This is a genomic window from Mesorhizobium sp. M1050 (genome assembly GCF_040318715.1).
GTDB lineage: Bacteria > Pseudomonadota > Alphaproteobacteria > Rhizobiales > Rhizobiaceae > Mesorhizobium.
In genome coordinates, this window is record NZ_JAMYMV010000008.1 from 113,554 (window position 1) to 168,388 (window position 54,835).

General features: G+C 62.1%; 59 protein-coding genes and 2 pseudogenes (2 of these 61 running past the window's edge). 29 read left to right on the top strand and 32 right to left on the bottom strand.

Annotated features, from left to right (window positions below; all coding sequences use genetic code 11):
* The 6 genes from NKH57_RS07395 to NKH57_RS07420 all read left to right on the top strand — a co-directional run.
* Positions 1-726 carry the 3' end of a GcvT family protein gene (locus NKH57_RS07395; RefSeq protein ID WP_352943042.1) on the top strand. Its footprint begins 1,836 nt before the window's first position, so only the last 726 of its 2,562 coding nucleotides appear in the window; its start codon lies beyond the left edge, outside the window; its stop codon occupies positions 724-726.
* An 82-nt stretch (positions 727-808) separates the two neighbouring features.
* Complete coding sequence (locus NKH57_RS07400; protein ID WP_352943045.1) at positions 809-1,657, top strand: DUF1194 domain-containing protein; 849 nt, start codon at positions 809-811, stop codon at positions 1,655-1,657.
* A gap of 88 nt (positions 1,658-1,745) precedes the next feature.
* Positions 1,746-2,090 (top strand): peptidase inhibitor family I36 protein, encoded by a 345-nt coding sequence (locus tag NKH57_RS07405; RefSeq protein WP_352943048.1) that lies wholly within the window; start codon positions 1,746-1,748, stop codon positions 2,088-2,090.
* A gap of 162 nt (positions 2,091-2,252) precedes the next feature.
* A complete protein-coding gene (locus NKH57_RS07410) occupies positions 2,253-3,203 on the top strand; it encodes an ABC transporter substrate-binding protein (protein WP_352943051.1) in 951 nt (316 codons plus the stop codon).
* Between the two features lie 90 nt (positions 3,204-3,293).
* On the top strand, positions 3,294-4,067 hold the full coding sequence (locus NKH57_RS07415) for an ABC transporter permease (RefSeq protein ID WP_352728480.1): 774 nt from the start codon (positions 3,294-3,296) through the stop codon (positions 4,065-4,067).
* Positions 4,064-4,846 carry an ABC transporter ATP-binding protein gene (locus NKH57_RS07420; protein ID WP_352943054.1) on the top strand — a complete coding sequence of 261 codons (783 nt, stop codon included), beginning with the start codon at positions 4,064-4,066 and terminating at the stop codon, positions 4,844-4,846. Before NKH57_RS07415 ends, NKH57_RS07420 begins: the two co-directional genes overlap by 4 nt.
* A 10-nt stretch (positions 4,847-4,856) precedes the next feature.
* Here the strand turns inward: NKH57_RS07420 and NKH57_RS07425 are convergent, their stop codons facing one another.
* The 4 genes from NKH57_RS07425 to NKH57_RS07440 form a co-directional block, all read right to left on the bottom strand.
* Positions 4,857-5,030: a type II toxin -antitoxin system TacA 1-like antitoxin gene (locus NKH57_RS07425; RefSeq protein ID WP_352943057.1), complete on the bottom strand. Its 174-nt coding sequence runs from the start codon at positions 5,028-5,030 to the stop codon at positions 4,857-4,859.
* 11 nt (positions 5,031-5,041) lie between these two features.
* Positions 5,042-5,980: a GlxA family transcriptional regulator gene (locus NKH57_RS07430; RefSeq protein WP_502907268.1), complete on the bottom strand. Its 939-nt coding sequence runs from the start codon at positions 5,978-5,980 to the stop codon at positions 5,042-5,044.
* 344 nt (positions 5,981-6,324) lie between these two features.
* On the bottom strand, positions 6,325-6,459 hold the full coding sequence (locus NKH57_RS07435) for a hypothetical protein (RefSeq protein WP_013531161.1): 135 nt from the start codon (positions 6,457-6,459) through the stop codon (positions 6,325-6,327).
* 331 nt (positions 6,460-6,790) lie between these two features.
* Entirely contained in the window at positions 6,791-6,976 is a 186-nt protein-coding gene (locus NKH57_RS07440) for a hypothetical protein (RefSeq protein ID WP_352943063.1), read from the bottom strand.
* Positions 6,977-7,195: 219 nt separating this feature from the next.
* On the opposite strand from NKH57_RS07440, the gene NKH57_RS07445 reads away from it, so the two are divergent.
* Positions 7,196-8,095: a LysR substrate-binding domain-containing protein gene (locus NKH57_RS07445; protein ID WP_023757757.1), complete on the top strand. Its 900-nt coding sequence runs from the start codon at positions 7,196-7,198 to the stop codon at positions 8,093-8,095.
* Between the two features lie 34 nt (positions 8,096-8,129).
* Here NKH57_RS07445 and NKH57_RS07450 read toward each other — a convergent pair whose 3' ends face one another.
* The 9 genes from NKH57_RS07450 to NKH57_RS07490 all read right to left on the bottom strand — a co-directional run bounded on the left by NKH57_RS07450 (position 8,130) and on the right by NKH57_RS07490 (position 16,639).
* Complete coding sequence (locus NKH57_RS07450) at positions 8,130-9,083, bottom strand: alpha/beta hydrolase (protein ID WP_352943066.1); 954 nt, start codon at positions 9,081-9,083, stop codon at positions 8,130-8,132.
* A gap of 228 nt (positions 9,084-9,311) precedes the next feature.
* Positions 9,312-9,497 (bottom strand): hypothetical protein, encoded by a 186-nt coding sequence (locus tag NKH57_RS07455; RefSeq protein WP_352943069.1) that lies wholly within the window; start codon positions 9,495-9,497, stop codon positions 9,312-9,314.
* A gap of 236 nt (positions 9,498-9,733) precedes the next feature.
* A complete protein-coding gene (locus NKH57_RS07460) occupies positions 9,734-11,887 on the bottom strand; it encodes an ASKHA domain-containing protein (RefSeq protein WP_352943072.1) in 2,154 nt (717 codons plus the stop codon).
* Positions 11,838-12,812 (bottom strand): methyltetrahydrofolate cobalamin methyltransferase, encoded by a 975-nt coding sequence (locus NKH57_RS07465; RefSeq protein ID WP_023757752.1) that lies wholly within the window; start codon positions 12,810-12,812, stop codon positions 11,838-11,840. The genes NKH57_RS07460 and NKH57_RS07465 overlap by 50 nt, the downstream gene beginning before the upstream one ends.
* Positions 12,813-12,891: 79 nt before the next feature.
* Positions 12,892-13,983, bottom strand: a complete 1,092-nt coding sequence (locus tag NKH57_RS07470; protein WP_352943075.1) for a methylenetetrahydrofolate reductase — start codon at positions 13,981-13,983, stop codon at positions 12,892-12,894.
* Positions 13,980-14,591 carry a methylenetetrahydrofolate reductase C-terminal domain-containing protein gene (locus NKH57_RS07475; protein WP_352485596.1) on the bottom strand — a complete coding sequence of 204 codons (612 nt, stop codon included), beginning with the start codon at positions 14,589-14,591 and terminating at the stop codon, positions 13,980-13,982. The genes NKH57_RS07470 and NKH57_RS07475 overlap by 4 nt, the downstream gene beginning before the upstream one ends.
* Complete coding sequence (locus NKH57_RS07480) at positions 14,584-14,886, bottom strand: virulence factor (protein WP_023757749.1); 303 nt, start codon at positions 14,884-14,886, stop codon at positions 14,584-14,586. The genes NKH57_RS07475 and NKH57_RS07480 overlap by 8 nt, the downstream gene beginning before the upstream one ends.
* Positions 14,887-15,190: 304 nt before the next feature.
* Positions 15,191-15,970 carry a formyl transferase gene (locus NKH57_RS07485; RefSeq protein WP_023757748.1) on the bottom strand — a complete coding sequence of 260 codons (780 nt, stop codon included), beginning with the start codon at positions 15,968-15,970 and terminating at the stop codon, positions 15,191-15,193.
* Positions 15,971-16,063: 93 nt separating this feature from the next.
* A complete protein-coding gene (locus tag NKH57_RS07490; protein WP_352943080.1) occupies positions 16,064-16,639 on the bottom strand; it encodes a DUF4893 domain-containing protein in 576 nt (191 codons plus the stop codon).
* Between the two features lie 115 nt (positions 16,640-16,754).
* Here NKH57_RS07490 and NKH57_RS07495 point away from each other — a divergent pair, with 115 nt between their 5' ends.
* A complete protein-coding gene (locus tag NKH57_RS07495; protein WP_352943083.1) occupies positions 16,755-17,303 on the top strand; it encodes an NAD-dependent epimerase/dehydratase family protein in 549 nt (182 codons plus the stop codon).
* Here NKH57_RS07495 and NKH57_RS07500 read toward each other — a convergent pair.
* On the bottom strand, positions 17,188-17,820 hold the full coding sequence (locus tag NKH57_RS07500) for a DUF1638 domain-containing protein (protein WP_352943086.1): 633 nt from the start codon (positions 17,818-17,820) through the stop codon (positions 17,188-17,190). The genes NKH57_RS07495 and NKH57_RS07500 overlap by 116 nt on opposite strands.
* A 64-nt stretch (positions 17,821-17,884) precedes the next feature.
* On the opposite strand from NKH57_RS07500, the gene NKH57_RS07505 reads away from it, so the two are divergent.
* A complete protein-coding gene (locus NKH57_RS07505; RefSeq protein ID WP_352943089.1) occupies positions 17,885-18,025 on the top strand; it encodes an EncA/B family entericidin in 141 nt (46 codons plus the stop codon).
* Positions 18,026-18,111: 86 nt separating this feature from the next.
* Here NKH57_RS07505 and NKH57_RS07510 read toward each other — a convergent pair whose 3' ends face one another.
* Positions 18,112-18,816: a cobalamin B12-binding domain-containing protein gene (locus NKH57_RS07510; protein WP_352943092.1), complete on the bottom strand. Its 705-nt coding sequence runs from the start codon at positions 18,814-18,816 to the stop codon at positions 18,112-18,114.
* A gap of 275 nt (positions 18,817-19,091) precedes the next feature.
* Between NKH57_RS07510 and NKH57_RS07515 the strand changes: the two genes are divergently transcribed.
* The 4 genes and pseudogenes from NKH57_RS07515 to NKH57_RS07530 all read left to right on the top strand — a co-directional run bounded on the left by NKH57_RS07515 (position 19,092) and on the right by NKH57_RS07530 (position 23,772).
* Positions 19,092-20,666 (top strand): trimethylamine methyltransferase family protein, encoded by a 1,575-nt coding sequence (locus NKH57_RS07515; protein ID WP_352943094.1) that lies wholly within the window; start codon positions 19,092-19,094, stop codon positions 20,664-20,666.
* Between the two features lie 89 nt (positions 20,667-20,755).
* Positions 20,756-21,445: a hypothetical protein gene (locus NKH57_RS07520; protein WP_352943097.1), complete on the top strand. Its 690-nt coding sequence runs from the start codon at positions 20,756-20,758 to the stop codon at positions 21,443-21,445.
* A gap of 107 nt (positions 21,446-21,552) precedes the next feature.
* Positions 21,553-22,285 (top strand): annotated as a pseudogene (locus NKH57_RS07525) (dienelactone hydrolase family protein).
* 308 nt (positions 22,286-22,593) lie between these two features.
* Positions 22,594-23,772: a BaiN/RdsA family NAD(P)/FAD-dependent oxidoreductase gene (locus tag NKH57_RS07530; RefSeq protein WP_023757740.1), complete on the top strand. Its 1,179-nt coding sequence runs from the start codon at positions 22,594-22,596 to the stop codon at positions 23,770-23,772.
* Positions 23,773-23,799: 27 nt separating this feature from the next.
* On the opposite strand, the gene NKH57_RS07535 is transcribed toward NKH57_RS07530, so the two are convergent.
* The 6 genes from NKH57_RS07535 to NKH57_RS07560 are packed head-to-tail and all read right to left on the bottom strand — an operon-like array spanning position 23,800 to position 26,124.
* Complete coding sequence (locus NKH57_RS07535) at positions 23,800-24,207, bottom strand: DUF1801 domain-containing protein (protein ID WP_352943099.1); 408 nt, start codon at positions 24,205-24,207, stop codon at positions 23,800-23,802.
* A gap of 42 nt (positions 24,208-24,249) precedes the next feature.
* Positions 24,250-24,642, bottom strand: coding sequence for a VOC family protein (locus NKH57_RS07540; protein WP_352943102.1), 393 nt, complete (start codon positions 24,640-24,642; stop codon positions 24,250-24,252).
* Between the two features lie 2 nt (positions 24,643-24,644).
* Entirely contained in the window at positions 24,645-25,112 is a 468-nt protein-coding gene (locus tag NKH57_RS07545; RefSeq protein ID WP_352943105.1) for a DUF1801 domain-containing protein, read from the bottom strand.
* Positions 25,113-25,122: 10 nt separating this feature from the next.
* Positions 25,123-25,338, bottom strand: a complete 216-nt coding sequence (locus NKH57_RS07550; protein WP_023757736.1) for a hypothetical protein — start codon at positions 25,336-25,338, stop codon at positions 25,123-25,125.
* Between the two features lie 55 nt (positions 25,339-25,393).
* On the bottom strand, positions 25,394-25,804 hold the full coding sequence (locus tag NKH57_RS07555; RefSeq protein ID WP_352943108.1) for an SRPBCC family protein: 411 nt from the start codon (positions 25,802-25,804) through the stop codon (positions 25,394-25,396).
* Complete coding sequence (locus NKH57_RS07560; RefSeq protein ID WP_023757734.1) at positions 25,801-26,124, bottom strand: ArsR/SmtB family transcription factor; 324 nt, start codon at positions 26,122-26,124, stop codon at positions 25,801-25,803. The genes NKH57_RS07555 and NKH57_RS07560 overlap by 4 nt, the downstream gene beginning before the upstream one ends.
* A gap of 153 nt (positions 26,125-26,277) precedes the next feature.
* Here NKH57_RS07560 and NKH57_RS07565 point away from each other — a divergent pair, with 153 nt between their 5' ends.
* The 3 genes from NKH57_RS07565 to NKH57_RS07575 all read left to right on the top strand — a co-directional run bounded on the left by NKH57_RS07565 (position 26,278) and on the right by NKH57_RS07575 (position 29,662).
* The gene (locus NKH57_RS07565) at positions 26,278-26,838 is read left to right on the top strand and encodes an RNA polymerase sigma factor (protein WP_352943111.1); all 561 of its coding nucleotides are present in this window, start codon (positions 26,278-26,280) and stop codon (positions 26,836-26,838) included.
* 2 nt (positions 26,839-26,840) lie between these two features.
* Complete coding sequence (locus NKH57_RS07570; protein ID WP_352943114.1) at positions 26,841-29,030, top strand: YfbK domain-containing protein; 2,190 nt, start codon at positions 26,841-26,843, stop codon at positions 29,028-29,030.
* Between the two features lie 362 nt (positions 29,031-29,392).
* Complete coding sequence (locus NKH57_RS07575) at positions 29,393-29,662, top strand: hypothetical protein (RefSeq protein ID WP_352943117.1); 270 nt, start codon at positions 29,393-29,395, stop codon at positions 29,660-29,662.
* A gap of 13 nt (positions 29,663-29,675) precedes the next feature.
* On the opposite strand, the gene bmt is transcribed toward NKH57_RS07575, so the two are convergent.
* Together bmt and NKH57_RS07585 are read right to left on the bottom strand one after the other, a co-directional pair.
* On the bottom strand, positions 29,676-30,698 hold the full coding sequence (gene bmt / locus NKH57_RS07580; RefSeq protein ID WP_352943120.1) for a betaine--homocysteine S-methyltransferase: 1,023 nt from the start codon (positions 30,696-30,698) through the stop codon (positions 29,676-29,678).
* Between the two features lie 117 nt (positions 30,699-30,815).
* Positions 30,816-31,673, bottom strand: coding sequence for a helix-turn-helix domain-containing protein (locus NKH57_RS07585; protein ID WP_023757729.1), 858 nt, complete (start codon positions 31,671-31,673; stop codon positions 30,816-30,818).
* Between the two features lie 228 nt (positions 31,674-31,901).
* Here NKH57_RS07585 and NKH57_RS07590 point away from each other — a divergent pair, with 228 nt between their 5' ends.
* Together NKH57_RS07590 and NKH57_RS07595 are read left to right on the top strand one after the other, a co-directional pair.
* Positions 31,902-32,912, top strand: coding sequence for a fatty acid desaturase (locus NKH57_RS07590; protein ID WP_352728521.1), 1,011 nt, complete (start codon positions 31,902-31,904; stop codon positions 32,910-32,912).
* Positions 32,913-32,993: 81 nt separating this feature from the next.
* Positions 32,994-33,821: a phosphate/phosphite/phosphonate ABC transporter substrate-binding protein gene (locus NKH57_RS07595; protein ID WP_352728523.1), complete on the top strand. Its 828-nt coding sequence runs from the start codon at positions 32,994-32,996 to the stop codon at positions 33,819-33,821.
* Here the strand turns inward: NKH57_RS07595 and NKH57_RS07600 are convergent.
* The 3 genes from NKH57_RS07600 to NKH57_RS07610 form a co-directional block, all read right to left on the bottom strand.
* The gene (locus tag NKH57_RS07600; RefSeq protein ID WP_352943126.1) at positions 33,786-35,141 is read right to left on the bottom strand and encodes a M24 family metallopeptidase; all 1,356 of its coding nucleotides are present in this window, start codon (positions 35,139-35,141) and stop codon (positions 33,786-33,788) included. The two genes, NKH57_RS07595 and NKH57_RS07600, sit on opposite strands and share 36 nt — an antisense overlap.
* Positions 35,142-35,149: 8 nt before the next feature.
* Positions 35,150-37,720 (bottom strand): GcvT family protein, encoded by a 2,571-nt coding sequence (locus NKH57_RS07605; protein ID WP_352728527.1) that lies wholly within the window; start codon positions 37,718-37,720, stop codon positions 35,150-35,152.
* 137 nt (positions 37,721-37,857) lie between these two features.
* Entirely contained in the window at positions 37,858-39,435 is a 1,578-nt protein-coding gene (locus NKH57_RS07610) for a trimethylamine methyltransferase family protein (protein WP_352728529.1), read from the bottom strand.
* A 243-nt stretch (positions 39,436-39,678) separates the two neighbouring features.
* Between NKH57_RS07610 and NKH57_RS07615 the strand changes: the two genes are divergently transcribed.
* The 7 genes and pseudogenes from NKH57_RS07615 (at position 39,679) to NKH57_RS07645 (ending at position 46,131) form a co-directional block, all read left to right on the top strand.
* Positions 39,679-39,822, top strand: a complete 144-nt coding sequence (locus tag NKH57_RS07615) for a hypothetical protein (protein WP_352604984.1) — start codon at positions 39,679-39,681, stop codon at positions 39,820-39,822.
* A gap of 95 nt (positions 39,823-39,917) precedes the next feature.
* A pseudogene (locus tag NKH57_RS07620) lies at positions 39,918-41,095 on the top strand (MFS transporter).
* Between the two features lie 61 nt (positions 41,096-41,156).
* Complete coding sequence (locus NKH57_RS07625; protein WP_352943130.1) at positions 41,157-43,226, top strand: prolyl oligopeptidase family serine peptidase; 2,070 nt, start codon at positions 41,157-41,159, stop codon at positions 43,224-43,226.
* A 99-nt stretch (positions 43,227-43,325) separates the two neighbouring features.
* A complete protein-coding gene (locus NKH57_RS07630) occupies positions 43,326-43,466 on the top strand; it encodes a capsid protein (RefSeq protein ID WP_084025154.1) in 141 nt (46 codons plus the stop codon).
* A gap of 51 nt (positions 43,467-43,517) precedes the next feature.
* Positions 43,518-44,897 (top strand): aspartate aminotransferase family protein, encoded by a 1,380-nt coding sequence (locus tag NKH57_RS07635; RefSeq protein WP_352943133.1) that lies wholly within the window; start codon positions 43,518-43,520, stop codon positions 44,895-44,897.
* 141 nt (positions 44,898-45,038) lie between these two features.
* On the top strand, positions 45,039-45,404 hold the full coding sequence (locus NKH57_RS07640; protein ID WP_352728537.1) for a hypothetical protein: 366 nt from the start codon (positions 45,039-45,041) through the stop codon (positions 45,402-45,404).
* Between the two features lie 82 nt (positions 45,405-45,486).
* Positions 45,487-46,131 (top strand): cytochrome c oxidase assembly factor Coa1 family protein, encoded by a 645-nt coding sequence (locus NKH57_RS07645; protein WP_352943138.1) that lies wholly within the window; start codon positions 45,487-45,489, stop codon positions 46,129-46,131.
* A 302-nt stretch (positions 46,132-46,433) separates the two neighbouring features.
* Here the strand turns inward: NKH57_RS07645 and mmsB are convergent, their stop codons facing one another.
* The 3 genes from mmsB to NKH57_RS07660 form a co-directional block, all read right to left on the bottom strand.
* A complete protein-coding gene (mmsB, locus tag NKH57_RS07650) occupies positions 46,434-47,318 on the bottom strand; it encodes a 3-hydroxyisobutyrate dehydrogenase (protein WP_352943141.1) in 885 nt (294 codons plus the stop codon).
* An 80-nt stretch (positions 47,319-47,398) separates the two neighbouring features.
* The gene (locus NKH57_RS07655) at positions 47,399-47,767 is read right to left on the bottom strand and encodes a four helix bundle protein (RefSeq protein ID WP_352834683.1); all 369 of its coding nucleotides are present in this window, start codon (positions 47,765-47,767) and stop codon (positions 47,399-47,401) included.
* A gap of 43 nt (positions 47,768-47,810) precedes the next feature.
* A complete protein-coding gene (locus tag NKH57_RS07660) occupies positions 47,811-48,980 on the bottom strand; it encodes an isobutyryl-CoA dehydrogenase (RefSeq protein ID WP_352943145.1) in 1,170 nt (389 codons plus the stop codon).
* A 158-nt stretch (positions 48,981-49,138) separates the two neighbouring features.
* Between NKH57_RS07660 and NKH57_RS07665 the strand changes: the two genes are divergently transcribed.
* Both NKH57_RS07665 and NKH57_RS07670 read left to right on the top strand, forming a co-directional pair.
* Positions 49,139-49,753, top strand: a complete 615-nt coding sequence (locus tag NKH57_RS07665; protein WP_352943148.1) for a dimethylsulfonioproprionate lyase family protein — start codon at positions 49,139-49,141, stop codon at positions 49,751-49,753.
* Positions 49,753-51,228 (top strand): cobyric acid synthase, encoded by a 1,476-nt coding sequence (locus NKH57_RS07670; protein WP_352943151.1) that lies wholly within the window; start codon positions 49,753-49,755, stop codon positions 51,226-51,228. The genes NKH57_RS07665 and NKH57_RS07670 overlap by 1 nt, the downstream gene beginning before the upstream one ends.
* 81 nt (positions 51,229-51,309) lie before the next feature.
* Here NKH57_RS07670 and NKH57_RS07675 read toward each other — a convergent pair whose 3' ends face one another.
* Both NKH57_RS07675 and NKH57_RS07680 read right to left on the bottom strand, forming a co-directional pair.
* Positions 51,310-51,684: a hypothetical protein gene (locus NKH57_RS07675; protein ID WP_352943198.1), complete on the bottom strand. Its 375-nt coding sequence runs from the start codon at positions 51,682-51,684 to the stop codon at positions 51,310-51,312.
* Positions 51,685-51,736: 52 nt separating this feature from the next.
* Positions 51,737-52,522: a TSUP family transporter gene (locus NKH57_RS07680; RefSeq protein ID WP_352943154.1), complete on the bottom strand. Its 786-nt coding sequence runs from the start codon at positions 52,520-52,522 to the stop codon at positions 51,737-51,739.
* A 116-nt stretch (positions 52,523-52,638) separates the two neighbouring features.
* Here NKH57_RS07680 and NKH57_RS07685 point away from each other — a divergent pair, with 116 nt between their 5' ends.
* Together NKH57_RS07685 and NKH57_RS07690 are read left to right on the top strand one after the other, a co-directional pair.
* Positions 52,639-53,070: a TerB family tellurite resistance protein gene (locus NKH57_RS07685; protein ID WP_352943191.1), complete on the top strand. Its 432-nt coding sequence runs from the start codon at positions 52,639-52,641 to the stop codon at positions 53,068-53,070.
* A gap of 45 nt (positions 53,071-53,115) precedes the next feature.
* The gene (locus tag NKH57_RS07690; protein ID WP_352943157.1) at positions 53,116-53,601 is read left to right on the top strand and encodes an NUDIX domain-containing protein; all 486 of its coding nucleotides are present in this window, start codon (positions 53,116-53,118) and stop codon (positions 53,599-53,601) included.
* A gap of 59 nt (positions 53,602-53,660) precedes the next feature.
* Here NKH57_RS07690 and NKH57_RS07695 read toward each other — a convergent pair whose 3' ends face one another.
* Positions 53,661-54,835, bottom strand: partial view of an ABC transporter ATP-binding protein gene (locus tag NKH57_RS07695; protein WP_352943160.1) — the 3' portion only. The gene runs 448 nt beyond the window's last position; only the last 1,175 of its 1,623 coding nucleotides appear in the window; its start codon lies off the right edge, out of view — the gene reads right to left on this strand; it ends in the stop codon at positions 53,661-53,663.

Consider the following 54,835-nt stretch of genomic DNA (forward strand, 5'->3'; position numbering starts at 1 on the left):
TGGGGGCCGAATGCCCGGGCGACCTTGCAGAAAGTTGTCGAGAATCCGGATGGGCTGTCGCCCGAGAACTTCCCCTTCGCGGCGATCAAGCCGGTCAGCATCGGTGGCAAGGATGTCACCGCTTTCCGCATCTCCTATGTCGGCGAGCAAGGCTGGGAACTGCACATGCGCTACGAGGACGGCCTGGCTGTCTGGGATGCCCTGCGCTCGACCGGCGTGATGCCGTTCGGCGTCGAAACCTATGCCAACACGCGCCGCATGGAAAAAAGCCTGCGCCTGCAGAACGCCGACCTTTTGACCGAATACAATCTGCTCGAAGCCGATCTGGCTCGGCCGAAGGTCAAGGAGAACGACTTTTGCGGCAAGGCCAGGCATGTCGAATACCGCGCCCGCGAGCACCAGCCGGCCATGCTGTGCACGCTGGTGATGACCAGCAATGTCGATTCGAAAGGAGTCGCCCGATATCCCGTCGGCACCATGCCGGTGATGGACCCGAAGACCGGCGAAACGCTGGTCGACGAACTCGGCCGGCGGTCCTTCACCACCTCGATGGCCTATGGCCCGACCATCGGCAAGAACATCGGTCTTGCCTATCTGCCGTGGGCGTACGCCCAGGAAGGCCGCAAGCTCACCATCGAGTATTTCGGCGAAACCTATCCGGTTGAAGTGGCGGCTGTCGGCTACAAGCCGCTCTATGACCCGGAGAATTTGAAGCCGCGCAGCTAATGTCGCAGGACTGTGAATGCAAAGCCCGGCTCGGCCGGGTTTTGCTCTTTTTAAACGGACGATTCTCGCTTACCCTCACGGAATGTCTGCTTCTGCCTGCGCCAGACATTTCCTTTCAGGCTGCGCCGCGTTCGCGCTGACGCTCTGGCTGATGCCAGTATCCGCTGCGGATGAGCCGGTCGATGTCGAACTGGTGCTGGCCGTCGATGTTTCGCTGTCGATGTCGCCGGACGAACTCGAGATCCAGCGTCACGGCTATGCCGCAGCGCTGACGCACGACAATGTGCTGCAGGCCATTGCCGACGGCGCCCATGGCAAGATCGCGGTCACCTATGTCGAGTGGGCCGGCACCAACTGGCAGCGCGTCATCGTGCCGTGGACAGTGATCGCCAGCCGCGCTGACGCGGAGCAGGTGGTTGCGCAACTATCCGCGCAGCCGCCCAACAGTGCACGGCGCACCTCGATCTCCGGCGCACTGGAATTCGGCAATGATCTGTTCGCCGAGAGTGGCTACCAGGGAACGAAGCGGGTGATCGACATTTCAGGCGACGGTCCCAACAATCAGGGCGCGCCGGTCAACCTCACCCGCGACGGGCTGGTCAGGCAAGGCATCGTCATCAATGGCCTGCCGCTGATGACCCGAGGCGGCTTCACCGGCGCCTACGATGTAAACAATCTCGATCGCTATTACAGCGACTGCGTCATTGGCGGCCCCGGAGCCTTCATGATCCCGGTCAACGACTGGACGCAGTTTCCCGAAGCCATCCGCCGCAAGCTGGTGCTGGAACTTGCCGGTCCGGCCCCGCCGCAATGGGCGGCGGAAGAAGCCGCGCATCCGCCTGTGGTATCGGCGCAGGCTGAACCCGCCACCGACTGCCTAGTCGGCGAGAAAATGTGGCGCAACCGCAGCTGGATGTTCGACAGCCGCTAGCTTGCCACTCCGGCAGACGCATTGGCAAAATACCCGGGCCGCGCTATCAGCCGGAGGGGACCCGCGGTCGAAACGGAGGAAACATCAGATGAAACGTCTAGCCATCCTGACTGCTGTCGCGTCCCTGCTTTTTGCCGACGGCGCCAGCGCCCAATACAACGACGAGCCCGCCTGCATAATGTTCGAGCACGCGAATTTTCGCGGGCGGTCCATCGGTATAGAGCCTGACGATTCCGTAAACTTTCGCGGCGGCCAGTTCTGGAACGACCGTGTTTCGTCGGTGATCGTTCGCCGCGGCTGCACGCTCGTTGCCTATGAGGATTCCCGGATGGAGGGCCGTTCGATCGAAATCAGACGCAGGATCCGCGATTTCGGCGGTAGCGAGTGGAACGACCGCATCTCGTCGGCGGAGTGCTATTGCGACGGCTACTGAAGGCTGTTTGGATTTAGGGCAGCCCGCTCCGTTTCGGGATGGGCCGCCCGATAGAGTTGACTACAGCCGCCGGCCCGCCGGTTGCCTCACCAAGCTGTTCATTGACAAGCCGATTGGCGTCTGTGAGACAATTTCCTCAGCGAAAACAAAAGGGGAACTGACATGACCAGGATCGCCGTTATTGCCGCAACATTGACGCTTGCCACCGGTCTGTCCGCACCGGCGATGGCAGCTACCTCGGTTACCATCGGCATCAGCGGCTGGACCGGCTTCGCGCCGCTGACGCTTGCCAAGCAGGCAGGCATTTTTGAGAAGCACGGTCTGGATGTGACCTTGAAGAAAGTGCCGCAGGCGAGCAGGCCGCTTGCCATCGCCAGCGGCGACCTGCAATGCGCCGCTACCACGGTCGAGACCTGGCTGGTGTGGAACGCCAGCGGGGTTACTACCAAGCAGATATTCCAGCTCGACAAATCCTATGGCGCCGATGGCATCGTTGCCCGCAACGACATCAAGACCGTCGCCGACCTCAAGGGCAAGACTGTCGCGTCCTCGGCGCCGGGCACCTCCCCTTATTTCATGCTTGCCTGGGTTTTGAACAAGAACGGCATGTCGACCAAGGATGTGACCGTCGTCAATCTGGAGCCGGACGCGGCGGCACAAGCCTTCCTCGCCGGGCAGAACGATGCGGCGGTGACTTATGAGCCGTTCATTTCGGCGGTGCGCGACAAGTCAGACCAGGGCCACATCCTGGCAACCACGCTCGACTACCCGATGGTGCTCGACACGGTCGGCTGCACGCCCGAATTCCTCAAGGCCAATCCGGATGCTGCCAAGGCGCTGGCCGATAGCTATTTCGACGCGCTCGACCTGATCAAGAAAGATCCGCAGAAATCCTACGAGACCATGGGCGCCGATGTGAAGCAGTCGGCCAAGGAGTTCGAGGATTCGGCGAAATACCTGAAATGGGCCGACAGGACGGAGAACAAGCAGTTCTTCACCAAGGAATTCCAGGACTTTTCCAAGACCGCCGGCGAACTGCTGCTGCAGATGGGGTTGATCAAGGAAGCGCCCGACGTTACCACGCTCGCCGACACCAGCGCGTTGTCGAAGTGACAGAGCTGCCTTTGAGCGCAATGCGGCGGTGCTTGGCGCTGCCGCCTTCTCCTGGACAAGTGACGATTTGAAGATGGGGACGATTTGACGATGCGCCCCTTGCATCCAGTCTCGCCGGGCATCCGAACCGTGCTCGGCATTTCGTTCTTCGTGCTGTTCGTGGTCTTCTGGGCGTGGATCACGCTTGGCGGCCACGTCAACCGCATCTTCCTTGCCGATCCGCTATCGATGCTGCGGGATGGCTGGCGGCTGCTGGTCGAGGATCGTTTCTGGCTCGACATACTGATCACGATCTGGCGGGTTTTCGGCGGCTTCCTGCTAGCGTCGGTCGTCGCGGTGCCGCTCGGCATCGCGATGGGCGCCTGGAAGCCGGTGGAAGCGTTTTTGGAGCCGTTCGTCTCCTTCGCACGCTACTTGCCGGCCTCGGCCTTCATTCCGCTGCTTATCCTGTGGGCTGGCATTGGCGAGCTGGAAAAACTGCTCGTCATCTTCGTCGGCTCGGTGTTCCAGATCGTCCTGATCATCGCGGTCAAGGTAGGCAGCACAAGACGCGATCTGGTCGAGGCGGCCTATACGCTTGGATCCACCAACGACGGCATCGTCAGACGGGTGATCATGCCGGCCAATGCGCCCGAGATCGCCGAGACCTTGCGCCTGGTGCTCGGTTGGGCCTGGACCTATGTCATCGTCGCCGAGCTCATCGGCTCGTCCTCCGGCATCGGCTACATGATCATCAACAGCCAGTCGCGGCTGGCAACGGGGCAGATCATCTTCGGCATCATCGTTATCGGGCTGATCGGGCTGTTGTCCGACTTCGCCTTCAAGGCATTCAACCGCTGGCTCTTTCCATGGAGCCTGGCGTGAGCAAGCTTCTCATCGAAGGCGTCTCGCGCACTTTTGCCGGCGTGAGCGGCGGAGAGCCGGTCAAGGCGTTGATGCCGATCGACGTGGCGGTCGCCGCCAACGACTTCATCACCATCCTCGGGCCATCCGGATGCGGGAAGTCGACATTGCTGCGGATCGTCGCCGGCCTCGAAGCACCGAGCGAGGGCCGCGTGCTGCTCGACGGCAAGGCGGTGACCCGGCCCGGGCCGGATCGCGGCATGGTCTTCCAATCCTACACGCTGTTTCCCTGGCTGACGGTTGCCGAAAACATCGCCTTCGGCCTGCGCGAACGCGGCATGCCTGAAAAGGAGCGGGACGGGATCGTCGCCTCCTATGTCGATCTTGTCGGCCTGAAGGGGTTCGAGAACCATTGGCCGAAGCAGCTCTCCGGCGGCATGCAGCAGCGCACGGCGATCGCACGGGCGCTGGCCAACGATCCCGAGATACTCTTGCTGGATGAGCCGTTCGGCGCGCTCGACAACCAGACCCGCGGGCTGATGCAGGAACTGCTGCTCGGCATCTGGGAACGGCGCAAGAAGACGGTGCTGTTCGTCACCCACGACATCGAGGAGGCGATCTTCATGGCCTCGCGCGTGATCGTGATGACGGCGCGCCCCGGCCGCATCAAGTCGGATGTCGCCATCGACCTGCCGCATCCGCGCCATTACACGCTGAAGACCAGCCTGGAATTCTCGGCGCTGAAGGCACGGCTGACGGAGGATATTCGCGTCGAAGCGATGCGCACGGCGCAGGTGTAGACAGCTTGGCTCACACTGGATCGCGATCGGAAAAGATGCTCGGCTCGCTCAACAGGCGTTTCAGGCGTGAAAGGTCACGCGTCGAGGCATCCAGAGCCGCCATGAACGCAGCCCATTTCTTCGCGTCGAGGCGAAAGCTGCGCCGGTCGGCCAGTTTTTCGGATCGGGTCGTTCTCTTACTCACGTGACACCTGATCAGGCAGCCAGCAACTGCTTGCGGTCGACGCGCTCCTGCTGCGGCGAGCGGGCGTAGAGTTCGCGGTAGCATTTGGAGAAATGCGAGGCCGAGACGAAGCCGCAGGCGACCGCCACCTCGACCACCGGCATCGATGACTGGATCAGCAGGTGTCGGGCGCGATCGAGCCGGATTTCGAGATAATAGCGGGCAGGGGAGCGGCCCATCTCGGTGCGGAACAGCCGTTCGATCTGGCGGCGCGACAGGTCGACATGGTCGGCGATCTCTATCAGCGACAGCGGCTCGGAAAGATTAGCTTCCATCAGTTCGATGATGGTCAGAACTTTCGAGTTCTGGACGCCGAGGCGGGCGCGCAACGGCAGACGCTGGCGGTCGGTCGGACTGCGCACGCGGTCGGTCAGCACCTGCTCGCAGACGCGATTGACGAGGTTCTCGTCAAAGTCGTCGCCGATAAGTTTCAGCATCATGTCGAGTGCCGCGGTGCCGCCGGCGCAGGTGTAGACGTTCTGGTCGATTTCGAACAGGTCGGCAAAGACATTGGCCTTCGGGAACGCCTCGGAAAAGCCCGGCAGGTTCTCCCAATGGATGGCGCAGCGCTTGTTGGACAACAGGCCGGCTGCGGCGAGGATATGCGCGCCGGTGCACAGACCGCCGACGGCGACGCCGCGATTGTACTCTTCGCGTAGCCAGGCAAAGGCCGACTTATTCTGATAGCGCTCGACATCGATGCCGCTGCAGACGATGGCCATGTTCGGCCGGTCGGGGCCTGCCATCTTCTTGCGCTCTTCCTCCAGCGAGGTGTTGACAGCGCATTCGACCCCGTTCGAGGCACGCACCGGCTTGCCATCAATGCTGGCCAGGCGCCAGCGGTAGGCCTCGTAGCCGAGCATGCGATTGGCCGAGCGCAGGGGATCGAGCGCGGTCGCAAAAGCGATCATGGTGAAATCGGGAACAAGGAAGAATACAAACGATCGCTTGATCGGATGCTTTACGGCGTTCACGTGAACCTCACTCATCCATGGCGCGAACAGGATGTCGCGAATAGCATAGCGACATCAGGAAAAACCATGTCTGTCAATCGGCTACGCCGTCCGGACAAGATTAAATTTGCGACATGGGTCGCAAATGGGCAATCGGCGTGCAGCGAGCCCCGGAAGCGGCACCCGCTGTTCAAAGGACAGGCAACGTGCGGTCGGCGGCAGAACAAAAACGCCGCTCTGGCTGGAGCCAGGCGGCGTTGCAGTTCTAAGGCAGCGGCAGGGATGCGCTGCCTCTTACATCTTCAGGCGACGAAGCCCAGGCGCGCCGCATTCATGGCGCCGGTCTGGCCGGGCATGGTGTTGGCGAGGCGCTGGCGCTCGAGAGCAGTGGTCAGGTTCATTTCGCGGCGGGCGAAGAGGCGTGCAAAAAGCTTCATAATCATCTCCATTTGTTGCTCAGACGGGTCGCCTTCGCTTGATGGAGTGGGGCAGCTCGTTTGCTGGCGGTGATATAGGCTCGTGTAAGCAGAAACTAAATCGCAAAAGCGAAGCGCTTGATATGAAAAGCGACATCCAATGCGACAAATTTGGGCAAAGTGCCCGAAATTTATGAAACGAATTAATTGGAAACAGGAGCTGCTATGCGGCTTTCTCATATGCGTCATGCGCGAGCCACATGGCTCCGAAACTCATTTGAACACAAATAAAATAGGGAAGGCCTGCCGGGCTGGTTCGCGCGGCAGGCCTTCAGCAAATGCTACACACGATCTACTTTGCTCCAGCCCAGGATCCGGCGCCATGGCGTGCACTGGTCTTGGCGTCGGAGGCTTCAGGCCAGCCGATATCCTTCTGCAGTTCGATCGGCAGGGAGCGGATAGCGCGTTCGGTCTGGTAGCGGGCGCGGGCCGCGCTGAATTCGGCCGCGATACGACCGATGGACGACAGAATAGACATTATGTTCTCCTTTGGCATCTGGCGCAGCCAGACTGCGCGTTGGCAAATCGGGTTCGTTTCAACTTCATTCGCGTCGAAGGCAGGTCCTGGTTCGCAGGTCATTTCATGGTGCCGATGGCAGCGACCTGCTTCGATGGAGTTGACTATCCTCCCGTTCTGATGTTCAATCAAACGAAATGGAATGATGTTTTGTATCAGAAAAATTGAAGGTCGGTCCCCATGAACGCCCCGCTCAATCATCCACTGCCGTTGCTCGATCTTGACGTTTTGCGCACTTTCGTGGCGATTGCCGAGACCGGCAGTTTCACCACCGCCGCCAATGCCGTCTTCCGCACGCCGTCGGCCGTCTCCATGCAGATCAAGAAGCTGGAGGACATCCTTGGCCGCTCGATGTTCGCGCGCGACGCCCGCTCGGTGTCGTTGACCACGGATGGCGAAATGCTGCTCGGCTATGCCCGCCGGCTGCTGTCGATCAACCGCGAGGTGGTGTCGAAGTTCATCATTCCCGAGATTGTCGGCGTGGTGCGGCTTGGTTCGCCGGATGATTACGGCGAGCGCGTGCTGCCGCATGTGCTGAAGCGTTTTGCGCAGTCGCATCCGTCGATCGCCGTCGACGTCACCATCGACCAGAGCAGCAATCTGCGCCGGCGCATGGACGACCGGGCGCTCGACATCACACTGCTGACCAATTCCTACAAGACCAGCGCGCTCGGCGCCGAGGTGCTGCTGACCGAGCCTATCGTCTGGGCCGGCGCCAAGGGCGGCTGCGCGCATCTGCGCGAGCCGTTGCCGGTATCGCTGTGGGAAGAGGGATGCGCCTGGCGGGCGGGAGCGCTCGATGCGCTTGGCCGCGAGGGCCGCAATTACCGCATTGCCTATATGAGCGCGCACACGGCCGGCCAGCGTGCCGCCATCATGTCCGATCTCGCCGTGGCGCCGCTGCCAAAGTCGTTTCTCGGCAACGACATGGTCGAGCTTTGCCCGAAGGACGGCATGCCCGACATCGGCACCTACAATCTGGCGATGGTGGTGGCGCCGGACGCCAGCGCGCCGGTCAAGGCCGTCGCCGACCACATCCGCGCGACCTTCGAAGTGTTCCGGGAAACCGGCAAGTTCTGATCCGCCAACAGGGTTCGAACTGAAAGCAGAAGCGCTACTCCGCCGCCGCGGCGGAGGGCGCCTCGAGGCTGGTTCTCATGTCTTGCCTGATCGGCAAGCGGTCCTCACTGAGAAATGCGACGATGTGCTGGCGGGCGCGGCGTGATTCCGGCATATCGATCAACGGCCAGACGTGGAACATGCCTTTCTCGTAGACGACATCGACTTCGACGCCGGCGGCACGCGCCTTTTGCGCGAAGATCAGATTGTCGGGCGTCAACAAATCGCGTGAGCCGGTCAACAGCAGCGTTTTCGGCAGCACCGACAGATCGCCATAGAGCGGGCTGATGTGCCAGTCTGACGGATCTATTCCTGCACTATAAAGGCGGATTGCCTCCCGCCCGCCCGCAATGCCCAGCCATGGGTCGTCGCGTTCGGCCGCAAACACCTCGGGGTTAGCAAGCGACACGTCGAGGCCGGGTGAAATCAGCACATGGCGCGACGGCACCGGCAGGCGCTGTTCTGCGGCCATCATGGTCAGCACCACGGCCATGTTGCCGCCGGCGGAATCGCCCATGAAGACGATGTCTTCGGCCTCCGTCTCGTCGAGCACCTGGCGGTAGACGTCGCCGACCATGCCGAACATGGCGTGGAAATCGTGTTCGGGGGCGATGGGGTAGATCGGTACGGTGATGCCGTAGCCCAGCCGGTCGGCCATGTCGGCGATCAGGTGCCAATGATAGGGCGTGATTTCGAAGACATAGGCACCACCGTGCAGATACAGTATCCGCTTCCGCTCGCCGGCCCTGGGGGCGATTTCATAGACGGGGAAGCCATCGATCGTCTGCATCTCGACGTTAAGCCGCTGACGCAGCGAGACAGGAGGCTGGTGATCCTCGGTCTTGCGTGCGGCGGCGATCCAGCGCTGCAGGTTCTCCGGGCTGGAAAACGCCTTCTTGCGGCTGTGCCTGAGCACGAAAGACACGACGTGGCTTTTCAGACTTGGCATGCTGATACACGAACTTCGGCCAAAGCCGACTAAGAGAACCCCTCTATTTCTGAAGATTGTGCCGTCGCTGAAAATGTCAAGATTTGTGTATCTACACGGTGGTGTGATCCGCGCGCGGAGGTCGGCGATGCGGCAAAAGCGCGGCACGCAGCCGGTTGCTGGTGATTGTCGGGGCCATGCGAGGTCCGCGGCGCATGCCGAGCAATTTGCATTTGTCGGCGAAGGTCATCAGCGCGACGTACCCAGAAGCAGCGAGGCAAGCGCGGCTTGCGGATCGTTCGGCGGCGATGCCGGCCAACCAATGTCCTTCTGGACATGAGCCGGCAGGCTGTTCAGCGCGCGGATCGTCTTGTTTCTGGCGTGGGTCTGCCTGATGGTCACACCGAAGCGACCGAGATTTCCAAACATCGACATTTTCATCTCCCTTGACGAGCGGGGCCGAGGACTATCTTCGGCCGCCTTTCGATGTCCGGGTAAATGCACCTGCCATGTATCAGACGGATTTCGCTAAAACGGCGGTTTGGTTTCCAAGTCGTCGCGATTTGGAAACATTTGCATACAAATGAAATTATGCCGAAGTCAGTGCTGCGCCGCCAATGTTCATGAGAAAGTGAGGCGTCCGATGACTCGAATAATTTCCTCTTGCGCCCTTACTGCTCCCGACCACGCCGCCGCCCCTCGTGGCCTTCGCGCGAACGCCGGCGCGGGGCGGCATCGCCGGCAACGCCATCCTCGCTGACCGTCTTGCGCGGCGGCAGTTTCACCGCAGCCGATAGTTTCGGGAATGGATCGACCTTGTTGGGCAGCGCCATGGCGTAGACGAAATGCTCCTGGAATTTCGGTTCGAGCGCCGTCTCGATCTTCTCGATCTTGCTGACCGTGTCTTCGATCTCGCGGCGATAGCCGCGATTGAGCAGCGCCATGCGGGCGCCGGCACCGGCGGCGTTGCCGACCGCTGAAACCTTGTCGAGGTCGCAATCCGGGATCAGACCCAACACCATGGCGTATTTCGGATCGATGAAGGAACCGAAGGCACCGGCGAAGTGGATGCGGTCGACATGCTCGGTGTTCTGTTTTTCCATCAACAGCTTGGTGCCGGCATAAAGCGCTGCCTTGGCGAGCTGAATGGCGCGCACGTCGGTCTGGGTGATGGTGATCTTCGGCCCATCTTCCTTCGATGCGGAGCCTTCCTTCAGCACGTAGGAGAAGGTGCGGCCGTTGGCGACGACGCGCGGCGAGCGGGCCGCAAGCCCCCCATCGATGACGCCGTCTTCCGAGATGATGCCGGCGAGATACATCTCGGCTACCACCTCGATGATGCCGGAGCCGCAGATGCCGGTGACGCCGGTTGCCTGGACGCTGTCGACGAAGCCCGGCTCGTCGGACCACAGGTCCGAGCCGATGACGCGGTATTTTGGTTCCAGCGTGTCGGGATCGATGCGTACGCGCTCGATCGCGCCGGGCGCGGCTCGCTGGCCGCCGGAGATCTCAGCACCTTCGAAGGCTGGGCCCGTGGGTGAGGAGGCCGCGACGACGCGCGTGCGGTTGCCAAGCACGATCTCGGCATTGGTGCCGACGTCGACGATCAGCATCATCTCGTCCTGGCGATGCGGACCTTCCGACAGCGTCACCGCCGCCGCGTCGGCGCCGACATGGCCGGCGATGCAAGGCAGCATATAGAGCCGGGCGCTCGGATTGAGCTTCAGGCCGATGTCCGATGACTTGATGTGCACCGCGCCCGAAACGGCGAGCGCGAAGGGCGCGCCGCCAAGCTCGGTCGGATCAATGCCAAGGAACAGATGGTGCATGATCGGATTGCCGACGAAGACGGAATCCAGGATGTCGTTGCGCTGGACGTTGCCTTCGGCGCAGACCTTGTCGACAAGACTGGAGATCGCCTCGCGCACGGCGACCGTCATGCCTTCACGGCCGTCCGGGTTCATCATCACATAGGAGACGCGGCTCATCAGATCCTCGCCGAAGCGGATCTGCGGGTTTGAGGTGCCGGACGAAGCGGCGACGCGGCCCGACAGCAGCGACACCAGATGCATGGCGATGGTCGTCGAGCCGATGTCGCAGGCGAGCCCATAGGCCTCGTTCTTAAGACCGGGCCAAAGTGCCACGACACGCGCGGTCTCGCTGTCGGCATCCTTGTAGATCGCGGCGGTGGCGGTCCAATTGCCCTTGCGCAGGATGCCTTGCACCTGCGGTAGCAGATAAAAATCGAAATCGAGGCTTTTCAGGCCCCAGTCGTGCATCAGCGCGATCTTCAGGCGGTCGAGGTCGCCAAGCGGCTTATGCATGTCGGGTTCTTCGATCTCGACATAGCACATGCGGATCGCTGAATCGCGGGCGATCACCCTGGTGTCGGCATCCTTGCGGATCGTCTGCGCGTTGATGACTGTGTCCTGCGGCACGTCGATGACGAGGTCGCCCAGGATCTGCGCCGAGCAGGAGAGGCGGCGCCGTTCGGGCAGGCCACGGACGCGCTCATAGCGCTCTTCCTTGGCGCCCTTGGGCGTGATGTGATCGTTGGAGGAGGTGATCTTGTGCTTGGCGAAATTGCCTTCCTGCACCTCGATCTGGCAGCGCCCGCAGGTGGCACGTCCGCCGCACACACTTTCGACGTAGACGCCGAGCTGGCGCGCGGCATCAAGCACCGGCGTCCCGACAGGAAACCGCCCGCGCTTGCCCGACGGCATGAACAGCACGAGCGGATCGGTGATATTTGCAGGTGAGTTCACGATTGCGCGCTTATCCTCGACCCATCCGAGCTTCACGGCCGCCACGGCGGCGGCCGCCATTGTTGGCGCCTTCGCCCGGCGCGTTGACTTGCGTCGGCGCGGCGACCGCCTGGCCGCCCTCGGCCGGCTTGTAGTCCTTGTAGGTGCGGATCCAATTGGTGCAGTTCTCATCGGTGCCGTTGAGCACATTGGCGCCGCGCACGGCTTCCATCTCCTGCGGCCGCACCGGGTTCATGATCGCCGACGTCATGCCGGCGCCGATCACCATTGGGATGAAGGCGGCGTTGATGCCGTGGCGATGCGGCAGGCCGAACGAGATGTTGGACAGGCCGCACGTGGTGTTGACCTTGAGCTCCTCGCGAAGACGGCGCAGCAGCGCGAACACCTGACGGCCGGCATCGCCCAGCGCGCCGATCGGCATGACCAGAGGATCGACGACGACGTCATGGGCGGGAATGCCGAAATCGGCGCAGCGCTGCACGATCTTCTTGGCAACGGCGAACCGCACATCCGGATCCATCGAAATGCCGGTCTCGTCGTTGGAGATGGCGACGACGGGCACATTGTATTTCTTGACCAGCGGCAGGATGGCTTCGAGCTTTTCTTCCTCGCCGGTGACGGAGTTGACCAGCGGCCGGCCCTTGGCGACCTTGAGCGCAGCTTCGATCGCGGCGGACACCGAGCTGTCGATCGACAGCGGCAAGTCGACCAGTCCCTGGACGATTTCCAGCGTCTGCACCAAGAGGCCGGGTTCGGTCTCGTTCGGGTTGACCGAGGTTACGCCGGCATTGACGTCGAGCATGGTGGCGCCACAGGCTGCCTGCTCGAGCGCATCCCTGATGACGGTCTCGAAATTGCCCGCGATCATCTCGGCCGCCAGCTTTTTGCGGCCGGTCGGATTGATGCGTTCACCAATCACGCAAAACGGCTGGTCGAAGCCGATGATGATTTCTCGTGTCGCCGAGGCGACGATGGTACGGGTCATGAATTCTCTCCGCCATGATATAAAGATTTCTTTATATCGTTGTCTGTTTTCGTTCAAGCGAGCCGGTGGTCGTGCGCTATCAGTGCGCGGTCTTCACCATGTCCACCTGGGTTTCGGTAATGTCGTCGTGCAAGATGCTGTCGAGCCGGTCGGCGACAAGCTGGTCGTCGCGACGGATTTCGCGTTTCCACGGCTGGCGACCCTTCAGCACGCCCGATTCATCAACGATCTCGGCGACATATTCCTCCTGCCGGTAGGCCATCACATGGACGCCGGAGACGCCTGATATTTCCTTCACCTCGTTAATGATGTCGATGCAGAGCTGCTTGCCTTCCTTCTTCTGGTCCTGGGCGCCTTCCAGCCGTTTGATGATCGAATCGGGAATATGGATGCCTGGCACATTCGATCGGATCCACTTGGCAGTCTTGGCCGAGGCGAGCGGCCCGACACCAACCAGGATGAAACATTTTTCGGTGTAGCCGAGGTCGCGCACCTTCTGCATGTAGGCGCGGAACATCGGCACGTCGAAGCAGTATTGGCTCTGCACGAATTGCGCGCCGGCGGCGATTTTCTTGCCCAGCCGATGCGGACGGAAGTCGATCGGCGGCGCGAAAGGATTGATCGCAGCACCGAGGAAAAGCTGAGGCGGCGTCGTAAGCTTGCGGCCTGACAGGAACTTGCCGTTGTCGCGCATGATGCGGCAGGTTTCCAAGAGCGACATGCAGTCGAGGTCGAACACCGGTTTGGCGCCGGGCTGGTCGCCGGCCTGAACGCCGTCGCCGGTCAGGCACAGCATGTTGGCGACGCCCATCGCAGCCCCGCCCAGCACATCGCCTTGGATGGCGATGCGGTTCTTGTCGCGGCAGGCGATCTGCATGATCGGCGCATAGCCCATGCGGGTCAGCAACGCACAGATGCCGACCGACGACATGTGGCAGTTGGCGCCGGATGCATCGACCGCGTTGATGGCGTCGACCCAGCCATCGAAGATCTTGGCGCGGTTATAGACGTCTTGCGGATCGGCGCTGTCGGGCGGATTGAGCTCTGTCGTCACCGCGAACTCGCCGCGCCGAAGCACGCGCTCCAGCCGGCCGCGCGAGGTGTGGCCGGGCAGGGGGTCGAGCGGCAGGTGGATACCGGCCGGGTTCTCGTCGCGCTGGCGTCCGATCATGCCGATGCCCCGGTGTTTGCCGCCTCATTCTTGGCGGCAGCGGCGGCTTCGCGCGCGGCGGCGGCCTGCGCGGTCACCCGCAGCCACGCCGAGGTCTCACGCAGAGACTGGTCGACCGGCTTCTGCACCGTCAGAATCCTGTCTCCGTGAACCATGTTCTGCGAGCCTTCCCAGGCCTTGACCCAGACGCAGGGCATATCGGGTTCGACCTCGCAATTGCCGTTGGCGCGCACGCCGCCGCAAGGGCCGTTGCGCAGCTGCTTGGGGCAGTTCATTGGGCACGACATGCCGGTCGACGACAAGATGCACTGGCCACACATGCGGCAGTCGAACATGAAGCCCTTGACGCGCTTCTCGACGAATTTGATCGGTCCTTCGACGCGGCCGTAGCCGATGCCTTTCCACAGGGGATGGAGCGTCAGGAACATGTCGGCGAATCTGGCGTAGAACCATTCGAGCAATCGCGAGTGCCGCACAGACCATAATCTGACCGCGAAGGAACGCTGCACGCGCCGCTGCGGCGACACGTCAGCCGGCTTGTAGTCGGATTTTGGCGCTGCCTTCTTGACCAAAGTGGCCTGGGTAATCGCCGGGGTGGTTTCAGACATTTTCCTTGCCGCCCGCCTTGACCAGACCGACAAGCCGCTCGCGGTCATATTTCGTGTCGATATCGTTGAAGGCCTTCTCGACCTCGGCTTCAAGGTCATCGCTGACCGGAACGGGATCGGCCTTGCGCCATTCGGCCAGATAGTCGTCAGTGCCACCGGCGCCGGTGCGCATAGCGCACATGTCGATCGCCTCGGTGAAGCGCAGCGGCAGTTCGCGCTTGGCGTTCTGCCGACCCTTCTTGACGATCACCTGGGCAGGAATGTCGCGCCAGTAGACGACGATCAGATCGGCCATGAATTCTCGCTCCCGTAGAACGCCTCCCGTCCGCTTGGACGCACAAAGGACGCTCTACCACTTCAATCTGCTGCATCGGGCTTTCCGAAGATCGATTCCGATATTCGGGCCGATGCAATATCCGAGCATTGCCGCAACCGCAGTTGGGCCGCTTGTTATGGGACGACGCGCGCGCATTCAAAAGCGACGCATTTGGATGTCGTAAAATGAAAGGTGCGTTTATTCGTTTGCGGCGCGTGCCGGCGGCCGGTTCGACGCGTTGGAGAAGCCGGCGCGCGGCATGCGGATCCGGGAGAAGAACGCGCTACCAGATGCCCGTTCTCAGGCCGGTCCAGAGGTAGAACCAGATCGTCGGGTGATACCATTGTTGCGACGGCAGGCCCGGGTCGATGGTGGTGAGTTTTCCGGCCAGCGCGTCGCTGATCGCCTCGACGCAGATGTCGCGCGAGAACGCGGCCTGACGAAGCGCGTAACTGGAGATGGTGTCGCCGCGTTTCGGCTGACCGTGCACCTGTTTCAGCACGCCGCCAGTGTCGACGCCGGCATCGACCAGATGCACGGTAGTGCCGAAATTCTGCGGATCGCCTGAAGTCAGTGCCCAATAGCCGCCGTTCATGCCGCGGTATTTCGGCGTAATGCCGGCGTGATAGTTGAGCACCGGGCAAGGCATCCTGGCCAACATGCCCTTCGATAACAGCCTGCAGCCGTTAAGCAGGACAACGCCAGGCTGGAGCTTGTTGATCGCCTCGAGGCACTCCGGCCCGTTGGCCGAAGCAACATGGATGATTTCCTGGCCTCGCCGCGGCTCGACCTCCAGCTTTTCTTCGGCAATCAGCCGGGCGGCATGGCTGGCGAGAAGCCGTTTGCCGAGTCTGCTGAGCACCATCGTGCCAAGTTGGCCCACGGCGGAGATCCAACCCTGACGGCGAGCCCGACCACGAAGCAATTGCTTTTTGGATTCAGGCGTTTCGAGGACGACGCTGACAGGGCCGACGCGGTCGGTGATCGCGTTGACGATAGCCCAGACATGCTGGCCTCCTCCGGTGACGACCACGATCCGCGTACTGGATTCTGATGCTGCCATGGATCTTGCCCCCTCCAAGCAACCCGTTCTCGACAATGGGCGGATGCTAGGGCGTTCGGGTTAATCCTTGGTGATCAGCTCTTCGATACACGGTCAGCGCTTGAACTCGATGATGTCGAGCTTCGATTCATAGTACGGCGCCGGGAATTCGATGCGCCATTCCTTGGCGCCGTTGCGGAAGGCATAGCCGACCTGGTCGGTTTGCGGGCCGCTGCCATAGGGCTTTGCCGGATCGCTGTTGACATAGAAGGAGCCGAGATAGATCGCACGTTTCTCGCCATCGTCGAAGAAACGGCCCTTGGTGCGCTGTGAGCCGCTGATCTTTTCCAGCCGCCAGCCGGAACCGTCGTCGGTCACCTTACATTTGAACCAGCCATAGATGACGAGCGGCAAAGGGCCGCCGGCCTTGATCGTGCGGCACTGCCAGTTCCCGGTCAGGCCCTTGTCGGAGAAGGAAACCAGCGGCTTCGCCAGCAAGGTGTCGAGCTGCCTGACTTCGGCCGGATCACCCGCTTTCGCCTCGGCGAGCGCTGCCTTGCGCGTCTCGCCATATTTGTCGAGCCGCGCCTTGTCGGCGGCAGTGATGAGTTTCTGCACCTCGCCGTCGGCAAAGGCAGGAAGAGTGCAGCAGAGCAGGCCGACAAGGGCGAACAGCGGGCGAAGTGTCATAGGAAGCCTCCCGGTTGAAGTCTGGCGCAGTGCCGGCTGGTGCATAATCTATCGGGTCGCTGGCGCCTGTCATCCGTGCTTAACAGCGTCACGGTCAAAAATCATGGTGTGACGAATGCGAATCTTGCTCACGGGGTCGTCGGGGTTAGTTGGCAGCGCACTGGCACCGCGCCTGCGCGCGATTGGGCATGACGTCACCGGGCTCGATCCTGCGCCATCGGCGGAGACGCGCCTTGTCGGCTCGATCGCTGATCGCGACCTTGTCATGCGGACGGTCAGGGAAAACCAGATCGACGCGATCATTCACAGCGGCGCGCTGCACAAGCCCAACATAGAGAGCCGCGCAAACAGCGATTTCGTCGCCACGAATGTGCAAGGCACGCTCAACCTGCTCGATGCGGCGGTGGCGGCCGGCGAGCAGCGCTCTGATCGCCGATGCTCCGTCGGTCGTAGTGCGCAATTTCCCGGATTTTCCGGGCCCCTACGCGCGAAAGGGCTGGACGATATTTTCCTCGATCGACCGGGTCTACGGCGCCGCGCGGGGCGGCCTAGCCGGTGCCGGCAGCGGCCTGCGCCACTCCGGCCGTCAGATCGCCATAGCCGGTGGCGCGGCGCTCATAGACCAGACCGAGCATTTTCGCAGCCTTTTCGGCTACCTTGTTGAGCTCCGGATCATCGGTCTGGGCCAGATAGATCAGCTTCTCGTAATTGCCGAAATAATCCTTGATCAGCTCCGGGTGCTTGTCGAGGCCGAGCGGCTTCATGAAGAAGGCGTCGAACTGACGGCACAGGAAGTCAGTCATGTAGAACGACATCATGTCGTCGTCGGCGACCTTCGCATAGGCGTCCATGCCTTGGTAGAAGGCGAAGCAGTGCGGCCCTGCCATGCGTTCGACGCCATGCTTCTCGCAGACGCGGTCGAGCATGCCGCCGGTGCCGCAATCGGCATAGCCGACGAAGATGTGCTGATAGCCGTCCGCCCTGGCCTTTTCGATCGCGTTGTCCATGGCCGGCGCTATGCGGTCCGGATAGAAATGGAACTCCGCCGGCAGGCAAGTCAGGTCGAGATGATCGAGCTTGAGCTGCTCCTTGACGGCCAGAACCTCGCGCGCAATCATCCCACAGGCGATAACGAGCAGCCTGTCGTCTTGATTCGGTTTCGTTGTTTGCGTCTTGGCCATGGGACCAGTCGAGTCGGCTTTCGTTGCTGTGGTGCTGATTTATCTGTTGAGGGAGACACCGTTCATGAAACTGCCACGCATCGCGCCGATTGCCATCTTGGCCTGCGCGCTAGCCCTTACGGCTTGCGCGAACACTGTCCGCGGCGTCGGCAAGGACGTCAAGTCGACGGCCAAGGCAGTCGAGGACACCGTCACCAAGCCTTGATCCACGCGCAGCCTTCCTCATCATCTGGGGACAAAAAAGCCGCGCTGCAAGGCGCGGCTTCTTTCATGGAGCATTTCGGGGCCGGCTCAGGCCGAAGCGCGAACATTGTGCTTGCGCTTCATGTAATCCTTGGCGGTCTCGACCGCCACCGCCACCGCCGCGTCGCGGCAGTAGGCATCGGCGCCGACGGCCTTGCCGAATTCCTCGTTCAGCGGGGCGCCACCGACCAGCACGACATAGTCGTCGCGGATGCCCTTTTCCTTCATCGTGTCGATGACGACTTTCATGTAGGGCATGGTCGTGGTCAGCAGTGCCGACATGCCGATGATGTCTGGCTGATGCTTCTCGATCGCATCGAGATATTTCTCGACCGCATTGTTGATGCCGAGGTCGATGACGTCGAAGCCGGCGCCCTCCATCATCATGCCGACAAGGTTCTTGCCAATGTCATGGATGTCGCCCTTGACGGTCCCGATCACCATCTTGCCCTGCTTCGGCGCACCAGTGGCGGCGAGCAGCGGACGCAGGATGAACATACCGGCCTTCATCGCATTGGCCGACAGCAGCACTTCGGGAACGAACAGGATGCCGTCGCGAAAATCCTCGCCGACGATGCGCATGCCTTCGACCAGCGCTTCGGTGAGCACCTTGTAGGGCGCCCAGCCGCGCTCGAGCAGGATGTTGGTGCCTTCCTCAATCTCTTCCTTCAGCCCGTCATAGAGATCGTCGTGCATCTGCTGCACCAACTCGTCGTCGGAAAGTTCGGAAAGGATGATCTCGTCGTCGGACATTTGTATCGAACTCCTGCCGGCATCGCGACTGCGTCGCAAGGCACCAAATATTCACGGTCATTCCTAACCCGCTAGGGGCATGTATCCATAGCTGATTTGCGACTTCCCGCAAAAGGAAAGCGACCGCAAATCTCTTGCAATTCTTGTCGATTTTGCGACAGGCGTTGGCGCTGGCGGGCCGTTTCGAATAGGGTGCATAGCTACGATCTGGCAGGAAGCGGCGAGAGGCAGTCGCTACGGATTCCAGACAAGAACAAATTCAGGGAAGAACAACCATGAGCGAACACGCGGCAGTCGATCAGGAGGCGTCAAACGCGCGACGCGGGCGCGGCGCTAGCGGCGGTGCTGCTGCCCGGCGCGCAGCACGTTCGGGCGGTGGCCCCGGCACCCAGCTCACCTACATCAAGCGCAAGATCAACCTCTATGAGGTGCTGGACGAGGAAGGCCTGGCGCTGATCGAGAAGAACACCGACACGGTGCTCGAGGAGATCGGCATCATCTTCCGTGATGATGCCGAAGCGCTGCAGCTCTGGAAAGAGGCGGGCGCCGACGTCAAGGGCGAGCGCGTGCACTTTCCGAAAGGGCTTTGCCGTTCGCTGCTCAAGACCGCACCGTCCGTCTACACCCAGCACGCCCGCAATTCCGAGCGCTCGGTGCAGATTGGCGGCAATGCCACGGTCTTCGCGCCGGTCTACGGTCCGCCCTTCGTGCGTGACCTCGATGGTGTCAGGCGTTACGCGACTATCGAGGATTTCCGGAATTTCGTGAAGCTCGCCTATATGGCGCCGTCGATCCACCATTCGGGCGGCACTGTGTGCGAGCCGGTCGACGTGCCGGTCAACAAACGCCATCTCGACATGATCTACAGCCACATCAAATATTCCGACAAGCCGTTCATGGGTTCAGTGACCGCGCCGGAGCGCGCCGAAGACACCGTCGCCATGGCCAAGATCGTGTTCGGCGACGATTTCGTCGAGAACAACACGGTGCTGACCAGCCTGATCAACGCCAACTCGCCGATGGTGTTCGATGAGACCATGCTCGGCGCGCTGAAAGTCTATGCGCGCCACAACCAGGCCTGCATCGTCACGCCATTCATCCTTGCTGGAGCGATGAGCCCGGTGACGGTGGCCGGCACGCTGACGCAGGTTCTGGCCGAGGTGCTGGCCGGAGCATCGTTCACGCAGCTGATCCGGCCGGGCGCGCCGGTGCTGTTCGGCACCTTCGCGTCATCCATCTCGATGCAGTCGGGCGCGCCGACCTTCGGCACGCCGGAGCCGTCGCTGGTCTCCTATGGCGCCGCACAGCTGGCGCGCCGTCTCGGCCTGCCGTTCCGTACCGGCGGCTCGCTCTGCGCGTCGAAGGTTCCGGATGCACAGGCGGCCTATGAAAGCGCCAACACGCTGAACTCGACCATCCTGGCCGGCACCAACTTCGTGCTACACTCGGCCGGCTGGCTCGAGGGCGGGCTCGCCTCCTGCTACGAAAAATTCATGATGGACATCGACCAGCTCGGGATGACGCAGAAATTCTCCGAGGGCATCGATCTTTCGGAAAACGGCCAGGCGATGGATGCGATCCGCCAGGTCGGGCCAGGCAGCCACTATCTCGGCTGCGACCACACCCAGGCCAATTTCCAGACCGCCTTCTACCGCTCCAATATCGCCGACAACAATTCCTATGAGCAGTGGCTGGCCGAAGGCGAGAAGACCGCACCGCAGCGCGCCAACGAGCTTGCCCGCCGCTGGCTGGAGAGCTACGAGGCGCCGCATCTCGATCCGAGCATCGACGAAGCCTTGAAAGACTTCATAGCCAAGAAGAAGGGATCGATGCCCGACGCCTTCACTTGAAAGGAGCCCGAGTCAGGCGGGGCTAAAGTCGCCAACATCATCCACAAGGAAGTCTGGCGGAGCGCTTTCTCCGATCCGGTCAAAAAGGAATGACTACGCCTGCCTGCAGCGTTGACAGCATCGCTGGGGCGTTTCTCGCCAACGGCCTCGTTCTTCGCGGCGGTTTCAATTTTGCGCCTGGCGAAGCCTCGCCAACGGGATCATCGGGCGCGCCGGCCAGAGCCATTCTGCTGGTGGGGCAGGCGGGTGCCGCTCCCTGGCCGCATTTCATGCGTTGGCGCGAAAAGCATCCGCAGAAAATCGCCAATCCGCTCGACAGCTGGTCGCGCGGAGTGATCGGTGCCGTGGCGAAGACATTCGGGGTGCGCGCCGTTTCGCCTTCCGACACGCCTTACCTGCCGTTCCAGCAATGGGCGATGCGAGCGGAGGGGCTGAAGCCTTCACCGCTCGGTATCCTCATGCATCCGCAATACGGGCTCTGGCACGCCTATCGCGGCGCGCTGCTGTTCGAGGACGAGCTTCCGGTTCGGGCCGCCGAGGCAGCGCCCCACCTTTGCGATACCTGTGTCGAAAAGCCCTGCCTGAAGTCCTGTCCGGTCGCTGCTTATTCCCCGCAAGGATTCGCCTATCAGTCCTGCTTGGCGCATGCACGAGGGGCGGACGGCGAACCGTGCCGTGCCGGCGGCTGCCTCGATCGCAATGCCTGTCCCTATGCCACGGCCTATCGCTATCCCGCGGAAGTTCAAGTCTTCCACATGGCGGCATTCGCGGGGCTGTAGGCCGACACCCAATCCCGCACGATATGTTGACTACCAGGTTTAGAGAGCGCCTTGCCGTATCGGCTTGGCCGGATATGTATCGCACGACAACCGAACGGAGCCGGGCGATGACGAAACAACACCTTCACATCGAGACCAGGGATGGCGTTGCCAAGGCAGGGCTTTTCCGTTCGGCAAAGGCATCTTCGACCAAGGCCGGCGTCATTCTTTATCAGGACGCTTTCGGTCCGCGGCCGGCGCTCGTCAGCATGGCCGAGCGGCTGGCAATGAAGGTTATGCAGTGCTGGTGCCGGACCTGTTCTACCGAAATGCGCCTTACGGGCCGTTCGACGCCAAGACCGCCTTCGTCGAGGAAAACACCAAGGCAGCGCTGACGGCGCTGGTCAGTGGTACGACGCAGGAGATGACCATCCGCGACAGCGGTGCATTCCTCGACGCTCTGGCTGCTGAAGGCATCACTGGACGCATCGGCACCGTTGGCTATTGCATGGGTGGCGGCCGGGCACTGAATGCCGCCGCGACCTATCCGGACAGGATAAGGGCCGCGGCGAGCTTCCACGGCGGCAATCTGGCCAGCGATGCCGCCGACAGCCCGCATCGCAAGGCAGCCTCCATCAAGGCGCGGGTCTATGTCGGCATGTCGGGTACCGACAGAAGTTTCCCGCCGGAACAGTCGGCACGACTGGCCGAGGCGCTCAGGGTGGCGGACGTCGACTACCTCATCGAGAACTACGTCGGCGTGGCGCATGGCTGGTGTGTGCCCATAGCGCTTTCAATGCCGTAGGTGCGGAGCGCCACTGGAAGCGATTGACGGAGTTCTTCGCCGAGACGCTCGTCTAATGTCGGGATTCACTGCCAGGTCAGAAGATGACTATCTGCGCGCACCGTCATAGCGACGTGGCCTATTCCATTGATCGCACAGATCGCCCTGCGCGGAGCGCCATGCGATTACGACCGCACGACCGATGGAACGAAGAATGAGCGGCGGCGGCAGATGATTTTCACCTTGCCGCCGCTCCCAGGCAGCGCCTACTAGCTCTGCTCTTCCGCGGCTGTTCTTGCCTGTTGGCTGCCCGTCTCGTTCGCTGTATCAGGCAGCACAAATGGCGCGGCCCCGGATGAGCGGGTCGAGCGGGAACGAATAGCTGATGCAATCCTATGATGTCGTGATCATCGGCGCGGGTGCCGCCGGAATGATGTGCGCCGTGGAGACGGCCAAACGCGGCCGTTCGGTGCTGATCCTCGATCACGCGGCAATGCCTGGCGAAAAGATCCGCATCTCCGGCGGCGGCCGGTGCAATTTCACCAACATCCATGCCAGCCCGAAAAATTTTCTCTCGGGCAATCCACATTTCTGCATTTCGGCGCTCAGCCGCTACACACAGCGCGATTTCATCGCGCTCGTCCAACGCCACCGCATTGCCTACCACGAGAAGACGCTTGGGCAGTTGTTCTGCGACGGCTCCGCACGCCAGATCATCGATATGCTGGTCTCGGAAATGCAGGGCAGGGGCGTGGAGCTGGCACTGTCGACCAAGGTTGAGGATGTCCGCAAAACCGCCGAGGGGTTTATGCTCACCCTCTCCACGGGCACGGTCACTTGCCAGTCCGTTGTTGTGGCCTGTGGCGGCAAGTCGATCCCCAAGATGGGGGCGACCGGTTTCGGCTATGAGCTTGCGGAACGGTTTGGCCTTGCTGTTGTCGAAACGCGGCCGGCGCTGGTACCGCTGACCTTCGACGCCAACACGCTCGAGCGGTTGGCGCCCCTGGCTGGCAACGCCGTCGACGCGGAAGTCGCCTGCGGCAGCACGCGGTTCGCTGAAGCGATGCTGTTCACGCATCGCGGCGTCAGCGGACCGTCCATCCTGCAGATATCGTCCTATTGGCGCGAGGGCGATGAAATCCGCGTCGCCATGCTGCCGGGGATGGATGTGGCGGACCTCATTCGCGCCGCCAAGCACGGCAATGGACGGCAAGCGGTGCAGACAGTGCTGGCAAATCATCTGCCGAAGCGGCTTGCACAATCGATCGCTGAGCGAACCGGGCTCGACGGTAACCTCGCCGATCTTTCTGACGCCCAGATCAAAACCGTCGCCGCCGCGGTCAATGAATGGCGCATCAAGCCGGCCGGTTCAGAAGGCTACCGCACCGCCGAAGTGACGCTGGGCGGGGTCGACACCAACGGACTCGACCAGAAGACGATGCAGGCGAAATCCGTGCCGGGCCTGTTCTTCATCGGCGAAGTCGTCGATGTCACGGGTTGGCTGGGCGGCTATAATTTCCAATGGGCATGGTCGTCGGGCTGGGTGGCGGGGCAGGCAGCTTAGCGCCGATCCACGACGGGCTTGTTAGTTTTACTTCTGTGGCTTTGCTCCAGTAACCACCGGCGCCTTCTTCTTCTTTTTGGCCTGATTGTAGTCGATAGCGGCACGGACGAGCTCTTTCAGGGCATCCTCATCGAGCTTATCGCCCTCAAAGATGTCGATTGCCCGCCACACCTTGCCGCCAAAACCGTTGTTGAACAGCTTGTCTGGATCGGGCAGGCTGGCGCCATGGGAAAAGGTGAGCTTCACCTTGTCCTTGTGCGCGTTGCCGACCAAGATGTTCCCGTCCAGGCACCATACGGGGCTCCCCATCCACTTCCACTCCTCGACGATGTCCGGGTTGGCTGCAAGGATGGTCTTGCGGATGCCGGCGAGCGTCTCGCCGCGCCAGTCCGTGAGGCCGGCGATCAGCTGGTCGATCTGTTCGGATGGGCTCATTGTGTGCCTTCCTGTGTCTCGATGGGCTTCAACTGCCGCCTACTACCAGCGCGCCAACTGAGTGATCTGAACGAGGTTGCCGCAGCCGTCGTTCAGCTGGGCGATCGTTGAACCCGTGACCTCGGTCGGCGCCATGGCGAATGCTGCGCCCTTCGCCTTGATGCGCTCGTGGTCGCCCTTGACGTCGTCGGTGAAGAACATAACCGCGGGCTGGCTCTGTTTGAAGATAGCTTCCTGATAGGCCTTGGCGGCCGGGTTGTCATTGAGCGCGAGCTGCAGCTCGGTCCCGTCGGGTTCTTCGGCAGATGCAACGGTCAGCCAGCGATAGGGCCCATTGCTGAAATCGGCTTTCTTGATAAAGCCGAGCACGTCGGTATAGAAGCGCAGAGCGTTTTCCTGGTTGTCCACGTACACGCTGGTCAGCTTGATCTTCATAGCTATTTCTCCTCTGTCGTATTCGGTCGCTGCGGGATCCAGCCGGGCAGGGCCGCGGCCTGTTTCACCCAGTCCGCCATCCGCGCCTCGTCGAACTGGTCTTCGCGGATGTCGATCCAGCGCACATCCTTGCTCTTTGCCGTGCCGCCGGGTGGGATCGGCTGCAACGACATGCCGCTGAAGAAGGTCACCTTCACGTAGTGAGTGAAGACATGGAACGACACGAACCAGCCCTGGCCCTCGATGCCGTAGAATGGCGAGTTCCATCGCACGGCCTTGCGCACGTCAGGCACGTTGCGCTGGATGAGTGCGTCGAGGCGCTCGCCTAGGCCGCGCTTCCAGCCCGGCATTGCGGCGATGTATGCTTGCACCGGGGCGTCGCCGTCGCCTTTGGCTATCTGCGGGTTGCCGCCCGACAGCAGGACCGGTGCGGCACTGGCCTTGGTCGATTGTCCCGGCGTCTTGGCCATTCTGCCACTCCTATCCGCCCGCATGCTGCGCGCGGTTGGCGGCATAGGGCAGCACGAACATGTAGAGGCCGCTGAACAGCAGCAGGAAGAGCGGCAAGAGTGGTGAGTAGACCACCCAAGCGGGAGGCTGCCCGAATGCCATGGTGACGAAGTTGGCGATGACAGTCAGCGTAAAGATGATCGACAGCCAGCGATGAATTTGCCGGATCCATTTGTTCCAGTCCAATGAGACCTCCCGTCAGACGAGCCGCAGCGGACCAGCGATCCGCTTGCCGGCGGTTTCAATCCAGCCGCGCCAGCACATCCTCCAGGGCAGTGAGGAACCTTTGCCAGCCTACCGTGGCGCCGCGGAAGTAAGGCTGCTGATCCGACCGGAAGCCCGTCTGTTCCATGCGCAGATGGGTCCCCTTGCTCGTAGCGGTAAGCGTCCAGGTGACCACGCTCTCGAGATCCTTGGTATCCCAAGTGTAGGACAGCGTTTTGTTGGGCTCGACCGTTTGGACCTGACAGGTGACGCCGCCCCAGTCGGCGCTGAGATTGAAACGGTGGTCCACGACTGGCTTGAAGTTGTTCTTCATCAGCCACTCCTCGATCAGATGCGGTTGGGTGAGCGCGCGCCAGATCCTTTCGGCCGGATAAGGTATCTCGCGTTCGACGACGACCGAGCGCGTTTCGGTTGCAGTGTTGGTCATTGGTCCATTCTTTTGAGCAAATTTTCGAGGTCGTCGAACCGGCTCTGCCAGAACGCGTTCATCTGGTTCGTCCAGTCGGTCAGTGGGGAAAGCGCTGCGAGCTGGGCGCTATAGTGGGTCTGCCGTCCCTCATGGCGATCGCGCACCAGCCCGGCCTGCCTGAGCAGACCGAGATGTTTCGACACCGCCGGCTGTGACACGCCGGATTGAGCCGTCAACGCCCCCACCGTCTGTTCACCCTCGCGGCACAGGCGCTCGAAGATCGCCCGACGCGTCGGATCGGAGAGCGTTCTGAAGAGGACATCATGAGCGTTGGTCATTGGATTGATAACTCGCCAGCTATTGATTTAACGTATAACCGCCGAGATATAGATGTGTCAAGCGGGCGTTGATGGTCACGATCCGGCTGTTTCCAAAAAAATCTTTCCATTGCCCAAAGGAATCGCCATTAGCCTTCGTCCAACAGGCAAATGATGGCGATGATGCTGGATGAAAGCGAAGCCTCCGACGCCGAACTGATAGGGCGGGCGAAGGGCGGACACAGGGGGGCCTTCGGCACATTGCTGGAAAGGCACTATGACTTCGTCTATCGCGCCGCCTATCGCTGGTGCGGCAAGAAGGCGGACGCCGAAGACATCGCCCAGGAAGTCTGCGTGCGGTTGGGCAAGGCGATCCGCGACTATCGCGGCGGCGGCGCCTTTACGACATGGCTCTATTCCGTGACGCTGAACGCCGCGCGCGACATGATGCGAAAGACCGCGCGCGACATGGCCAAGACAGAGGCCTACGGCGTTCACGCGCTGATCTCGGGCGCGGCTTCGGTCGAACCGGAAGACCCGGCCGAGGCGTTGTGGGCGGCGGTCAGGCGGCTGCCGGACAAGCAACGCGACGCGGTGCTGCTGGTCTATGGTGAAGGGTTGAGCCACGCGGCCGCCGCCGAGGCGATGGCGATCTCGGAGACGACGGTTTCCTGGCACATCCATGAAGCGAAGAAACGGCTGAAGACGCTGATGCGCACGGCCGGGGAAGTGTGACCATGGTCGACGACAACGAACTCAAGAGACTGCGCGATATCGCGGCGCCGGCGCCGGGCGAGCGCGCGAAGGCCCATGCCTTTGAAGCCGCTCTGCGCGCATATGATCAGGAAAATATTTCAGCTGTCACCCAAGGATCGGTTGGCGGGCTTCGTCTCACAGAGCGAGCACAAAAGCTCTGGAGCGAGATCATGCAAAAGAAACTCATTGCCACGCCGGCCCTTGCCGGGCTCGTCGCCCTGCCGATCGCCGGATACGCCACCTTCCATATGCTGAGGGAGCAGCCGCCCAAATTCGGCGGCGACGAGAAGATTAGCGAGACGCTGGCCGACAAGCCGGAGACAGTAAAGCCGACGACCGCCGAGCCGAAGCCGGCTCCCACCGAATTGGCGAAGGACAAGAAGGCCGACGCCGATGTGGAAAGCCGCGATGCCACCGATGCGCTTGTGGCGCCGACCTCGCCGCCGAAATCCGAATCGACCGTTACCGGCGGTGCGACACAGCAGGAATCGGCGACGGGCGCTCCCCGCCAGGACGCCGCTAACGCTGGAAAGATGAACATTGCACCTCCGGCGCCAGCCCCGACGGGCGAGTTCGCACTGGATAGCCGAGCCGCGCCGTCTGGCAGAGTGGTGACGGGCCTTATGCCATCTCCAAAGGCCGATGGCACGTCGCGTGCCGCCCGTATCCAGGCCGAATCCAAGCTGGTGGCGCCGCAGCAACCTGCCACCATGCCGGCCGACCAGCTGGCGCCACAGGAAGAGAACCGCGACCGCGTCGAGGATTTCAAGACCAATCCGGTGCATGCAGCACTCGAGGATCCGGTCTCGACCTTCTCGATCGACGTCGACACAGCCTCCTATTCCTTCGTGCGCAGCTCGCTGAAGCAGGGCACCCTGCCGCAGGCCGATACGGTGCGCGTCGAGGAGATGATCAACTACTTCCCGTATGACTGGAAGGGACCGGAGTCAGCGTCGACGCCGTTCAACGCGACCGTCAGCGTGATGCCGACGCCGTGGAACACACACACCAGGCTGATGCATGTCGCCATCAAGGGGTTTGACGTCAAGCCGACCGAGCAGCCGAAGGCCAATCTGGTCTTCCTGATCGATGTCTCGGGCTCGATGGACGAGCCGGACAAGCTGCCGCTGCTCAAGTCGGCTTTCCGGCTGCTGGTCAGCAAGCTGAAGGCCGACGACACCATCTCGATCGTCACCTATGCCGGTGATGCGGGCACAGTCCTGGAGCCGACCAAGGCGTCCGAAAAGGACAAGATACTCAGTGCCATCGACAATTTGACGCCCGGTGGTAGCACCGCCGGCGAGGCGGGCATCAAGGAAGCTTACAGGCTGGCGCAAAAATCCTTCGTCAAGGATGGCGTCAACCGGGTGATGTTGGCCACCGACGGCGACTTCAATGTCGGCCAGAGCGACGACGATGATCTGAAGCGGCTGATCGAGCAAGAGCGCAAGACCGGTGTCTTTCTGTCGGTGTTCGGTTTCGGCCGCGGCAATCTGAACGACCAGATGATGCAGACCATCGCCCAGAACGGCAACGGCACCGCCGCCTATATCGACACGCTGGCCGAAGCGGAAAAGGTGCTGGTCGAGGATGCCTCCTCGACGCTGTTCACCATCGCCAAGGATGTGAAGATCCAGGTCGAGTTCAACCCGAACAAGGTCTCGGAATATCGCCTGATCGGCTATGAGACCCGGGCGTTGAACCGCGAGGATTTCAACAATGACCGCGTCGATGCCGGCGATATCGGTTCGGGCCATTCCGTCACCGCGATCTACGAGATCACGCCGAAAGGCAGCGGTGGCGAGCAGATCGATCCGCTGCGCTATGGCCAGGCGTCAGTGGACAATGGCGGCGTTGCCAATGCGGACGAATATGCCTTCGTCAAGATACGCTACAAGCTGCCCAATGAAGACGTCTCGAAGCTGATCACCACGCCGGTGACCTCGGCCAACGAGATTTCGTCCTTCGACCAGGCCAGCACCGACCAGCGCTTCTCCGTCGCCGTTGCCGCCTTCGGCCAGAAGCTGCGCGACGAGGATGCGACCGCGAAGTTCGGTTACGACAAGATCATGGAGATCGCCACTGCCGCTCGAGGAGCCGACCCGTTTGGGTACAGGTCCGAGTTCCTCTCGCTTGTGCGCCTTGCCTCGGCGCTGGGCGGTAACCGGTAGTGGTGATAACGGCCGGTTTCTTTCAGACGGGATCGTTCTGACAGGGGAACCGACCAACGGGCGGGTGAGGCAGGCCGGTGAGGGGTTATTCCCTTGCCGGCCTTTTTTCGGATCTATTGATATTCAGGTGAGACCGGCCTGCAAATGGAGGTTCTCTGCGCTTCCGGTGCTCGCGTACTTTAAGTACGCTCCGCTCCGGTTCTCGAAAACCACCATTTTCGGCTCGGTCTGACCTGAATCTCAACAGATCCGAAGCGCGGCGTTAACCTGCATGATCGTTAAATTGCTCGGCATTTCCGGTACCGGATCGCAACCTCCTCCTTGCTACACGGGATAGGTCTACGGGGCTTGAGGAGGCGAAATTGCAGATCAGGACTATCGCCAACTCGATACCGCCGGCACGAGACGCCTCGGCGGTTCCATCTGCCCCGTCATCCGAATCCAGGCGCATCGGCGACGATGTCGCGCAGGCGCGCCACACCGCCATGTCGGCGCTGAACAACGACCGCTTCCGCATCATGCTGGAGCAGATCACCGATCCGACTTCATCCGGCGCGCTGATGACGATGCGCAGCGACAGTTTGGTCGATTTCAAGTCGGCGCAGTCGAGCTACGCCGACAACAGCGAGTAAAAGACCCACAGGATCAGGCGCGGCTGCGGCGGCGCTCGCGGCGGGCTTCACTGGTCTCGGCGGTGTTTTCCGTCGCCACCTTGTTGCGCATCGGACCGATGCGCTCGACAATCGCGGCAACCGTCGGACGATCCGCCTTGGTGTGGGCGTCGAGCGCCTTGCGCATCGCGGCAAGGTGCTGGAACGAGGTGCCGCAGCAGCCGCCTATGATTTTGGCGCCGCCATCGACGGCGAGCCTGACATAATCGGCCATCAGTTCGGGCGTGCCGGAATAATGGATTTCGGTGCCGCGGAATTCAGGAATACCACAATTGCCCTTGACGATGACCGTCGCCTCCGGCTTCGCCTCGGTCATGTCTAGCAGCGAGGCCAGGATGTCGGATGCGCCGACGCCGCAATTGGCACCAACGCCGAGCGGTGCTTCCGACAAGCCGTCGGTGACGCCGTGGATATCCTTTGGCAGCAGGCCCATCATGGTGCGGCCGGCGGTGTCGAAGGACCCGGTGTAGGTGTAGGGCAGGCCGACGCGTATGGCAGCTTCGGCGGCGGCGCGGATCTCGTCGGGAGCCGACATCGTCTCGATCCAGGCAACTTCGGCGCCACCGGCCTTGAGGCCCTCGATCTGCTCGGCGAAGGCGTCGACCGCCTCGTCATAGGTCATGGCACCAAGCGGCACCAGCAATTCGCCGGTCGGGCCGACCGAGCCGGCGACGATCACCTTGCGACCGGCCTTGTCGGCGACAGCGCGCGCGAGCTCGGCCGCGCGCTTGTTCAGCGCATGCGCGCGGTCCTGCGCATGGTGCAGCTTCAAGCGATGACGAGTGCCGCCGAAGGAGTTGGTCAGGATGATGTCGGCGCCGGCATCGACGAAATTCTGGTGCAGGCTGGTGATAGTGTCGGGCGCCGTCTCGTTCAGCAGTTCGGGCGCCTCGCCGGCCTCGAGCCCCATGGCGAACAGATTGGTGCCGGTGGCGCCATCGGCGAGCAGCACACCCTTTTCAGCCAACAGCGCATCGATCGGGTTGGTGGTCGTCATCGGATTGGCTCTCATGTTTCGAATTCGAATAAGGATATAAAGAAGTCTTTATGTGCAGTCAATGAAATAGCAGTGACGGCAGGATCCAGTCCGCCCATGGAATCATAATCCCGAGGCTCAGACAGTGCCTGATGGGAACGACATGCCGGCCAGTCTGTGCGCGAAGCCTGCCGCCTCGTGCGCGTTGATGTCGGCGGCGCGGATCAGATTGTCGAAATGCTGGATCAGCGTCTGGATCGGCTGCGTGGCGTTGAGCACCAGATACATGTCGCCGACATAAATGGCGGCACGATAGGGCCCGAAGATGGTGTAGGGGATCGAATAGCGCATCCGCCCGTCATAGAGAAACAGCCGGAATGCCGGATAGAGATCGTCGAGCAGGGTCGCCATGTGCAGCAGCTGGGCGCGCCGATCGGCTTCCGGGAAACGATCCCAGACGCCCAGCCCGCGCGCGAATATCTCCAGCGTATGGCGCGGCATGCAGACTTCCATGTCGGTTTCCGGCCGCCTGTTATAGTCGATGCGGTATTGCGTTTCGCCGGCCTGCGCCAGGCGGCTCTTGTTGGTGATGCCCGCTTCGTACTCGACCAGCGCTTCGGTGCGCAGGAGATCGGGAATGCCGGCCGGCACGTAGCGGATCTTGGTGCCGGCGGCCTCGGCATGCCATTTGGCCAGCAGCGTGCGATCGAAGCCATCGGGTGCCTCCTCGATCTCGAGGCTCTCGCGGATTTCGCCGGTGAGGCCCTCGTCCTGGCTGAGGCCGAGAAGCCAGTCGAGCGACACTTTGAACTCGGCAGCGATGTTGAGCAGCGTCTCGGCGCGAGGCAGGCGGGTCGAGGCGCCTGACAGCAACTGCGACAGCGCCGAGCGATCGATGCCGACCGCAGTCGCGAAAGCCGACTGATTGAGGTCGGAGCGTGTCAAGAGCATTTTCAGGCGTTCGCGAAAGATGGTCGACAGATCACGCTTGTCCATATCGGTGCTCCGGTCCGATTGAGGAAAAATTTGCGCCGAAGCGTCTTCGAGCGCTCCCTAGGCGTAAATGAATCCATAAGTCTGTTTACAATGTATAACATGTGCGGTCAAAAATGCGCAATCGCAACAGCTTGTGCACTTTGTCGCGTTGAGTCGAATCATTTCTCCTGACACAATGCTGTCAGGAACCAGTTGGGGTTCCGGCGACTGAGGGCAGTGGTCGATAGCATGACGGGCAAGAGCATCAGGCGACACAGCATACCGGCTATCGAATGGCCGACAGTGGCTCTCGCTTTCTTCTGTTACGCAACATGGCTAGCCGCTGGTTTCCTGCTCTGGCCATCGTACCCCATCCTCGCGCTCGCCGTCCTGGCCTTCACCGCCGCACTGCAATCCTCGATCATGCACGAAGTGCTGCACGGTCATCCGACGCGCAGCGCGCGGGTCAACGAAGCCTTCGTCTTCCTGCCGATCGGCCTGGTCTGGCCATTCCGACGCTTCAAGACCATACATCTGCGCCACCACGCCGACGAGCGGCTGACTGACCCGTTGGACGATCCGGAAAGCTATTATCAGGCGCTGTGGCAGCATGAAGAGCTGCCGCCGACGATGAGATCTCTGCTCAGGATCAACAACACCATGACCGGCCGTCTGGTGCTCGGCCCCTGGCTGTCCTGCATCGGTTTCTTCATCGACGATGCCAGGCAGATGATCGCTGGCGACAAGGTGGTCCGCAGAGCTTGGCTGCTGCACGCGATCGGGCTTGCCATCGTGGTGCCGATCGTCCAGTTCGGCTTCGGCATTCCGCTGTGGCTTTACATTCTCGTGCCGGTATGGCTCGGCCAGTCGCTGATTTCGATCCGCACGTTTGCCGAGCATCAATGGTCGGAACACCCGGAGGGCCGCACGGTGATCGTCGAGCGCTCGCCGCTGTCGTTCCTGTTCCTCAATAACAATCTGCATTTCATCCACCACAAGAGCCCGACAGTAGCCTGGTACCAGCTTCCAAAGCTGTTTCGCGACCGTCGCGACGAGTGGCTGCGGATGAACAATGGCTATGCCTATCCAAACTATTTCGCGCTGATCAAGGCCTATGCCTTCAAGGCGAAGGAGCCGGTCGTGCACCCGGTACTGCGGCGCCAAGCGGAGCCCGGCAGGGCGTTCAAGCCGCGCGTAAGGGCGCGCAGCATCAGCGGGCTTGGCAGCGCGCCGGTTCCCGCCGAGCCGCCCAAGGAATGAGTTTTGCGGCAGGCAGGTGCTGCCTGCTTGACTGGCTGGGATCGGTTCCCTTCAGTCCAGACATAGTGGTCAGATTCGGTCATGAGTGAATTGGTTGCTGCGTTGCCGATGTATGATTGGCCTGAAGTGCGCGCCCAGATAGACGCTCAATGGGCGGGATTGCGCGATGCATTCCGGCAAAAGGCCATCGACGCGCCGGAAACCATCGTGCGGCGCAATGGTGACCTGCCGCCGGTGCCGGGCGGCATTCACGATGCCAAGGGAGCACTGATCGCGTCCGACCCGGTGACATTGCCGCCGGACGAACTCGATTTTCACAGACTGTGGCTGCACCCGGCGCTGCTATTCGCGCAGACCTGCTGGGGGCCGATGGAGCTTGGCCTGTCCAGGCATGTGCAGGTGATCGGCCAGCCGAGCTACGACGGCTATGAAGGCGGGCAGGGCGAGCTCTACTCCAGCGCCATCGTCATGCTGGCGGATGGCGCGCCATCGGTTGCCTCGCCAGCTGACGGCGGCCCGCTGATCCCGCTCGATCGCATCCGCGGCAAGCGCTTCACCTTCAACAATCTCGATTCCATGTCCGGCCTGATCGGACTGACGCGCGACCTGGAGGCGATGGGCGAGAGCCTTGACCTCTTTGCCTCGCGCAGCAAAAGCGGCGGGCACCGTTCCTCGATCGTCGCAATTGCAGAGGGCAAGGCCGATGTCGCGGCCATCGACTGCGAGAGCTGGGTGCTGGCGCAGCGCTTCGAGCCGGCAGCACAAAAAGTAAGGGTCGTTGGCTGGACGAGACGGCGCAAGGGCCTGCCTTACATCACCGCCGCAACGACACCGGAAAAGACGGTAACCTCACTGCGCGAGGCGCTTGCCGGCCTACCCGAGCAACCGCTGGTCAAGCGGATAGGTTGAAAGCTGCTCGTTGCCGGTCTCAGTGATGAGGATCTGCTGCTCGATCTTCACGCCTTCGCGCCCGCCAAGCCTGCCGATATAGCTTTCGGCGCACAGCACCATTCCCGGTTCCAGCGCGCCATCCGGCGTATCCGACGTCCAGTCGCCGGCATGCGGCAAGGTCGGGTATTCGTCGGCCAGACCGACCCCGTGATAGAGCACGCCGTAACGAGCCGGGTAGCTGTCTCCCGGTGGCACCGCCGAGTGCTCGACGAGGTCGCGGAACGACATGCCGGGCTGCAACAATCGCGTGTTGTGCTCAATCTGGTCGGCCGCGATGCGGAACAGCTCGCGCTGTTCGTTGGTAGGCGTTGCGTCGCCGCATAGCCATGTGCGCGACAGGTCGGCGCAGAAGCCGTAGGGGCCGATCAGGTCGGTGTCGAAGGCGACGAGGTCGCCTGATACAATCTCGCGTGACGAGCATTCCTGGAACCACGGATTGGTGCGCGGACCCGACGTCAGCAGCCGTGTCTCGATCCATTCGCCCCCACGCGCAATGTTGCCGCGATGCAGTTCCGCCCATAGCTCGTTTTCGGAAATGCCAGGCTTCAGAGCCCGTTCCATCTCGCCCATTGCCGCCTCGCAGGCGACGATAGCGCGGCGCATGGCAAGGATTTCGTCCGGCGACTTGATCAGCCGCGCATTCTCCATCACCGCTTCACCATTGCCGATAGAGACGCCAAGGCGCGCGAGTTCGTCGATGCCTTCGCGGTTGATGTGATCGACGGCGATGCGGCTGTTGCCGCAGCCATGTTCCCTGACCAGATCGGCGATGTCGGCGGCCCAGCGGCGGACCTTTTGCTCCGTAAGCTCGCCGCTGTAGAGGTATATCCACGACACAGCGGGTCGAACCTCGTCGACGATGCCGGAATGATCGGACAGATGTTCGCAGGAGAAATAGTCGAAGAGCACCACCGGTCCGTCGGTGGCAACGAAGCAATGCCGCGTCGGATTGTGCGCCACCCACAATTGCATGTTGGTGCTGTCGGTGGCGTAGCGGATGTTGACGGGGTCGTAGAGCAGGACGCCGGCATAATCGCGGCGCTTCAGTTCAGCGCGGATGCGCTCCAGCCGGTATTGGCGCATGGCGAGCAGATCGGGAGCGGCAATGCCTGCCGCGGCCCATTCAGCCTCCGCCTGCGCGCCATAGCCCAGCACATGCTGGTTGAGCGCCGCCGCCTTCTGCCGGGAGGCGTCGCGCAGCGCCTCGATCGAGCCCGGCTCGAACGGCATGATCTTGCGATGCCGGCCAAAGCTGCCCTTTGGCCCCGCGCTGTCCATGTCGAACCTCAGGTCCGCATCTTCTCGCCGCTCGGGTCGAAGGGCGCCTCGACATTGATGCGGGCCGGGCGCCGATGTCCGAGGATCTCGATCTCGAACACTCCGGCACTTTCGTCCTCGGCAAGAGCCGCCGGCACATAGCCCTGCGCCATCGACTTCTGGACATAATGAGCATAACCGCCTGAGGTGACCCAGCCGACCACGCGCCATTCGCCGTCGACGATGCCGCGCACGGCGGACGCACCTTCGGCAGCCTTGGAGCCGCGTATTTCCTTGCCGCCCTTGTCGAAACGCGGCGCGCCATAGCCATGCGGCTTTTCAACCGTGCCGTAATCCTTGCTGACCTTGGCCCAGATCGGCTCGTCGCCCATGACGTCAGCATCGGCGGCATCGACGATGAAGGAGACGCGCCGCAGTTTTGGTCCTTCTGCCTGTTCCTTGGCGGCTGCCTCGCGGCCGATGAAGTCGTTTTTCTCCAGTTTGATGAAGCGGTCCATCGCCCCTTCAAACGGTCCGTAGATCGGCCGCAACTCGCGGAACCAGGTCGGAAAATTCTTTTCCAGGCGCATGGAGAGCAGAGCCCGCATGCCGAAATCGACGAGGTCGAATTCCTCGCCGGCATCCTTGATCTGATGATAGACGAGGCGCTGGTACGCCGGCGCCATCCAGATCTCATAGCCGAGATCGCCGGTGTAGGTGATGCGGTTGACCAGGCACGGCGCGCCGCCGACCGCCATCTCGCGGAAATCCATGAAGCGGAAGGATTTGGTCGAGATGTCGACATCGACCAGCTTCTGTAGCAAATCCCGCGATTTCGGTCCGGCGATCGACAGGCCGACCAGCGTCTGGTCGAAGCGGTGGATGCGCACCGACCCGTCCTTCGGCAAATGCTTCTCGAACCAGCGCATGTGGTATTTCTGCGCCGCCGATGAGCCCCAGATCATGAAGCGGTCTTCAGCGGCCTTGGCGATGGTGAAGTCGCCGATCAGCTTGCCGAATTCGTTGAGCATCGGCGTCAGCACGATGCGGCCGGTCTTCGGCATGCGGTTGGTCATCAGCCGGTTGAGGAAGTTCTCAGCCGCCGGTCCCGACACTTCGTATTTGGCGAAGTTGGCGATCTCGGTGACGCCGACGCGCTCACGCGTGGCGCGCACTTCCTCGCCGATCGGATCAAAGTCGTTGGAGCGGTGGAATGAGACGATATCCCTGGGCTCCTGGCCTTTCGGTGCGAACCAGAGCGGTGTCTCGAGACCCCAGGAGTCACCCATGACGGCGTTGTTGGCCAGCATGGTGTCGTAGAGCGGCGTTGTCTGCGCCGGGCGTGCGGCCGGCAGTTCCTCATTGGGGAAGCGGATGGAGAAGCGGCGCGAATAGTTTTCGCGCACCTTGGCGTTGGTGTAGCGCAAGCCGGCCCATTCGCCGAAGCGTGTGACATCCATGCCCCATACGTCGAAGCCGGGATCGCCATGAACCATCCAGTTCGACAGCGCCAAGCCGACGCCGCCCCCCTGGCTGAAACCGGCCATGACGGCGCAGGCGCACCAGAAATTGGTCAGGCCCTGCACTGGGCCGACCAGCGGGTTGCCGTCCAGCGCGAAGGTGAAGGGACCGTTGATGATCTGCTTGATGCCGGCCTTCTCGATGCCGGGGAAATGCTTGAAGCCGATTTCCAGCGACGGCGCGATGCGGTCGAGGTCGGGCGGCAGCAATTCGTGGCCGAAATCCCACGGCGTGTTGACCGGCGACCACGGCTTGCAGGCCTTCTCATAGGTGCCGAGCAGGATACCGTTGCGCTCCTGGCGCGTGTAGATCTCGCCCTTGAAGTCGAGCACGCCGATCATCTCGCGGCCGGTCGATTTGTTGAATTCCTCGACCTCCGGCATCGGCTCGGTCAGGAGATACATGTGCTCCATGGCCAGCACGGGCAGTTCGACACCGACCATGCGGCCGATCTCGCGCGCCCACAGGCCGCCGCAATTGACGACATGCTCGGCCTTCACCGTGCCCTGTTCGGTGACGACATTCCAGGTGCCGTCGACCTCCTGCGTCAGTTCGACGACGCGGTTGCGCAGCACGATCTCGGCGCCGAGTTTCTTGGCCGCCTTGGAATAGGCGATCGTCGTGCCGGACGGATCGAGATGGCCTTCGACCGGATCCCACATGGCGCCGACGAAATTGGTCTCGTCCATCAGCGGGAACATCGCCTTGGCTTCGGACGGAGTGATCAGTTCGGTGTCCATGCCGAGATAGCGACCCTTGGCGTGGGCAAGGCGCAGGAAGTCCATGCGCTCGGGCGTATCGGCCATCATCACGCCGCCGGTCAGGTGCAGCGAGCAGGACTGGCCTGATATTTCCTCGATCTCCTTGTAGAGCTGCACCGTATAGGCCTGCAGCTTGGCGACGTTGGGATCGCCGTTCAGCGTGTGGAAGCCGCCCGCGGCGTGCCAGGACGAGCCGGAGGTAAGCTCCGAGCGCTCGATCAGCATGATGTCGGTCCAGCCGGCCTTGGCCAGGTGATAGAGAACCGAGCAGCCGACGACGCCGCCGCCGATCACAACCGCTTTTACATGAGATTTCATCTAGATAGGTCCGTTTTTGAAGAGGTTGAATCGAGAGGGAGCGGCGTGCGCCCTTCCTCTACCCCGTCGATTGGGGGAGAGGTGTCGAGCGCAGCTCGACGGAGTTGGGGTCGACTGTTCATCAACAACACAGACGATCAAAAATCGGTTGGCGCGCCGCCCTCGGACCGGCGCTTGGCGACGAAGGCGTTGAGTTCCTCGCGGATGGCCGGGTCCATGTAGGGCTCTTCGTAGGACGCAAGCCGTTCCTTCCAGACTTTGTTGGCCTTTTCGAGCGCTGTCGGCGAGCCGGCTTCCGCCCAGGTCTCGTAATTGCGCCAGTCGGACAGGATCGGCGAGTAGAAGGCGGTCTTGTAGCGATCCTGCGTGTGCTGGGTGCCGAAGAAATGGCCGCCGGGACCGACCGACTGGATGGCGTCGAAGCCGAGCGCCTCTTCGGAAAGGTCGAGCGGGGTCAGGAATTCGGCCACCATCTGCAGCAGGTCGATGTCCAGAATGGTCTTCTCGTAAGAGCAGCGCAGGCCGCCCTCGAGCCAGCCGGCGGCATGCATCATCAGATTGCCGCCGCCCTGGATGGCGCCCCACAGAGAGAACACGCTTTCATAAGCGGCCTGCGCGTCAACCGTGTTGGCGGCGCAGGTGTTGGAGGTCCGGTAGGGGATGTTGTAGCGGCGGGCGAGCTGGCCGCCGACGAGCTGCGCCTTCATGTATTCCGGCGTGCCGAAGGCCGGTGAACCGGACTTCATGTCGACATTGGAGGTGAAGCCGCCATAGCCGACCGGCGCGCCCTTGCGCACCATCTGGGCGAAGGCGATGCCGGACAGTGCCTCGGCGTTCTGCTGCACCAGCGCGCCGGCGATGGTGACCGGCGCCATGGCACCCGACAGGGTGAATGGCGTCACGACGACGACCTGGCCCTTGCTCGACATCTGGATGATGCCTTCCATCATCGGCACATCGAGCTTGAGCGGCGAATTGGTGTTGATGATGGTGAAGACGGACGGCTCTTCGAGCAGCTGCTCGGGGCTGATGCCGCGCGCGATCCTGGCGATCTCGATGCCGTCCACATTGCGCTCCTTGCCGAGCGAATAGATGTGGAACACCTTGTCGGTGAGCACGCTGAGATCGCGGATGCATTCGAGGTGGCGCACGGACGGATGGATATCGGTCGGCTCGACCGGATAGCCACCCGTGCAGTTCAGGATGTTGTGCATCTGCGCAAGCTTGAGGAAGTTGCGGTAGTCCTGCTGATTGCCGGGCCGGCGGCCATGATCGAGGTCGGAGCAATTGGGCGCCGACGCCATCATCGAGATGATCACATTGTTGCCGCCGAAGCGCACATTGTGCGCCGGATTACGGGCATGGATGGTGAATTCCGACGGGCAGTGCGACACCAGATCCAGGATCATGTCGCTGTCGAAGCGCACCCGCTCTGAGCCGTCGCGCACGTCGGCGCCGTGCGCCTTCATGATGCGGCGGGCTTCGTCATGCAGAACGTCGACGCCGATTTCCCGCAGCACGCGCAACGAAGCGAGGTGGATCGACTCCAGCTCGTCGTCGGAGACCAGCCTGGTCGGCGCCAGCGGGTTTTTCAGTTGGCGGAAAGCCGGCTGCTCGAACGCGGCCGAGCCGCCGGCGCGCTTTCCGGCGCGGCCGCCGCGGCGGGCGCGGTCGGTGGCCAATGCCGGTTCTGCTGGTTGTAAGGCGGCGGTCATGGCGGTCCTCATAGGATGCGGTAGCGGGCGGCATAATGGACCGGCGGCTGTCCAGCCATTGCGGAGGCGGCGACCACTAGGGCTAGGGAAGCGACATACCGGAACGGCAGTTGCGCGGCCCAAATGCGTTGCCCCGTTGGCGCAAGCGTATTTCGCTTTCCGGCCCTTCCGTTCTCCGGATCGAACCAGTAGCTAGTTGCGCTTGCTGGCCGGATGGCCAGCGCAATTCATTTGGACAGCAGCATGGTCGCGACCGGCTCGAGCGAAAGCGAAGCGACAACGCAATGGCCAGCGCTTGCCGGCCTCACCGCGGCACTTGCCATGTTCGGCGCGGCGCAAGGGGTGGCGGTGCGGCTGGTCGGTGCACGCGTGCGCCGCGCCGCCTGACAGACATCGTACGGAGCAAAGCGGTTTTCGCCCTCCGGGGACTTACCACCACGTAACTAATCGATAATCCTGCAACCCCGATAGCGGTGCGCACAATGAACCTGGCGGAATCGAACGACGAGACGATGCAGTGGGCTGGTATCACCGGCGTGATCGCAACCGTATCTGTGTTCGCTATCGCCCAGGGACTGTCCTATCCGCTGTTGAGCTTTATCTTGCAGCGTCAGGACGTTTCTCCGGCGATGATCGGCCTTTCGGCGGCGATGACGCCGATCGGCTTCATCGTGTCGTCGCCATTGATCCCGTCGCTGGCGCGGCGGTTCGGGGCAGGGCGCACGGCGCTCATTTGTGCCGCGCTTTCCGCGGTTGTGCTGGCGCTTATCGGCTGGACGCAGAATGTTTATCTCTGGTTTCCGCTGCGCTTCCTGATCGGCGTCGTCACCAATCCGCTTTACGTGCTGAGCGAGATCTGGGTGATCGCGCTGGCGCCGCCGGCGCGACGCGGTCGCGTCATGGGCGTTTACTCGACGATCATCTCGGCCGGTTTCGCGGCCGGGCCGCTTTGCCTGCTTGCCGTTGGCACGGAGGGCTGGCCGCCATTCCTCGTCGGCATTTTCGCCTTCGTGCTGTGCGGCATCTGCCTGGCCTCGGTTCTGCCGCGCTTGCCCAAGGTCGACGAGGCCGGGCATCAGGTTTCCGTCCTCGGTTCGTGCCGCTGGCGTGGCTGCTTTTGTTTGCCGTCATCGTGGCCGCCGGTTTCGAACAGGGCGCGCTGGCCCTGCTGCCGGTCTATGGCACTCATCACGGCATCACTGAGACCCGCATGTCGGCGCTGCTGTCGGTGATGATCGCCGGCAACATCGCCATGCAGGTGCCGCTCGGATTGCTGGCGGAAAGGCTTTCCGCACACCTGGTGCGGCTTGCCTGTGTTGCGCTGACGGTGCTCGGCTGCGTGCTTCTGCCGCTGCTCATCGAGACGCCGCTGATCTGGCCGATGATTTTCGTCTGGGGTGCTGTTTCCTACGGCATCTACACGATGTCGATCATCGAGCTCGGCGAGCGCTTCACAGGCTCGACACTGGTCGCCGGCAACGCAGCATTCTCCTTGATGTGGGGCGTCGGCGGCATCGCCGTGCCGCCGCTGGCGGGCGGCGCCATGGATATTCTGGGCGCCGGCGGGCTGCCGATCACGCTCGGCCTGATGTGCCTGGCGCTGGCCATCGCGAGCCTGGCTGGCCGGCGGAAAGCCTCAATTGTGCGCCGAACATATTGAATATCGGACATAGCATATCGATGTTGGCAATCCCCAAAGCGACGCGTTTATCGGAGACCTCATGACCAAGCCCATCCAAAAACCAGGATCCGCCACCGAGACCAACGATCCGTTTCTCTGGCTGGAAGACAGGACAGCCGCGCAGTCGCTTGACTGGGTGCATCGCCAGAACGAGGTCACGGTTGGCGAGCTGCAGGGTGATCCTTCCTATCAGGCGTCGTTCCAGACCGCGCTCGATCTGATGACGGCCGAAGACAACATTGCAGTCGGCGCAGCACTCAAAGGCCATGTCTATAATTTCTGGCAGGACAAGACTAATGTGCTCGGCCTCTGGCGCCGCACGACGGTTGCTTCCTACAAAACCGAAAAACCCGACTGGGAAACGATCATCGACTTCGACCAGCTTGCGGCGAAAGAGGGGATCAAATGGGTGTTCGGAGGCGCAAGCCGACTCTATCCGGACTTCAATCGCTGTCTGGTGAGTATGTCGCCCGATGGCGGCGACGCCAGCGAGATGCGTGAATTCGACATCGAAACGAAATCCTTCGTGGAAGGTGGGTTTCGCGCGCCCGCATCCAAGTCGGGTTTCAGCTGGCTGGACAAGGACACGGTCATCGTTTCGGCGGCGTTCGAGGAGGCCGACAAGACTGAGTCCGGGTATCCGCGCGTGATCAAGCTCTGGAAGCGGGGCACGAAGCTCGAAGACGTGACACCGATCTTCGAGGCGCAGAAAGAGGATCTCGCCGTTGGCGCAGCTGTCGAGTTCGACGGCGACAGGCGCTATTTGATCTTGGCCCGGACGCTGAATTTCTTCGCTTCGCACATCTTCCTGCGGCTGCCGTCCGGCGAAAACAAACAGTTGCCACTGCCGGACGACATGACCGACACCGCGATCTTCAGGGATCAGCTCGTCTTCGGCCTGCGCAGCCCGTGGACGGCGCCCGATGGCACGTTGTGCAAGCCTGATGGCCTCTATTCGCTGGATCTGGCGCTCTGGGTCGAGACCGCTACGCTCGGTCCGGTGGAAACCGTGTTGGAGCCGGCATATCGGGTGTCCATCGCCGGCATTGCCCGCACGCAGGACCGGCTGTTCATCAACCTGATGGACAATGTGCGCGGCAAGGTCGTCGTCTGCGAGCGCAAGGAGGGCGGCTGGTCGCTGAAACCGGTCGCGTTGCCCGAAAACGGCAATGTAGGCATCAGCCATGCCGAGCAGTTCGGGTCGAGTGTGTCGTTCTCCTTCACCGATTTCCTGACGCCGAGCTCGATCATCTGGTCGGACGACAATGGCGAGACACTGGCAACCGTGAAGTCTCAGCCGGCGCGTTTCGATGCCTCGCCGCTGATCTCAGAACAGTTCGAGGCGCGCTCGAAGGACGGCACGATGATCCCCTATTTCGTCGTCAGGCGGCGCGACCAGAAGAGTCCGGTGCCGACGCTGCTCTATGGCTATGGGGGCTTCGAAGTGCCGTTGCTGCCTGGCTATGCCGGCGTGCGCGGCAGGCTGTGGCTGGAGAAGGGCAACGCCTATGTGCAGGCCTGCATCCGCGGCGGCGGCGAGTTTGGCCCGGCCTGGCATCAGGCGGCGCTCAAGGGCAATCGCCAGAACGGCTTCGACGATTTTGCGGCAGTAGCACAGGACGTCGTCAAACGCGGTATCGCCACGGCTGCTTCGCTCGGCATCCAAGGCGGTTCGAATGGCGGCCTGCTGACAGGCGTTTCCCTGACGCAGCGCCCCGAACTGTTCGGCGCCGTGATTATCGAAGTGCCGCTGCTCGACATGCTGCGCTACACTGAATTGCCGCCGGGTGCTTCCTGGATGGCCGAATATGGCGACCCGTCGAAACCGGAAGACGCCAAGTGGCTTTCCGCCTATTCGCCCTATCAGCATGTCGATGCCGGTGCTGCCTATCCGCCGGTTTTGCTGACCACCTCGACCGCCGACGACCGGGTCCATCCCGGACATGCGCGCAAGATGGCCGCCCGTCTGCAGGAAGCCGGTCATACCAAGACGATGTTCTTCGAGGAGACCGAGGGTGGGCATGGCGGCCGAGGCGACCGCCGGCCGCAGGCGGCGCAGACGGCGATGAAATATGTCTTCCTGCAAAGGGCGCTGGGTGGAACGGCATAGACGGCAGATTTTGATGCAATTCCCGAGGAAGAGCACTACGCACTTTCCTCCGGGAAAACCGTTTCACACTTTTCCCGAAATTGCTCTAAGGTGCCATCCATGGCTCTCGAAGGGACATTGGCTGGCGCATTCGGGCTTCGCGCATTGCGGGTCGCGGTGACACCGTCACCGCGCACGCTGCGCGCCGAGCTTTTGCGGCTGTGCGCCCGCATCGGTTATTCGCCACCTGTCTGCCTCTGACGCATTCGCCCCGGCTTGGGCCGGATAGAATCCAGAGGAAAGATCAGATCCATGACTTATCAGAATTATTCGCTGAAGCAGCTTCAGCAGATCGATGCCGCGCATCATCTGCATCCGTTCACCGATCACAGGGAACTGCGCGAAGTCGGCTCGCGTATCATCACCCGCGCCAATGGGCCGTTCATCTATGATTCCGAGGGGGCTGAAATCCTCGACGGCATGGCCGGGCTGTGGTGCGTGAACGTCGGCTATGGGCGCGACGAACTGGCCGAGGCAGCCTATGCCCAGATGAAGGAGCTGCCCTACTACAACTCCTTCTTCAAATGTTCGACGCCGACGCCGGTGCTGTTGTCACAAAAACTGGCGGAAATCGCACCGAAGAACGTCAGCCAGGTGTTCTACGGTTCGTCCGGTTCGGAAGCCAACGACACGGCGCTGCGCCTTGTGCGCCATTACTGGGTGTTGGAAGGCAAGCCGGAGAAGAACCGCATCATCTCGCGCAAGATGGCCTATCACGGCTCGACCGTTGCCGGCACCTCGCTCGGCGGGATGGATGCCATGCACAAGCAGCTCGGCGGTGCGGTGCCCAACATCGTCCATGTGATGATGCCCTATGCCTATGAGCTGGCGCTGCCGGGCGAGAGCGATCATGATTTCGGCTTGCGCGCGGCCGGGGCTGTCGAGGTTGCGATCCTCGAAGCCGGCGCCAACAAGGTTGCTGCCTTCATCGGCGAGCCGGTCATGGGAGCAGGCGGTGTGAAAATTCCGCCGGTCAGCTACTGGCCGGAGGTGCAGCGCATCTGCCGCAAATATGATGTCCTGCTGATGCTGGACGAGGTCATCACCGGCTATGGCCGCACCGGCGAGTGGTTCGCCGCGCAAACGCTCGGCATCGAGCCGGACACGATCACCACGGCCAAGGCCCTGACCTCGGGCTATCAGCCGCTGTCGGCATTGCTGGTCGGCGACCGCATAGCCTCGACGCTGGTCGAGAAGGGCGGCGAGTTCAATCACGGCTACACCTATTCCGGCCACCCGGTGGCCTGCGCCGTGGCGCTGAAGAACCTCGAGATCATCGAGCGGGAAGGGCTGGTCGACCGCGTCCGGAACGATACCGGCCCCTATTTCGCAAAGGCGTTGCAGGAGCGCATTGCCGGGCATGATCTGGTCGGCGAGGTGCGTTCGATCGGGCTTATGGGCGCGATCGAGATCGTCAAGGACAAGGCGACCAAGGAGCGGTTCCTGCCGGCGGGAAGCGCGGCAGTGACCGTGCGTGATCATGCGATTGCCAACGGCTTGATGCTGCGCGCCACCGGCGACACGATGATCCTGTCGCCGCCGCTGATCTGGACCCGCGATACGATCGACATGGCCTGCGACCGCATCTCGAAGGCGCTGGCTCTGGCGCAAGCCGATCTGCGCAAGCGGTAGGGCTCGAGCCCCGACCGGGCGTTCCTCGGCAGTAGCGCCCGGTCTCGACAACATGATCAAGCGGCGAGTGAACGAAATGCATCCCCATCGCGTAGTGTGTGGGGCAGCGGCTGATTCGGCCGCGACAAGGGGTTTGTCTGGATGAGAAAGATCGGCAAGAGCCGACGGACGCAAGAAGCGGCCAGCATCGGCGGTGATCTGATGCTGGCGCCGCTGGTGGCGATGATGCGGCTGCCTCTGATGGCCATGGATGGCGGGAGCAGCCAGCCATGGGGCACGGAGACGGCGCGTGCGGTAAACGAGAAGACCGCCGCCATGGCCCAAGGCGCGTTTGCGGCGCAAATGTCTTTCCTGCAGTCGGCATCGCGGTTCTGGCCCGAGGTCTTTTCCGGTCGCACGCCGTCGCTGTTCAACGGTGTTGCGGCGGAACGCTCGATTAGCGCTGCGCTGAAGCCGGCAAGCCGTGCCGTGAAGGCGAATTTTCGCCGACTGTCCAACAAGACCTGATCGAGGTTGCGGAACTTTGATTTTGCGCATCGAGGAGTGCATGCGCTAGAACCAGTCGGTACAATTACCGATGGGGGACACGATGGCCGGACAACCGCTCAACCAGCCGGCTGAAATTCCAGCCGAACTCGACCGCTGGAACTGGGGCGCCTTCTTCCTCAACTGGATCTGGGGCATCGGCAACAGCACCTTCATCGCGCTACTGGCGCTGATCCCGTTCGTCAACATCATCATGATCATCGTGTTGGGTGCACGCGGCAGTCGCTGGGCCTGGCGGAACCGCGCCTGGCGCGACGCGGAACAGTTTCGCAAGACGCAACGCAACTGGGCAATAGCCGGCGTTGTCGTGTGGGTGGTCGGGATCGGCGGTTGTGCGACGATGGTCGGCAGCATCCCTTACGTCCTGAAAGGCAGCGATGCCTATCATATCACCATGGACAGCCTTCGCGCCGACGATCGCGTGAAGGCCGCGCTCGGTGATGATGTGGCCGACAGTTTCTGGGTCGGTGGCCATCTCAATATCAATGCGAATGGTTCTGGCGACGCTCGGTTCAGCATTCCGGTCCACGGCGCCATGGGCAAAGGCACTGCCTACTCAACCGCAGTCCGCGCTGCCGGCACGTGGAGCCTGCGCCTGCTGGTCGTCAGGGTCGAGGGGGCCGATGCACCGATCGTGCTGATCAACGAAGATCATGTCCCGATCCCGAATGCGGCAATCGGAATATAAAACCAGACGGTGCGGATAAACTGGCGGAAACGCAAAAACCGCGCTCCATCGGGAACGCGGCTTTGCCAGATACGCATGGCGCTTCGCTACTCAAATACTTTGCGAAACCTACGGCATTTGTCGAAACTTACAGGCTCCGGTACGCGAGACCTGATCCGGAGCGCCGGGCGGATGCGATATGTCCGCCTCGCAATCCGTTTTATAGGAACATCGTTACCGCAGAGTTATCGAGAGCTTAAGCAAATCTAAATTTGCATTTTTTCTGCCGAAGGAAATCGGAAAAAGCCTGCCAAGTCCGTTGGTTACGCTGGATTGCCGCGTAGAAAATTAATTATGCCGGAGAAATCGGCGCCGCCATGTCCCTGGGCGTTGAACAAGGCATAGAGCTGGGCTGCTTCGGCGCCAAGCGGCGTCACCGCACCCGCGCTTTGTGCTGCTTCCTGGGACAATTTCAGATCTTTCAGCATCAGTGCCGCTGCAAACCCTGGCTTGTAGTCCCTGTTGGCGGGCGAAGTCGGCACAGGGCCGGGCACCGGGCAATAGGCGGTCAAGGACCAGCATTGCCCCGACGAGGTCGAGGCGACATCGAACAGTGCTTGGTGCGAGAGGCCGAGCTTTTCCGCCAGAACGAAGGCTTCGGCGACACCGATCATCGAGACGCCAAGGATCATGTTGTTGCATATCTTTGCCGCCTGTCCGGCGCCGTCGCCGCCGCAATGGACGATGCGGCCAGCCATCGGCTTCAGGACCGGCTCGGCTGCGGCGAAGGCATCGCCGGAGCCTCCGGCCATGAAGGTGAGCGTGCCGGCCGCGGCACCGCCCGTGCCGCCCGAGACGGGTGCATCGATGGACAGCAGGCCGTGTTTGGCGGCAATGGCGTGCGCCTTGCGCGCCGATTCAACGTCGATGGTCGAGGAATCGATGAACAACGTGCCTTCTTTCGCCTTGGGCGCGATGTCCTCATAGACCGATAGCACGTGCTTGCCGGCTGGCAGCATGGTGATCACCACCTCGGCGCCCTTCACCGCAGCCGGTGCGTTGGCCATGACGACCACGCCATGCTCGCGCGCGACGGTAAGGTTCTCCGGCACCAGGTCGAAGCCGTGCACGGCATACCCCGCCTTGACCAGGTTGGCGGCCATCGGATTGCCCATGTTTCCGAGGCCGATGAAGGCGATGGTGGTCATCGTGGTGCTCCGTGATTTGTGCTAGGCAGTAGGCAGTAGGCAGTAGGCAGTAGGCAGTAGGCAGTAGGCAGTAGGGTTGTCTATTCCGGCTTAAGTCTGACAATGAGTTGGCGAAGCATTTTGCCGATGCCCTCGGTGGATGTCAGCAAATGATCAGCTTGATCATGCGTGGCAAGGCCAATGCGTTCGGCGATCTGGAGGTGTGTCTCGAACTCCTTCAGCGAGCCTTGGGCTATTCTGAGAAATTGCTGATAAGAGCCTCTGTTATCTCGACCGTAACCTTCGGCGATGTTTGCAGGGATCGAGGTCGCTGAACGGCGGATTTGGCTGGTCAACCCGTATAATTCTTCCTTGGGCCATACCTTGGTCAAGGAATAGGTGGCGACAGCCAGGTCCATCGCCTGCTGCCACACGATAAGATCCTTGTATGAATTGATCTTGCCGGTCATCTCACTGCCTACTGCCTACTGCCTACTGCCTACTGCCTACTGCCTACTGCCTTCCAATTAATGCACGCGCGATGATGACGCGCATGATTTCGTTGGTGCCTTCGAGGATCTGGTGCACGCGCAGGTCCCGCACCAGCTTCTCGATGCCGTAGTCGTGCAGGTAGCCATAACCGCCGAGCAGTTGCAGCGCGTCGTTGGCGACATTGAAGCCGGTGTCGGTGACGAAGCGCTTGGCCATCGCTGACCATTTGCCGGCATCCGGCGCCTTGCGGTCGAGCTTCGAGGCGGCGGCATAAAGGAAGATGCGCGCCGCCTGTAGCTCGGTCTCCATGTCGGCCAGCTTGAACTGCAAGGCCTGGAACTGATTGATCTTCGAGCCGAAGGCCTTGCGCTCGGCGGTGTAGGCAAGCGCTTTGTCGAGCGCCGACTGTGCGCCGCCAAGCGAACAGGCGGCGATGTTCAACCGGCCGCCGTCGAGGCCCGCCATGGCAATGCCGAAGCCGGCGCCTTCGCCCGACAGAAGGTTCTCCGCCGGCACCTTGCAATCCTCGAAGATGACCTGGCGGGTAGACTGCATGTGCCAGCCCATCTTGTGCTCGTTGGCGCCGAAGGAGAGGCCCGGTGCATCTTTCGGCACGACGATGGTGGAAATACCTTTCGGCCCCTCAGTACCGGTCCGCACCATGACGGCGTAGACATCGCTGTCGCCTGCGCCCGAGATGAACTGCTTGGTGCCGTTGAGGACATAGTCGCCGCCGCTCTTGACCGCGCGCGTCTTGAGCGCCGCGGCATCGGAGCCCGAGCCCGGCTCGGTCAGGCAGTAGCTCGCCAGCCATTCCATCGAGGTAAGTTTCGGCAGGAAGCGCTGGCGCTGTTCCTCATTGCCGAAACGGTCGATCATCGAGGCCACCATGTTGTGGATCGAGATGAAGGACGAAAAGGCTGGATCGGCGTGCGAAAGCGCCTCGAAGATCAGCACGGCATCGAGCCGGCCCAGCGCCGAACCGCCGACATCGTCCCTGATATAGATGCCGCCGAGGCCAAGCGGCCCGGTCTCGCGGATCACATCGGCGGGAAAGTGTTTCCGTCGATCCCAGTCGAGTGCATTCGGCGCGACGCGGTCGGCGGCGAAGGCCTGCGCCATCTCCTGGATGGCGCGCTGTTCCTCATTGAGTTCGAACTGGCTGGTGCTCGCATCGACCGAGGCGTCCATTGGCGTGCTCCCTATGTGCTGGCCCAGCTAGCCCGCTGGCCCGTCGTTTTTGGCTTTGCGCGCGCCCCAATCTAGACCAATGATGCCGCCGCGCAACCCGACCCATCAACCGCCCATTTGGGGAGCGGCTGTGCATCAATGCCTGTCCGGAGCATGACGTGACGACAAAATTCGATGATTTGCTGGGGCAGTTCCACGCATACCTTGCGTCCGTCGATCACGCCCTGGTGCGCGATGCCGTGGCGCGGATCGGCTGGGACATGCCCGCCCGCACGCTGGAGCCGCATCCGCTTGCCTGCCTGCGCCATCTCGATCGCGTCGTGGAACTGGCGCCGCCGGATGCCAAGCCGCTGGTGCGGCTGCTTGCCGAGCATCGGAACGATTTCCGCTGCGGGCAGACCTACAGCGAGGCGGATTTCGGAAAAGAGTTCATCGACAATTACGGCTGGCTCGAAGTGTTCGGCACGCGAGGCCACTTCGCCAATGACGAGGTCGCCGCCGGCCTGCTGATCCTTGGGCCCGACATCGTCTATCCCGACCACCATCATGTTGCCGAGGAAATCTACATTCCGCTGACCGGTGGCACCGAATGGCGCATGGGCGAGAGCGCTTTTTGCCCGCGTATGGCCGGCGAGGTCGTCCACCACGCTTTCAACGTCAATCACGCCATGCGCACCGGCAAAGAGCCGTTGCTGGCGCTCTACATCTGGCGCGGCGGGCCGCTGGCGCAGAAATCGAGCATCACCGGAACCGTGACGCAGGGCAGGGGCTGATGGCCAGGGCGATCATGCTGCAAGGCACGGGTTCGGATGTCGGCAAGACGGTTCTGGTCGCCGGCCTCTGCCGCGCGGCAAAAAAGCGTGGGCTGAAGGTGCGGCCATTCAAGCCGCAGAACATGTCGAACAATGCTGCCGTCGCCGACATTCCGGGCGACAACAACCATGGCGGCGGCGAGATCGGCCGTGCCCAATGGCTACAGGCGATGGCTTGCGGCGTCGCCCCATCGGTCCACATGAACCCGGTACTGCTCAAGCCGCAGACCGATGTCGGCGCGCAGGTCATCGTGCAGGGAAAGGTATTCGGCGAAGCGCGGGCGCGCGACTACCAGGTGATGAAGGGCCAACTGATGGATGCCGTTCTGGACTCCTGGGACAAGGTTGGCGAGGGCGCCGATCTCGTCATCGTCGAGGGTGCCGGCTCGCCGGCCGAGATCAACCTGCGCAGCCACGACATCGCCAATATGGGCTTTGCCACGCGCGCCGACGTGCCAGTGGTGCTGGTCGGCGATATCGATCGCGGCGGCGTCATCGCTTCGGTCGCCGGTACGCATCTGATCCTGCCGGAAGAGGACCGGCGCATGATCGTCGGCTATCTCATCAACAAGTTCCGCGGCGATGTTTCGCTGTTCGATGACGGCATCAGGTCAATCGAGACATTCACGGGATGGCGCTGTTTTGGCGTCGTTCCGTGGCTGAAGGCGGCGGCACGTTTGCCTTCGGAGGATTCTGTCGTGCTGGAACGGCTGGCGTCCGGTGAGGCGCGCGCGCTGAGGGTGGCCGTGCCGATGCTTGGCCGCATCGCTAATTTCGACGATCTCGACCCGCTCAAGGCCGAACCGCAGGTCGAGGTGGTGTTCGTTCCACCGGGAAAGCCGTTGCCGCAAGACGCGGGGCTGGTGGTTATCCCAGGCTCGAAATCGACGATTGGCGATCTCATAAAATTCCGCGAGAACGGCTGGGACCGCGACCTTCTCGCGCATCGCAAGCGTGGCGGCCATGTCGTCGGTATCTGCGGTGGTTTTCAGATGCTTGGCCATATGGTGCGCGATCCCGACGGCATCGAAGGCAGCATCACCGAAGCCGAAGGGCTCGGCCTTCTCGACGTCGAAACGGTGATGGAACCGGAGAAGACCGTACGCAATGTCAGCGCCCGTTCGGTGCCGTTCGACCTGCCGCTCGAAGGCTATGAAATCCATCTTGGCCGCACCACCGGGCCAGATACGCTCCGGCCGTCCGCAGTCATCAATGGCGTCGATGACGGGGCAGTCTCGGCCGATGGCAAGGTGATCGGCACCTATATGCATGGCCTGTTTGGTGCCGACGGCTTTCGCGGGAAATTCCTCGAAAGCCTCGGCATCAAGGGCGGTGGCATCGACTATCGAGCCGAGGTCGAGCGCGCGCTGGACGAGGTCGCAACCGAGCTGGAGACCCATCTCGACTGCGACGCAATCTTTGCGCTGGCGCGGTAGATTCGCCCATCGCTTCGTCATCCACGGGCGGGCCAAGAAGGGAAGCGACGCAGCGCAGAGCCGATATTCCATGCCGCGACTTCAAAGCGTTGCAGCGGTACAGAATTCTGCTCCGTTGCACTCCGCGGGATCCGCCCGGCGACGGTTCGGTCCTGCTCGTGCTGGGGTTGCATCTCGGCTGGCATCGGCCATTTGCGCCAAGGCAAATCTAGCAGACCCATGGCCCGAATCAAAAGCGCCCGGCGTTTTGCCGGGCGCGCCACGTGCCCCCGTCAAATGAAATTGGCAGGCGCCGCGCATCAGGCACCCGCCGGCAAGCACGATGAAAGCGATAAGAACAATCCACACCGATGCAAGTGGAATGAACGCAAGAATGCCAAGCGCGGCGAGAACGCCGATGATGGCGATAACAACGGAAATGATAAAAACGATCTGGGTAGGTGCGCTAAGATTCATGTTTGGCTCCTCGCAACATGATTCGAACAGCGGCAGTCTATCAGGCGTATGATCACACACCAATCAGGGCCCGCAGCGGGTTCGCCGGGTCGGCCAGCAGTTTCAGCGCAAGCGCCAGACACACGATCACCAGCAGCGGCTTGATCAGTTTTGCGCCGATGCGCATGGCGAGACTCGCGCCGACGCGGGCGCCGAGGAACTGGGCAATGCCCATCATCAGGCCGATCTTCCAATAGACGACGCCGAAGGCGGCGAAGACGATGAAGCCGCCGATGTTGGAGGCGAAGTTGAGCAATTTGGTATGCGCTGTCGCCTTGAGCACGCCGTAGCCGGCAAGTGCCACGAAGGCCAGCATGTAGAAGGAGCCGGCGCCTGGTCCGAACAGGCCATCGTAGAAGCCAATTGCCGGCACCAGGGTCAATCCGAACACGAACGGCGACAGGCGCTCGGCGCGGTCGACGTCGTTCATGTTGGGTTTGAAAGCGAAGTAGAGCGCGATGGCGATCAGCACGATGGGCAAGGCAGCCCGCAGAATGTCACCCGGCACGATCGTTGCCAGCAAGGCGCCGATGGCGCTTCCGACAAGGGCCAAAAGCGCCGATGGCAATTGCCGGCGCAGGTCCACATGACCCTTCGACGCGTAGTGAATGGTCGCCGAGCCGGAGCCGAACATGCCTTGGAGCTTGTTGGTTCCAAGCGCCTCGACCGGCGAGAAACCGGCAAGCAGCAGTGCTGGAATGGTGATCAGTCCGCCGCCGCCGGCGATCGAGTCGACAAAGCCTGCAGCAAAGCCGGCGAAGGCGAGCATGGCAACGGTCTGGATGCTAAGGTCGATCATCTGATGTATGGAGGGGCTCGGTCGGCTGAGATGTCCGGCGTTCGACCACGACCGCCCTGTTTGCGCAAGACCGATTCCGCGCTACCTCTATGAAGAGGAATCGGAAAGGGACCATGATGTCGTTCGCATTGCTGGACCAGATACGTCAGATCTTCGACGGCGACCCGGGCGTGCGCAAGGTGGCGGACGATCCGGTTCTGTCGGCGGAACTATTGATGCTGTTTCGCATGATCCTGGCCGACGGGTCGGTCAGTGAGAGCGAGATGGTGGCCTTCCGGCGCATCTGCAAGGACGCCTTCGGAATTGCGGAAACCAGCGTCGACAGCGTCATCCAATATCTCAACGAGTTCGGCTACGAGACCAATGGCTCGCAAGCAATTGCTCTGTTCCGTGATCTCGACATCGAACGACGCAAGCAATTGGCCCGTCATATGGCTGACATCGCCAAGGCGGATTCCCAACTGGCCGAGAGCGAGGTGCGCCTGCTGCGCCGCACGCTCGACCTGCTCGATATCAACCCGGTCGATTTGGTGAAGCCGGAAGGCTAGGCATTGCCTGGGCAACGGTTCGCTGACGTCAAAGGGAGTATTCAAATGGCCTTTGCCGACAGCTATCTGGGACAATTGCGGGCGTTGATCGGAAGCCGTCTGGTGTTGATGCCGGGTGCGCGCATCGTCATCGAACTCGCCGACAGCCGCATCCTGTTGCAGAAACGGACCGATTTTGGCCTGTGGGGCCTGCCTGGCGGCAATGCCGAGGAAGGCGAGGGCCTGGAAGCGGTGGTGATCCGAGAGGTACTCGAGGAAACCGGGTTGATCGTCAGTGATGTCGAACCATTCGGGTTCGGCTGCGACCCGCACTATGAAACCTTCCAGTTTCCGAATGGCGACCGCGCTCAGTTCTTCGCGCTGATGTTCTATACGCGCTCGTTTGAAGGCGAGCCGGCGGTCGCCGATGACGAGAGCACCGCTGTCGGCTGGTTCGCGCCCGACGGCTTGCCTGAAATGCTACCCAACATGGCGCGCAGCATCGACGCCTACCTCCGATTCAAGGCCACCGGAAAATTCCAGATGGTCTAAGAGGTTTTGCTTTGTGCATGTCGTTCTCCCAAAACCGGGGCCACTTTGGGCGACATGCATTAACCCTGCTCGCGCATCCGTTTTGCAATCGCCCGGTGCAAATCAGGAGCGGCACTGACAAGCACCTTGGCCGCCTCGGACTGCGGGTGGTCGAGCACCTCGCTGGTCTTGCCGCGCTCGACTATCTTGCCGTCATGCATGACCAGCACCTCGTCCGTGATGGCGCGGGCGACGGTCAGATCGTGGGTTATGAACAGATAGGCGATGCCGAGCTTCTGGTTGAGCTCGGCGAACAGATCGAGGATCTGGGCGCGGATCGAAACGTCGAGAGCCGAGACCGGCTCGTCGGCGACGACCAGTTTCGGCCGCGTGATGATGGCCCGGGCGATCGAAAGACGCTGGCGCTGGCCGCCCGAAAACTCGTGCGGGTATTTGTCCATGTCGCGCTGGTCGAGGCCGACTTCATGCAGCGCATGCGCCACCATCTCGCGGCGCTCGGCGCGCCTCGGCTTCTTGTCCAGCACATGCAGGGGTTCGGCGACCAGTTTCTCGACTTTCTGGCGCGGGTCGAAGGATCCGTAGGGGTCTTGAAAAACGACTTGCATGTCACGACGCGCCGGCTTCAGCTCGGCTTCGCTCTTGCCGGTGATGGTTTCGCCGCGAAACCGGATGGTGCCCGAGCTTGGCCGGTCCAGCGCCAGGATCATGCGGGCGAGCGTTGACTTGCCGCAGCCGGAGCGGCCGACCAGCGCCACCGACTGACCCGGCGCCATCGACAAGGACACCTGGTCGACGGCGCGGATATCAGGCGCTCGCCTGAATAGCGAGGTGCGCCGACCGGCATAGTCGCGGGTCACGCCCTCGACCTGGAGCAAAGGTCGGCCCGTCTCGAGACCATGCGGCTTCGAGCGCGCCGGCACATGGATCGAGGCCTGCGCCAGCTGTCGCGTGTAGGGATGGAGTTGTTCGGACAGCGTGCGCGCCGTGTCACCGGTTTCCATTACCTCGCCGCGGCGCAGGATGGTGATGCGGTCCGCCATCTCGGTCACCACGGCAAGGTCGTGCGAGATCAGCAGCAGCCCCATGCGGCTCTCGGCGACGAGGTCGCGCAGGAGGTCGAGGATCTGGGCCTGCAGCACCACGTCGAGAGCCGTGGTCGGCTCGTCGGCGATCAGGAGCTTCGGCTTCAGCGCACAAGCGATGGCGATGACGACGCGCTGGCGCTGGCCGCCCG

Excerpts from the sequence above, each read along its gene's own strand:
- NKH57_RS07540 (WP_352943102.1), bottom strand. The coding sequence starts at position 24,642 with ATGAAGATCAAGCTGACCAGCGTGTACGTGGACAACCAGGAAAACGCT.
- NKH57_RS07510 (WP_352943092.1), bottom strand. The coding sequence starts at position 18,816 with ATGTCCGACGACGAGATCATCCTTTCCGAACTTTCCGACGACGAGTTG.
- mmsB (WP_352943141.1), bottom strand. The coding sequence starts at position 47,318 with ATGACCACCATCGCCTTCATCGGCCTCGGAAACATGGGCAATCCGATG.
- NKH57_RS07645 (WP_352943138.1), top strand. The coding sequence starts at position 45,487 with ATGGCCGGACAACCGCTCAACCAGCCGGCTGAAATTCCAGCCGAACTC.
- NKH57_RS07590 (WP_352728521.1), top strand. The coding sequence starts at position 31,902 with ATGACGGGCAAGAGCATCAGGCGACACAGCATACCGGCTATCGAATGG.
- NKH57_RS07605 (WP_352728527.1), bottom strand. The coding sequence starts at position 37,720 with ATGAAATCTCATGTAAAAGCGGTTGTGATCGGCGGCGGCGTCGTCGGC.
- NKH57_RS07625 (WP_352943130.1), top strand. The coding sequence starts at position 41,157 with ATGACCAAGCCCATCCAAAAACCAGGATCCGCCACCGAGACCAACGAT.
- NKH57_RS07610 (WP_352728529.1), bottom strand. The coding sequence starts at position 39,435 with ATGACCGCCGCCTTACAACCAGCAGAACCGGCATTGGCCACCGACCGC.
- NKH57_RS07530 (WP_023757740.1), top strand. The coding sequence starts at position 22,594 with ATGCAATCCTATGATGTCGTGATCATCGGCGCGGGTGCCGCCGGAATG.
- NKH57_RS07405 (WP_352943048.1), top strand. The coding sequence starts at position 1,746 with ATGAAACGTCTAGCCATCCTGACTGCTGTCGCGTCCCTGCTTTTTGCC.
- NKH57_RS07630 (WP_084025154.1), top strand. The coding sequence starts at position 43,326 with ATGGCTCTCGAAGGGACATTGGCTGGCGCATTCGGGCTTCGCGCATTG.
- NKH57_RS07440 (WP_352943063.1), bottom strand. The coding sequence starts at position 6,976 with ATGTCTATTCTGTCGTCCATCGGTCGTATCGCGGCCGAATTCAGCGCG.
- NKH57_RS07480 (WP_023757749.1), bottom strand. The coding sequence starts at position 14,886 with ATGGCCGATCTGATCGTCGTCTACTGGCGCGACATTCCTGCCCAGGTG.
- NKH57_RS07430 (WP_502907268.1), bottom strand. The coding sequence starts at position 5,980 with ATGATCGCTTTTGCGACCGCGCTCGATCCCCTGCGCTCGGCCAATCGC.
- NKH57_RS07415 (WP_352728480.1), top strand. The coding sequence starts at position 3,294 with ATGCGCCCCTTGCATCCAGTCTCGCCGGGCATCCGAACCGTGCTCGGC.
- NKH57_RS07545 (WP_352943105.1), bottom strand. The coding sequence starts at position 25,112 with ATGGCCAAGACGCCGGGACAATCGACCAAGGCCAGTGCCGCACCGGTC.
- NKH57_RS07465 (WP_023757752.1), bottom strand. The coding sequence starts at position 12,812 with ATGACCCGTACCATCGTCGCCTCGGCGACACGAGAAATCATCATCGGC.
- NKH57_RS07615 (WP_352604984.1), top strand. The coding sequence starts at position 39,679 with ATGGTCGCGACCGGCTCGAGCGAAAGCGAAGCGACAACGCAATGGCCA.
- NKH57_RS07690 (WP_352943157.1), top strand. The coding sequence starts at position 53,116 with ATGGCCTTTGCCGACAGCTATCTGGGACAATTGCGGGCGTTGATCGGA.
- NKH57_RS07495 (WP_352943083.1), top strand. The coding sequence starts at position 16,755 with ATGCGAATCTTGCTCACGGGGTCGTCGGGGTTAGTTGGCAGCGCACTG.
- NKH57_RS07555 (WP_352943108.1), bottom strand. The coding sequence starts at position 25,804 with ATGACCAACACTGCAACCGAAACGCGCTCGGTCGTCGTCGAACGCGAG.
- NKH57_RS07565 (WP_352943111.1), top strand. The coding sequence starts at position 26,278 with ATGGCGATGATGCTGGATGAAAGCGAAGCCTCCGACGCCGAACTGATA.
- NKH57_RS07640 (WP_352728537.1), top strand. The coding sequence starts at position 45,039 with ATGAGAAAGATCGGCAAGAGCCGACGGACGCAAGAAGCGGCCAGCATC.
- NKH57_RS07585 (WP_023757729.1), bottom strand. The coding sequence starts at position 31,673 with ATGGACAAGCGTGATCTGTCGACCATCTTTCGCGAACGCCTGAAAATG.
- NKH57_RS07570 (WP_352943114.1), top strand. The coding sequence starts at position 26,841 with ATGGTCGACGACAACGAACTCAAGAGACTGCGCGATATCGCGGCGCCG.
- NKH57_RS07455 (WP_352943069.1), bottom strand. The coding sequence starts at position 9,497 with ATGTCGATGTTTGGAAATCTCGGTCGCTTCGGTGTGACCATCAGGCAG.
- NKH57_RS07655 (WP_352834683.1), bottom strand. The coding sequence starts at position 47,767 with ATGACCGGCAAGATCAATTCATACAAGGATCTTATCGTGTGGCAGCAG.
- NKH57_RS07475 (WP_352485596.1), bottom strand. The coding sequence starts at position 14,591 with ATGTCTGAAACCACCCCGGCGATTACCCAGGCCACTTTGGTCAAGAAG.
- NKH57_RS07450 (WP_352943066.1), bottom strand. The coding sequence starts at position 9,083 with ATGCCAAGTCTGAAAAGCCACGTCGTGTCTTTCGTGCTCAGGCACAGC.
- NKH57_RS07470 (WP_352943075.1), bottom strand. The coding sequence starts at position 13,983 with ATGATCGGACGCCAGCGCGACGAGAACCCGGCCGGTATCCACCTGCCG.
- NKH57_RS07435 (WP_013531161.1), bottom strand. The coding sequence starts at position 6,459 with ATGAAGCTTTTTGCACGCCTCTTCGCCCGCCGCGAAATGAACCTGACC.
- NKH57_RS07680 (WP_352943154.1), bottom strand. The coding sequence starts at position 52,522 with ATGATCGACCTTAGCATCCAGACCGTTGCCATGCTCGCCTTCGCCGGC.
- NKH57_RS07535 (WP_352943099.1), bottom strand. The coding sequence starts at position 24,207 with ATGAGCCCATCCGAACAGATCGACCAGCTGATCGCCGGCCTCACGGAC.
- NKH57_RS07410 (WP_352943051.1), top strand. The coding sequence starts at position 2,253 with ATGACCAGGATCGCCGTTATTGCCGCAACATTGACGCTTGCCACCGGT.
- NKH57_RS07460 (WP_352943072.1), bottom strand. The coding sequence starts at position 11,887 with ATGGCGGCCGCCGCCGTGGCGGCCGTGAAGCTCGGATGGGTCGAGGAT.
- bmt (WP_352943120.1), bottom strand. The coding sequence starts at position 30,698 with ATGACGACCACCAACCCGATCGATGCGCTGTTGGCTGAAAAGGGTGTG.
- NKH57_RS07515 (WP_352943094.1), top strand. The coding sequence starts at position 19,092 with ATGAGCGAACACGCGGCAGTCGATCAGGAGGCGTCAAACGCGCGACGC.
- NKH57_RS07505 (WP_352943089.1), top strand. The coding sequence starts at position 17,885 with ATGAAACTGCCACGCATCGCGCCGATTGCCATCTTGGCCTGCGCGCTA.
- NKH57_RS07520 (WP_352943097.1), top strand. The coding sequence starts at position 20,756 with ATGACTACGCCTGCCTGCAGCGTTGACAGCATCGCTGGGGCGTTTCTC.
- NKH57_RS07445 (WP_023757757.1), top strand. The coding sequence starts at position 7,196 with ATGAACGCCCCGCTCAATCATCCACTGCCGTTGCTCGATCTTGACGTT.
- NKH57_RS07490 (WP_352943080.1), bottom strand. The coding sequence starts at position 16,639 with ATGACACTTCGCCCGCTGTTCGCCCTTGTCGGCCTGCTCTGCTGCACT.
- NKH57_RS07500 (WP_352943086.1), bottom strand. The coding sequence starts at position 17,820 with ATGGCCAAGACGCAAACAACGAAACCGAATCAAGACGACAGGCTGCTC.
- NKH57_RS07670 (WP_352943151.1), top strand. The coding sequence starts at position 49,753 with ATGGCCAGGGCGATCATGCTGCAAGGCACGGGTTCGGATGTCGGCAAG.
- NKH57_RS07660 (WP_352943145.1), bottom strand. The coding sequence starts at position 48,980 with ATGGACGCCTCGGTCGATGCGAGCACCAGCCAGTTCGAACTCAATGAG.
- NKH57_RS07675 (WP_352943198.1), bottom strand. The coding sequence starts at position 51,684 with ATGAATCTTAGCGCACCTACCCAGATCGTTTTTATCATTTCCGTTGTT.
- NKH57_RS07400 (WP_352943045.1), top strand. The coding sequence starts at position 809 with ATGTCTGCTTCTGCCTGCGCCAGACATTTCCTTTCAGGCTGCGCCGCG.
- NKH57_RS07600 (WP_352943126.1), bottom strand. The coding sequence starts at position 35,141 with ATGGACAGCGCGGGGCCAAAGGGCAGCTTTGGCCGGCATCGCAAGATC.
- NKH57_RS07635 (WP_352943133.1), top strand. The coding sequence starts at position 43,518 with ATGACTTATCAGAATTATTCGCTGAAGCAGCTTCAGCAGATCGATGCC.
- NKH57_RS07485 (WP_023757748.1), bottom strand. The coding sequence starts at position 15,970 with ATGGCAGCATCAGAATCCAGTACGCGGATCGTGGTCGTCACCGGAGGA.
- NKH57_RS07595 (WP_352728523.1), top strand. The coding sequence starts at position 32,994 with ATGAGTGAATTGGTTGCTGCGTTGCCGATGTATGATTGGCCTGAAGTG.
- NKH57_RS07685 (WP_352943191.1), top strand. The coding sequence starts at position 52,639 with ATGTCGTTCGCATTGCTGGACCAGATACGTCAGATCTTCGACGGCGAC.
- NKH57_RS07560 (WP_023757734.1), bottom strand. The coding sequence starts at position 26,124 with ATGACCAACGCTCATGATGTCCTCTTCAGAACGCTCTCCGATCCGACG.